General features: G+C 44.1%; 60 protein-coding genes and 3 riboswitches (2 of these 63 cut by a window edge). Of the genes, 12 read left to right on the forward strand and 48 right to left on the reverse strand.

The features are described from left to right. From AC0VX7_RS20580 to AC0VX7_RS20600, 5 genes are all read right to left on the reverse strand, one after another. Positions 1 to 95 carry the start of a 3D domain-containing protein gene (locus AC0VX7_RS20580; protein WP_475425687.1) on the reverse strand. The gene continues 616 nt to the left of window position 1, outside the view, so the window shows 95 of its 711 coding nt (coding positions 1-95); it begins with the start codon at positions 93 to 95; its stop codon lies off the left edge, out of view. A gap of 184 nt (positions 96 to 279) precedes the next feature. Next, positions 280 to 600 (reverse strand): YuiB family protein, encoded by a 321-nt coding sequence (locus AC0VX7_RS20585; RefSeq protein ID WP_475425688.1) that lies wholly within the window; start codon positions 598 to 600, stop codon positions 280 to 282. 131 nt (positions 601 to 731) lie between these two features. Continuing rightward, positions 732 to 857: a YuiA family protein gene (locus AC0VX7_RS20590; protein WP_475425689.1), complete on the reverse strand. Its 126-nt coding sequence runs from the start codon at positions 855 to 857 to the stop codon at positions 732 to 734. A 156-nt stretch (positions 858 to 1013) separates the two neighbouring features. Next, on the reverse strand, positions 1014 to 1496 hold the full coding sequence (locus AC0VX7_RS20595) for an NUDIX domain-containing protein (RefSeq protein WP_475425690.1): 483 nt from the start codon (positions 1494 to 1496) through the stop codon (positions 1014 to 1016). Positions 1497 to 1696: 200 nt separating this feature from the next. Continuing rightward, positions 1697 to 2914, reverse strand: a complete 1218-nt coding sequence (locus AC0VX7_RS20600; RefSeq protein WP_215030725.1) for an NAD(P)/FAD-dependent oxidoreductase — start codon at positions 2912 to 2914, stop codon at positions 1697 to 1699. A 374-nt stretch (positions 2915 to 3288) separates the two neighbouring features. Here AC0VX7_RS20600 and AC0VX7_RS20605 point away from each other — a divergent pair, with 374 nt between their 5' ends. After that, positions 3289 to 4284 (forward strand): NAD(P)/FAD-dependent oxidoreductase, encoded by a 996-nt coding sequence (locus AC0VX7_RS20605; protein ID WP_475425691.1) that lies wholly within the window; start codon positions 3289 to 3291, stop codon positions 4282 to 4284. Positions 4285 to 4356: 72 nt separating this feature from the next. Here AC0VX7_RS20605 and AC0VX7_RS20610 read toward each other — a convergent pair whose 3' ends face one another. After that, entirely contained in the window at positions 4357 to 4719 is a 363-nt protein-coding gene (locus AC0VX7_RS20610) for a HesB/IscA family protein (RefSeq protein ID WP_475425692.1), read from the reverse strand. A gap of 162 nt (positions 4720 to 4881) precedes the next feature. Here AC0VX7_RS20610 and AC0VX7_RS20615 point away from each other — a divergent pair, with 162 nt between their 5' ends. Then, positions 4882 to 5574, forward strand: coding sequence for a DUF2225 domain-containing protein (locus AC0VX7_RS20615; protein WP_041966142.1), 693 nt, complete (start codon positions 4882 to 4884; stop codon positions 5572 to 5574). A 78-nt stretch (positions 5575 to 5652) separates the two neighbouring features. Here AC0VX7_RS20615 and AC0VX7_RS20620 read toward each other — a convergent pair whose 3' ends face one another. Further along, the gene (locus AC0VX7_RS20620; RefSeq protein ID WP_041966141.1) at positions 5653 to 5892 is read right to left on the reverse strand and encodes a YuzB family protein; all 240 of its coding nucleotides are present in this window, start codon (positions 5890 to 5892) and stop codon (positions 5653 to 5655) included. Between the two features lie 245 nt (positions 5893 to 6137). Between AC0VX7_RS20620 and AC0VX7_RS20625 the strand changes: the two genes are divergently transcribed. Further along, entirely contained in the window at positions 6138 to 7205 is a 1068-nt protein-coding gene (locus AC0VX7_RS20625) for an NAD(P)/FAD-dependent oxidoreductase (protein WP_475425693.1), read from the forward strand. 339 nt (positions 7206 to 7544) lie between these two features. On the opposite strand, the gene AC0VX7_RS20630 is transcribed toward AC0VX7_RS20625, so the two are convergent. Continuing rightward, on the reverse strand, positions 7545 to 7871 hold the full coding sequence (locus AC0VX7_RS20630) for a YuzD family protein (RefSeq protein ID WP_475425694.1): 327 nt from the start codon (positions 7869 to 7871) through the stop codon (positions 7545 to 7547). 152 nt (positions 7872 to 8023) lie between these two features. Here AC0VX7_RS20630 and AC0VX7_RS20635 point away from each other — a divergent pair, with 152 nt between their 5' ends. Continuing rightward, positions 8024 to 8260: a NifU family protein gene (locus AC0VX7_RS20635; protein ID WP_041966137.1), complete on the forward strand. Its 237-nt coding sequence runs from the start codon at positions 8024 to 8026 to the stop codon at positions 8258 to 8260. Between the two features lie 75 nt (positions 8261 to 8335). Here AC0VX7_RS20635 and thrB read toward each other — a convergent pair whose 3' ends face one another. The 5 genes from thrB to yutH all read right to left on the reverse strand — a co-directional run bounded on the left by thrB (position 8336) and on the right by yutH (position 13926). Continuing rightward, a complete protein-coding gene (gene thrB, locus AC0VX7_RS20640) occupies positions 8336 to 9271 on the reverse strand; it encodes a homoserine kinase (RefSeq protein WP_475425695.1) in 936 nt (311 codons plus the stop codon). Further along, positions 9268 to 10329, reverse strand: a complete 1062-nt coding sequence (thrC, locus tag AC0VX7_RS20645) for a threonine synthase (protein ID WP_475425696.1) — start codon at positions 10327 to 10329, stop codon at positions 9268 to 9270. Before thrC ends, thrB begins: the two co-directional genes overlap by 4 nt. After that, on the reverse strand, positions 10326 to 11624 hold the full coding sequence (locus AC0VX7_RS20650) for a homoserine dehydrogenase (RefSeq protein WP_475425697.1): 1299 nt from the start codon (positions 11622 to 11624) through the stop codon (positions 10326 to 10328). Before AC0VX7_RS20650 ends, thrC begins: the two co-directional genes overlap by 4 nt. A 229-nt stretch (positions 11625 to 11853) precedes the next feature. Then, positions 11854 to 12831, reverse strand: a complete 978-nt coding sequence (locus tag AC0VX7_RS20655) for a 2-hydroxyacid dehydrogenase (protein WP_475425698.1) — start codon at positions 12829 to 12831, stop codon at positions 11854 to 11856. 87 nt (positions 12832 to 12918) lie between these two features. Continuing rightward, complete coding sequence (gene yutH / locus AC0VX7_RS20660; RefSeq protein ID WP_475425699.1) at positions 12919 to 13926, reverse strand: spore coat putative kinase YutH; 1008 nt, start codon at positions 13924 to 13926, stop codon at positions 12919 to 12921. Positions 13927 to 14141: 215 nt separating this feature from the next. Between yutH and AC0VX7_RS20665 the strand changes: the two genes are divergently transcribed. After that, a complete protein-coding gene (locus tag AC0VX7_RS20665) occupies positions 14142 to 14651 on the forward strand; it encodes a phosphatidylglycerophosphatase A family protein (protein ID WP_475425700.1) in 510 nt (169 codons plus the stop codon). 196 nt (positions 14652 to 14847) lie between these two features. Here AC0VX7_RS20665 and AC0VX7_RS20670 read toward each other — a convergent pair whose 3' ends face one another. The 3 genes from AC0VX7_RS20670 to AC0VX7_RS20680 form a co-directional block, all read right to left on the reverse strand. Next, complete coding sequence (locus tag AC0VX7_RS20670) at positions 14848 to 15612, reverse strand: TIGR01457 family HAD-type hydrolase (RefSeq protein ID WP_475425701.1); 765 nt, start codon at positions 15610 to 15612, stop codon at positions 14848 to 14850. Between the two features lie 201 nt (positions 15613 to 15813). Continuing rightward, positions 15814 to 16251, reverse strand: a complete 438-nt coding sequence (locus AC0VX7_RS20675) for a DUF86 domain-containing protein (protein WP_475425702.1) — start codon at positions 16249 to 16251, stop codon at positions 15814 to 15816. 21 nt (positions 16252 to 16272) lie between these two features. Next, positions 16273 to 17508 (reverse strand): EAL domain-containing protein, encoded by a 1236-nt coding sequence (locus AC0VX7_RS20680; protein ID WP_475425703.1) that lies wholly within the window; start codon positions 17506 to 17508, stop codon positions 16273 to 16275. A 681-nt stretch (positions 17509 to 18189) separates the two neighbouring features. Here AC0VX7_RS20680 and glpX point away from each other — a divergent pair. From glpX to AC0VX7_RS20695, 3 genes are all read left to right on the forward strand, one after another. Next, on the forward strand, positions 18190 to 19158 hold the full coding sequence (glpX, locus tag AC0VX7_RS20685) for a class II fructose-bisphosphatase (protein WP_475425704.1): 969 nt from the start codon (positions 18190 to 18192) through the stop codon (positions 19156 to 19158). Positions 19159 to 19185: 27 nt separating this feature from the next. Beyond that, on the forward strand, positions 19186 to 19452 hold the full coding sequence (locus AC0VX7_RS20690; protein WP_475425705.1) for a DUF3055 domain-containing protein: 267 nt from the start codon (positions 19186 to 19188) through the stop codon (positions 19450 to 19452). A 75-nt stretch (positions 19453 to 19527) separates the two neighbouring features. Continuing rightward, a complete protein-coding gene (locus AC0VX7_RS20695) occupies positions 19528 to 19815 on the forward strand; it encodes a cytosolic protein (protein ID WP_215030449.1) in 288 nt (95 codons plus the stop codon). 46 nt (positions 19816 to 19861) lie between these two features. Here AC0VX7_RS20695 and AC0VX7_RS20700 read toward each other — a convergent pair whose 3' ends face one another. Then, positions 19862 to 20152 carry a YutD family protein gene (locus AC0VX7_RS20700; RefSeq protein WP_475425706.1) on the reverse strand — a complete coding sequence of 97 codons (291 nt, stop codon included), beginning with the start codon at positions 20150 to 20152 and terminating at the stop codon, positions 19862 to 19864. A gap of 158 nt (positions 20153 to 20310) precedes the next feature. On the opposite strand from AC0VX7_RS20700, the gene AC0VX7_RS20705 reads away from it, so the two are divergent. Next, complete coding sequence (locus tag AC0VX7_RS20705; protein WP_215030447.1) at positions 20311 to 21009, forward strand: YhcN/YlaJ family sporulation lipoprotein; 699 nt, start codon at positions 20311 to 20313, stop codon at positions 21007 to 21009. A 126-nt stretch (positions 21010 to 21135) separates the two neighbouring features. On the opposite strand, the gene lipA is transcribed toward AC0VX7_RS20705, so the two are convergent. Next, a complete protein-coding gene (gene lipA, locus AC0VX7_RS20710; RefSeq protein ID WP_475425707.1) occupies positions 21136 to 22050 on the reverse strand; it encodes a lipoyl synthase in 915 nt (304 codons plus the stop codon). Between the two features lie 434 nt (positions 22051 to 22484). On the opposite strand from lipA, the gene AC0VX7_RS20715 reads away from it, so the two are divergent. After that, positions 22485 to 23426 (forward strand): M23 family metallopeptidase, encoded by a 942-nt coding sequence (locus AC0VX7_RS20715; protein ID WP_475428214.1) that lies wholly within the window; start codon positions 22485 to 22487, stop codon positions 23424 to 23426. Positions 23427 to 23674: 248 nt separating this feature from the next. Here the strand turns inward: AC0VX7_RS20715 and AC0VX7_RS20720 are convergent, their stop codons facing one another. The 29 genes from AC0VX7_RS20720 to AC0VX7_RS20860 form a co-directional block, all read right to left on the reverse strand. Continuing rightward, complete coding sequence (locus AC0VX7_RS20720; protein WP_023626578.1) at positions 23675 to 23776, reverse strand: methionine/alanine import family NSS transporter small subunit; 102 nt, start codon at positions 23774 to 23776, stop codon at positions 23675 to 23677. Further along, positions 23776 to 25287 carry a sodium-dependent transporter gene (locus AC0VX7_RS20725; RefSeq protein ID WP_215030432.1) on the reverse strand — a complete coding sequence of 504 codons (1512 nt, stop codon included), beginning with the start codon at positions 25285 to 25287 and terminating at the stop codon, positions 23776 to 23778. The genes AC0VX7_RS20720 and AC0VX7_RS20725 overlap by 1 nt, the downstream gene beginning before the upstream one ends. A gap of 249 nt (positions 25288 to 25536) precedes the next feature. Then, positions 25537 to 27123: a Na+/H+ antiporter NhaC family protein gene (locus tag AC0VX7_RS20730; protein WP_475425708.1), complete on the reverse strand. Its 1587-nt coding sequence runs from the start codon at positions 27121 to 27123 to the stop codon at positions 25537 to 25539. A gap of 141 nt (positions 27124 to 27264) precedes the next feature. Then, positions 27265 to 27448, reverse strand: a riboswitch (Lysine riboswitch). 66 nt (positions 27449 to 27514) lie between these two features. Further along, positions 27515 to 28285 (reverse strand): sporulation protein YunB, encoded by a 771-nt coding sequence (gene yunB / locus AC0VX7_RS20735; RefSeq protein WP_475425709.1) that lies wholly within the window; start codon positions 28283 to 28285, stop codon positions 27515 to 27517. Between the two features lie 105 nt (positions 28286 to 28390). Then, positions 28391 to 29500 carry an HD-GYP domain-containing protein gene (locus tag AC0VX7_RS20740; RefSeq protein WP_475425710.1) on the reverse strand — a complete coding sequence of 370 codons (1110 nt, stop codon included), beginning with the start codon at positions 29498 to 29500 and terminating at the stop codon, positions 28391 to 28393. A gap of 661 nt (positions 29501 to 30161) precedes the next feature. Beyond that, the gene (locus tag AC0VX7_RS20745; protein WP_041966118.1) at positions 30162 to 30464 is read right to left on the reverse strand and encodes a YunC family protein; all 303 of its coding nucleotides are present in this window, start codon (positions 30462 to 30464) and stop codon (positions 30162 to 30164) included. A gap of 338 nt (positions 30465 to 30802) precedes the next feature. Then, complete coding sequence (locus tag AC0VX7_RS20750) at positions 30803 to 32173, reverse strand: bifunctional metallophosphatase/5'-nucleotidase (RefSeq protein WP_475425711.1); 1371 nt, start codon at positions 32171 to 32173, stop codon at positions 30803 to 30805. A 67-nt stretch (positions 32174 to 32240) separates the two neighbouring features. Continuing rightward, the gene (locus tag AC0VX7_RS20755; protein WP_475425712.1) at positions 32241 to 33089 is read right to left on the reverse strand and encodes a DUF72 domain-containing protein; all 849 of its coding nucleotides are present in this window, start codon (positions 33087 to 33089) and stop codon (positions 32241 to 32243) included. A gap of 511 nt (positions 33090 to 33600) precedes the next feature. Then, positions 33601 to 34998 (reverse strand): Fe-S cluster assembly protein SufB, encoded by a 1398-nt coding sequence (gene sufB / locus AC0VX7_RS20760; protein WP_214906584.1) that lies wholly within the window; start codon positions 34996 to 34998, stop codon positions 33601 to 33603. A gap of 115 nt (positions 34999 to 35113) precedes the next feature. Next, positions 35114 to 35560, reverse strand: coding sequence for a Fe-S cluster assembly sulfur transfer protein SufU (gene sufU / locus AC0VX7_RS20765; RefSeq protein ID WP_192470132.1), 447 nt, complete (start codon positions 35558 to 35560; stop codon positions 35114 to 35116). Continuing rightward, a complete protein-coding gene (locus AC0VX7_RS20770) occupies positions 35550 to 36779 on the reverse strand; it encodes a cysteine desulfurase (protein WP_475425713.1) in 1230 nt (409 codons plus the stop codon). Before AC0VX7_RS20770 ends, sufU begins: the two co-directional genes overlap by 11 nt. After that, the gene (gene sufD, locus AC0VX7_RS20775; protein ID WP_215030405.1) at positions 36779 to 38086 is read right to left on the reverse strand and encodes a Fe-S cluster assembly protein SufD; all 1308 of its coding nucleotides are present in this window, start codon (positions 38084 to 38086) and stop codon (positions 36779 to 36781) included. The genes AC0VX7_RS20770 and sufD overlap by 1 nt, the downstream gene beginning before the upstream one ends. Positions 38087 to 38104: 18 nt before the next feature. Next, complete coding sequence (gene sufC / locus AC0VX7_RS20780; protein WP_041966111.1) at positions 38105 to 38890, reverse strand: Fe-S cluster assembly ATPase SufC; 786 nt, start codon at positions 38888 to 38890, stop codon at positions 38105 to 38107. A gap of 1343 nt (positions 38891 to 40233) precedes the next feature. Continuing rightward, positions 40234 to 40386 carry a YuzK family famiily protein gene (locus tag AC0VX7_RS20785; RefSeq protein WP_214776232.1) on the reverse strand — a complete coding sequence of 51 codons (153 nt, stop codon included), beginning with the start codon at positions 40384 to 40386 and terminating at the stop codon, positions 40234 to 40236. A gap of 275 nt (positions 40387 to 40661) precedes the next feature. Beyond that, positions 40662 to 41033 carry a carboxymuconolactone decarboxylase family protein gene (locus AC0VX7_RS20790; RefSeq protein WP_041966110.1) on the reverse strand — a complete coding sequence of 124 codons (372 nt, stop codon included), beginning with the start codon at positions 41031 to 41033 and terminating at the stop codon, positions 40662 to 40664. Between the two features lie 103 nt (positions 41034 to 41136). Beyond that, positions 41137 to 41976 carry a MetQ/NlpA family ABC transporter substrate-binding protein gene (locus AC0VX7_RS20795; RefSeq protein WP_475425714.1) on the reverse strand — a complete coding sequence of 280 codons (840 nt, stop codon included), beginning with the start codon at positions 41974 to 41976 and terminating at the stop codon, positions 41137 to 41139. Between the two features lie 14 nt (positions 41977 to 41990). Further along, positions 41991 to 42659, reverse strand: a complete 669-nt coding sequence (locus AC0VX7_RS20800) for a methionine ABC transporter permease (RefSeq protein WP_475425715.1) — start codon at positions 42657 to 42659, stop codon at positions 41991 to 41993. Beyond that, positions 42652 to 43677 (reverse strand): methionine ABC transporter ATP-binding protein, encoded by a 1026-nt coding sequence (locus AC0VX7_RS20805; protein ID WP_475425716.1) that lies wholly within the window; start codon positions 43675 to 43677, stop codon positions 42652 to 42654. Before AC0VX7_RS20805 ends, AC0VX7_RS20800 begins: the two co-directional genes overlap by 8 nt. Before the next feature lie 280 nt (positions 43678 to 43957). Next, positions 43958 to 44072, reverse strand: a riboswitch (SAM riboswitch). A gap of 111 nt (positions 44073 to 44183) precedes the next feature. Next, positions 44184 to 45500: an O-acetylhomoserine aminocarboxypropyltransferase/cysteine synthase family protein gene (locus AC0VX7_RS20810; RefSeq protein WP_475425717.1), complete on the reverse strand. Its 1317-nt coding sequence runs from the start codon at positions 45498 to 45500 to the stop codon at positions 44184 to 44186. An 83-nt stretch (positions 45501 to 45583) separates the two neighbouring features. Next, positions 45584 to 45687: riboswitch (SAM riboswitch) on the reverse strand. Positions 45688 to 45772: 85 nt separating this feature from the next. Further along, complete coding sequence (locus AC0VX7_RS20815) at positions 45773 to 46111, reverse strand: SCP2 sterol-binding domain-containing protein (RefSeq protein WP_475425718.1); 339 nt, start codon at positions 46109 to 46111, stop codon at positions 45773 to 45775. A gap of 176 nt (positions 46112 to 46287) precedes the next feature. After that, entirely contained in the window at positions 46288 to 47553 is a 1266-nt protein-coding gene (locus AC0VX7_RS20820; protein ID WP_475425719.1) for an MFS transporter, read from the reverse strand. Positions 47554 to 47682: 129 nt separating this feature from the next. After that, complete coding sequence (locus tag AC0VX7_RS20825) at positions 47683 to 47994, reverse strand: thioredoxin family protein (protein WP_475425720.1); 312 nt, start codon at positions 47992 to 47994, stop codon at positions 47683 to 47685. A gap of 6 nt (positions 47995 to 48000) precedes the next feature. After that, positions 48001 to 48357 (reverse strand): toprim domain-containing protein, encoded by a 357-nt coding sequence (locus AC0VX7_RS20830; RefSeq protein ID WP_192470121.1) that lies wholly within the window; start codon positions 48355 to 48357, stop codon positions 48001 to 48003. Between the two features lie 198 nt (positions 48358 to 48555). Then, positions 48556 to 48795, reverse strand: coding sequence for a YusG family protein (locus tag AC0VX7_RS20835; RefSeq protein ID WP_475425721.1), 240 nt, complete (start codon positions 48793 to 48795; stop codon positions 48556 to 48558). A gap of 425 nt (positions 48796 to 49220) precedes the next feature. Beyond that, entirely contained in the window at positions 49221 to 49601 is a 381-nt protein-coding gene (gene gcvH, locus AC0VX7_RS20840; RefSeq protein ID WP_214776242.1) for a glycine cleavage system protein GcvH, read from the reverse strand. A gap of 53 nt (positions 49602 to 49654) precedes the next feature. Further along, positions 49655 to 50011: an arsenate reductase family protein gene (locus AC0VX7_RS20845; protein WP_215030375.1), complete on the reverse strand. Its 357-nt coding sequence runs from the start codon at positions 50009 to 50011 to the stop codon at positions 49655 to 49657. 229 nt (positions 50012 to 50240) lie between these two features. Then, entirely contained in the window at positions 50241 to 52025 is a 1785-nt protein-coding gene (locus AC0VX7_RS20850; RefSeq protein WP_475425722.1) for an acyl-CoA dehydrogenase family protein, read from the reverse strand. Between the two features lie 55 nt (positions 52026 to 52080). After that, positions 52081 to 53256 carry an acetyl-CoA C-acetyltransferase gene (locus AC0VX7_RS20855; protein ID WP_192470117.1) on the reverse strand — a complete coding sequence of 392 codons (1176 nt, stop codon included), beginning with the start codon at positions 53254 to 53256 and terminating at the stop codon, positions 52081 to 52083. 60 nt (positions 53257 to 53316) lie between these two features. Beyond that, entirely contained in the window at positions 53317 to 55701 is a 2385-nt protein-coding gene (locus tag AC0VX7_RS20860; RefSeq protein WP_475425723.1) for a 3-hydroxyacyl-CoA dehydrogenase/enoyl-CoA hydratase family protein, read from the reverse strand. 238 nt (positions 55702 to 55939) lie between these two features. Here AC0VX7_RS20860 and AC0VX7_RS20865 point away from each other — a divergent pair, with 238 nt between their 5' ends. Next, positions 55940 to 56071 (forward strand): YuzL family protein, encoded by a 132-nt coding sequence (locus AC0VX7_RS20865; RefSeq protein WP_023626545.1) that lies wholly within the window; start codon positions 55940 to 55942, stop codon positions 56069 to 56071. 192 nt (positions 56072 to 56263) lie between these two features. On the opposite strand, the gene AC0VX7_RS20870 is transcribed toward AC0VX7_RS20865, so the two are convergent. Then, positions 56264 to 57181, reverse strand: coding sequence for a proline dehydrogenase family protein (locus AC0VX7_RS20870; protein WP_475425724.1), 918 nt, complete (start codon positions 57179 to 57181; stop codon positions 56264 to 56266). 217 nt (positions 57182 to 57398) lie between these two features. Here AC0VX7_RS20870 and AC0VX7_RS20875 point away from each other — a divergent pair, with 217 nt between their 5' ends. Next, a protein-coding gene (locus AC0VX7_RS20875) for a hypothetical protein (protein ID WP_215030363.1) crosses the window boundary here: on the forward strand, positions 57399 to 57415 show its beginning. It continues 268 nt past the right edge of the window; the window shows 17 of its 285 coding nt (coding positions 1-17); the start codon lies at positions 57399 to 57401; its stop codon lies beyond the right edge, outside the window.

The raw sequence follows: 57415 nt of genomic DNA on the forward strand, positions 1-57415 counted from the left end.
TCAACTCCCGAAATAGAATGAAACGTAGAAGTTATAGCAGCAAAAAATAAAACTGCCATCGCTGAGCGTCTGGCCCACATTTTTAAAATATTCATATAATTTTTCACTCCTCCCAAAACTATTAATTTCCCAACGAAACAAGAAATATTCCAAAAGGAGCAAAAAAGTGCCTAAAGACCTATTTACACTTCCATTAAAAGTAAAATATTACTTATAGTATCCAACAACCAATCAATTTTATGCACAAAAAAAACCTCCAAATATTGAAGGTTTCTTGTATTAGAACATTTGATATCCTTTTTTTCGCAAAAGCCTGATGACTATACCCGCTAAAATTGCACCCGCCAGACCGCTGCTTAAAATCAGTATGTCTGCCATTGCCAATTGTGAAAGCCTTCGTCCAAGATCACTGAAGGCTTCCCCGCTATTCCTGAAATAGTCGATAAACGGATATTTATCAATAATGAAAATTGCGATTAATGGATAAACAACCGCCATGATCCATGACATCCTCAGCAGCATATTCAATAAAAAGCCAATCCCGAAAAATAGGACAAAAAACAATAACATCGAAATGATCAGTGTGACAACCGTCATCATGTCTATATCCCCCCATTAAACATCATTTCTAGTTTACTGTTTGTCCGTTTTCGAGTCAATGAAATGGTGTACTTTCATCTTTGGGCAAAAAGAAAAACCCCGCATTGTGCGAAGGTCAAAGATGCATTGCGTTAATTTTTTGATTTGCCTGATCCGCTGCAGCAAGTGCACGTTTCTGAACCGCCAAGCAACAGTTGGAAATAGCCTTTACCAGAGCAGTATGGACATTCCTTTGCATCATGTGTATGCATTTTCATTTGAGAACCTCTCCTTTATATTATTGAATTTTCTGATAATATATCAGACATTCATTGTTTTTGAAAAGGTTCAAATTTGGCCAAAAAACCACATTGAAAACGGATACATCATATATTTTCTTTAATTATCTGTCACTTACTCAAAATTTCAGAAAATTATAAAAATAATTTATATGTACTATAATGAACCTGCTTGCCTGGATCCAATCCCTCCGCTCCAGACACAACTTGACCAATTGGTTTACTTAAAAGGTAGTGCAGCAGCAGCGAGGTATCGGGGTCTGCTTTTAGTTCGTCAGATGTCATGAATTTTGCATCGTATAGCTCACTTTCCTCAACCGTCACCCTCTGTCCTGGTAATGGTGCCAATAGAAATACGAGCATATTATCGCTGATGGACTCCCTGATCACACCTGTTCGCAAACCCAGCAGCCCTGTGATTGTACAGACCACACCTGTTTCTTCTTTCACTTCCCGGAGGACTGCCTGATCGGCCGTTTCCCCTTCATCTACGAAGCCTGCTGGCAGCGACCAGCTTCCTTTCAGACCTCCATAGCGCTTTTTAACGACCAGCCAGCGCCCATCTTCCGAAATAACAACACCAGCGACACCAAGCCAGACATTTTCTCGTTTCCCCATTGATTTCCCCATCCAATAGCTAGTTTGTACTATTATTGTACCCTATTGGATTCTGATTCGTCTTTGCATCTGTCCGCCTGGTTGTAAAGAAAAGCGAAGGCGCCTTATTCTGCCCGACAAGCACCGGAGCTAGATAATTCTCGAAGTGCATTCCGAAATAAAAAACAGACCCCAAGTAGAAGTCTGTTTCGATATATCTATTATAGAACGTTGAATTTACCTTTTTTAAGAACCAATGAAGGACCGCCGATCATGTAAAGCGCACGGTTGTCGATCATCTTTTTCATGAAGGAAGCTTTCGTGCCGACCATTTTCTTGCCAAAAGCAACACCGATTGCGTCATCCTCACCAAGTGAACATACTGTACCCTTGATATCTGGTGTGAATGTCTCCATCTCGGATTTACCACGGACTAGAGCGGCAATATTCCTAGCACATACTTCTCCCTGCTGCATGGCGATTTGTGCAGTCGGAGGATATGGGCGATTGATTTCTTCGTTGATAATCAATGAGCAGTCGCCGACAATGAATACATCTTCTGAACCCGGAAGGCGAAGGTCTGGCTGGACTTTTACACGGCCGCGCATTGCTTCGATTCCTGATTTTTCAATAACAGAGTTTCCGCGGACACCTGCTGCCCAAACAACTGTGCCAGCTTTGATTTCTTCGACTTCTTCTTCGCCTTTAGCAACGATGATGCCTTCTGGAGTCGCTTCTTTGATTGCCGTACCGATACGGAATTCCACACCTTTTTTCTCAAGTGTAGCTACCGCATAATTGACAAGCTCAGGGTCGAAGCCAGGAAGAACCATTGGTGCCGCTTCGACACAAACGATTTTTACTTTATGGTAATCTACATCATATTCACGGCAAAGTTCAGGAACGCGATTTGTCAGTTCACCAAGGAACTCGATTCCTGTGAAGCCCGCACCGCCAACAACGATTGTCAGGCGCTCATCTTTCTTTTCAGCTTCAGTATTGTAAGTTGCGAATTGATATTCGATATGCTCACGGATTTGTCTGGCTGAATTGACGTTGACGATAGAGAAAGCATACTCTTTCAAACCTTTAATACCAAAAGTTTCAGGTTCAGCACCAAGGGCAATGACAAGGTAATCATAGACAATGTCACCGTTCTCGAGGATTACACGCTTCTCATCCATTTTGATTTCTTCGACAGAACCCTGGACGAATTCAACCTTATGGCGATCGATTACATCACGCACATCATAACGGACTTTGTCATGGTGCAAAGTACCTGCTGATGCTTCATGCAGCCATGTAGTTTCATAGTGGTAATCATTTTTGTTGATAAGGACAATGTCAGCCTCGTTTACTCCAACAGCTTTTTGTAAACGGGTAGCTGTCATTAATCCCCCGTATCCTGCTCCTAAAATTACGATCTTTGGCTTTCTCAAAGTGATCACTTCCACCTTTTTAAAATATTTTTGGTCGAATGGCTCATCTCTATCTGCCGCCATCTTTTTCCGGATAAGTTTGTGATATTATTCACTAGAATGTTCAAAAAAATGTCCTAAAAATGTCACAAAATCTTAACATTATTGCCTACCATTCATCTTATTCTTTTTGCGTCGCATTTTCAAGCGATTAAGTTAACTTGGAAATATTCAGAAAATAGGCTGATTTCACTATTTTTCAGTATGATAAAAGCATTTTTCTATGAAGTATATTGTTCCACAAGGAATGTTCTATTATGATAGGAGTTTATTTTTACGATTTATGGTATTATAAAAATTGGAGCAATTTTACTACATAGTGAGGGGGATATGGAGTGAAAGAAGATCAAAAAGTTTATGACATCACGATTATCGGCGGGGGGCCTGCTGGTCTGTTCACTGCTTTCTACGGCGGAATGAGACAAGCATCTGTTAAGATTATTGAAAGTTTGCCACAGTTGGGCGGTCAATTATCAGCACTTTATCCTGAAAAGTACATATACGATGTTGCCGGCTTTCCAAAAGTCCGTGCCCAGGAGCTGATCAACAACCTGAAAGAGCAAATGGCGAAATTCGAGCCTGCTACTGCTCTTGAGCAATCTGTTGAAAAGCTTGAAAAGCTGGAAGATGGAACAATTAAGCTGACTACTGATAAAGAAGTTCACTATACAAAAGCAGTCATTATCACAGCAGGAAACGGTGCATTCCAGCCGCGCAGGCTTGAACTTGAAAGCGCTGCCCAATACGAAGGGAAGAACCTTCACTATTTCATAGATGACCTGAATCAGTTCGCCGGCCAAAAGGTCGCGGTATTAGGCGGAGGCGATTCCGCTGTTGACTGGGCATTGATGCTTGAGCCAATCGCTGAACAAGTAACAATCGTCCACCGACGCGATAAGTTCCGCGCGCATGAGCACAGTGTTGAAAACCTGCAAAACTCAAAGGTTGATATCAAGACTCCTTATGTGCCAACTGAACTTGTTGGTGATGGAGAAAAGATCAGCCAGATCGTTCTTAAGGACGCGAATGGCGAAGATTCTGTAGCCGTCGACGTTGACGCGGTCATCTGCAACTTCGGTTTCGTTTCATCTCTTGGACCAATCAAGGAATGGGGCCTTGAAATCGAAAAGAACTCAATCGTCGTCAACTCAAAAATGGAAACGAATATCCCTGGCGTTTATGCTGCAGGCGATATCTGCACATACGAAGGCAAAGTAAAGCTGATCGCGACAGGATTCGGTGAAGCTCCAACAGCTGTCAACAACGCAAAATCCTACATGGATCCAAAAGCGAAGACACAGCCGCTTCACAGTTCATCGATGTTCAAGTAAAAACGAAAAGCGCAAGCGCTTCTCTTAATGTAAAAAAAGCAAGGTCCGCGGACCTTGCTTTTTGTTTTTAGTTTAACATTCTTCTGGTGTTCCTTCGCGTGTCGCTGTCTTGAAACTAGAACCGCAGCCGCATGATGCGATCGCGTTCGGGTTTTCGATTGTGAATCCGCCGCCCATTAAAGACTGCTTATAGCTGATTGTTGTGCCATTCAGCACTGGAGCGCTGTCCCTATCAACAAGGATTTTTATGCCGTGCTGCTCCAGCTGAGTGTCGCCTTCTTCCACCTCATGGGCAAAACCCATGCCGTAAGACAGGCCGCTGCAGCCGCCGCCTTTTACAGATACGCGAAGGTAAGCGTCTTCCGTTTCGTTTTGTTTCATCATATCTTTAACCTGCAATGCAGCTTCTTCTGTTAGAATCACAATGTTATCCATTATAAAACCTCCTTGATCCCTTTCTTATAGTATATACAGCATTTTTCCAATCCTCAACCAATCAAGCCGAAAAAGAATTATATTCATATTTTCCCACCGAACATCCATTTAACTTGGTATAATATACCCATACTATAATTGGGAAACAGGCAGGTGACGAAAATGACTCAAATAGAACCGCTCTATGATAAAAAATATCACTGTGAAATGTGCGAGCAATCTTTTACCACCAAAAAAGTGCGTTCCCGCTTTGTGAAAGTCCTCCGTTTTGATACTGATTTCGCCCCTATTTATGCCGATGGTTTCGAAAACCCTAATTTTTATTATGTGAATGTCTGCCCGAATTGCGGCTACTCGTTTACCGATGATTTCAGCAACTATTTTCCGCCGGGCGGTAAACAGCTCATCCAGGATAAAATATGCAGTCAATGGGCTCATCATAACTATGGAGATAAGCGAACAATCCAGGAAGCTATGAACACTTTCAAACTCGCAGCTTATAGCTCGACTCTAAAAAAAGAGAAACATATCGTTTCAGCCGGGCTGTACATAAGACTTGCCTGGCTGTACCGATCAATAGATAACCACGAACAGGAAATGCGTTTTTTAAAACTCGCCCTTAAAGAATATACTGAGTCGTACAGCACCGGAGACTATAAAGGAACTCAAGTCTCAGAGCTGCGGCTGATGTATCTGATTGGTGATCTCTCAAGAAGGATTGGCCAAACGCAGGACGCGGTCCGCTTTTTCTCAAAAGTAATCGAAAAGCAGAGGCAGTCAGTTGAACCACAAATCATCCAGCTGGCAAAAGATCGCTGGCAGGAGATGCGTGAAGAACAAACTGTCGGAAAGTGAGAAGGGCTCATCTGGGTCCTTCTTTTTCATGCAGTTAAAAGGGCTGGCAACGGAATTCCCTGCCAGCCCTTTTGTATATTAAAACATCGGATTCTCGTCCAAATATTGATAGATATTTTCTACTAGTTCTTCGGGTGTATCTCCCACTACTGGATCACCGTTTACAAGGGCAAACATGGACTGTGCGCATTTCCCGCAGTAACCAAGGCAGCCGTATTCAATCACATCAAGATCAGGGTCACGCTCCAGCTCTGCCCTTGCTTTTTGGGCACCGCTCGCTAGATTGCTGATACAAAATTCAATGATTGGCTTAATCATTTGTTTCACCTCTCTACTAATTTTTAATCGTAACCTTTTTCTAGAAAATCGTCAATTTCCCGGGTTTACGGCATCCATAAAATTGTTGTTATTTTGTCACAATTTCGTTATACTTTTTATGGTGATTTATTGAGCATAAAAATATTGCAAAATAATTTCGAAAAATGTATCCGTTTACGAGTTTAAAGAGCGAGCTGGAAAAACATCATTAACTGTCTCTGAAGAGTTAAAAAGGGGAAATTCACATGAAGAATCTCGTTATCCTTGGCGGCGGCTATGGCGGCATGCGCGTCCTTAATAAATTGCTGCCGAATGACCTGCCGGAAGATGTATCAATTACGCTGATTGACCGTGTTCCATACCACTGTTTAAAAACAGAATACTATGCCCTGGCTGCAGGTACGATTTCTGACCAGCATATCCGGGTAGCATTTCCTGAGCATCCCCGCCTTCAGGTAAAATATGCGGAAGTTACAGCCATCAATCTTGAGGATCAGAAGGTTGAGCTCCAGGGTGATGAGTTTGTTCAATATGATGACCTTATTATCGGTCTCGGCTGTGAAGATAAATATCACAATGTCCCAGGAGCTGACAAGTTCACATACAGCATCCAATCCATTGAAAAGTCCCGCGCGACTTACCAGGCACTTAATAATTTGCCAGCAGGTTCAACCGTGGCAATCGTTGGTGCAGGGTTAAGCGGTGTTGAGCTTGCGAGTGAATTGGCTGAAAGCCGCAAAGATTTGAAAATAAAGCTTTTTGACCGTGGCAACCATATCCTCTCAGCCTTCTCTGAACGCCTGAGCACCTATGTGGAGAATTGGTTCGATAATCACAATGTTGAAATCATCAACAACGCGAATATCACGGAAGTCCAGAAAAATGTTCTCTATAACCACGATGAGCCGATTGTATATGACGCAATCGTATGGACAGCCGGCATCCAGGCGAATCGACTTGTCCGCGAGATGGACGTTGAGAAAGACAGCATGGGCCGCGCAGTGGTAACTCCACAACATAATCTGCCAGGCTATGAAAAGGTTTATATAGTCGGAGATTGTGCTAGTCTTCCGCACGCACCAAGTGCACAGCTTGCAGAAGGCCAGGCAGAACAAATCGTCCAGGTTTTGCAAAAACGCTGGAAAGGCGAAGAACCGCCTGAATCATTCCCACCGATCAAGCTTAAAGGTGTCATCGGCTCACTCGGCAAAAAGCACGGCTTCGGACTAGTCGCCGAACGCCCGATTACCGGCCGCGTCGCACGCCTGCTAAAGTCAGGGATTTTGTGGATGTACAAGTATCATAATGGATGATGATTTGAAAACCGGGCGATGGTCTGCCCGGTTTTTTATTTGTTTATTTTAGAACTTCGAAAATTTGGAATCGTGGTTATTTCTCGAGTCTCACACTGGTAAAAATCAATTGAAATTTTCCAGTTCGCCAATAAAATTGTGAAAACCGCCAATAAAAATTGATTATCGCCAATATATTTTTGAAATCGCCAATAAAATGAAAAAATCGCCAATAAAGTTGTGAACTCCGCTAATAAAGCAATTCTTCGCCATTCATTACTAACCTAATACGTAGAACTCTCCACTAATTCATCAATTAATCGCCAACAAAATAGAAAAAGCACTCCAAATTGGAATGCTTTAAGCTGGAACGTACCCATATTTCTCTAATTCCGCGTAAATTGTTTTCAATTTCGGATTTCCTTCGCCGACGATCTTGCCTTCGAGCAGGACGACAGGGTAAAACATGTCTTCTTCGATTACTTTTTCAGCGAATTCCTGTTTATCTTCCTCTGATGGAGGGTTATGGATATCAACATAAACAATTTTGAATGGCTGGTCTGCATATTTGCGGCTGATCGCGGCTTCGAGCCATTCATACGTTTCTTTTGAGGATGGCAGGTTCACACAGCTTGGGCATAATACTTCTGCTCCGTAAACGACGATTTCTACCTCTTTACGTTCCATTATCAATTACCCCCTGTTATTTTCTTTTATTTTACTATACGATGAAAAAGATGCATAAGGAAAAAACTGTGTTCACTGGTTTTTCGGTTTTATTGGATAGATTTTTCCGGCCGATAAGATTATAATAAGTATTATGAAAGGAGTCGATTTGCATGACTGAACAGCAAATGTTTGAGCAAGTACAGGAAGTATTAGATAAATTGCGCCCATTCCTTCTTCGCGATGGCGGAGACTGCGAACTAGTTGATATTGAGGATGGCATTGTTAAACTTCGCCTGCTAGGTGCATGCGGTAGCTGCCCGAGCTCCACAATTACGCTTAAGGCTGGAATCGAACGCGCACTTTTAGAAGAAGTACCTGGTGTAGTTGAGGTTGAACAGGTATTCTAATTAACCAATAATAAAGCGGTTTTGCCAATTTAGGCAAAACCGCTTTTTTTTAAAGCTCTGTAGTTTAAAAAATCATCACCTTACTGATGACCTGCATCCTGCCTTATCAATCTGCAAACTGATAACCTCCAACCCCACTAAATGCTGCCTCAATTTTTCCGCTACCGCTTCCCCTTTACCGGGTTCAGCAAGGCACATAATTGATGGTCCAGCTCCGCTCAATGCAACTCCGAATGCCCCTGATTGAATGGCCTTTTCCTCCACGTTTTCAAAAAATGGCACAAGTGCTTTCCTATAAGGCTGATGGAACAAATCAGCGCTCATCATCTTACCTGCGAGGGGCCAATTCTGTGTCATCAGGGCGGCAAGCAGCTGATTAGCTACTGCACTTGCCTGGACACTTCGCTGAAAATCCATCACATCCGGGAGGACATCACGTGAAGCTTCTGTCAGCAACTCCTGATTAGGTACTACTAGAATCGGGTCAAACTGAATCTGTTCAAGAACGGTTAAATCGACCTCATCGCCGATTTGGCTGCCAACTACGACGCCTCCAAACAGGCTCGCACCGGCATTATCAGGATGGCCTTCGAACAGGGTGGCGGCTGCCAGTTTTTCAGTACGTGTCAATTGTAAGCCACAGAATTCATTGGCCAGTTCCACTCCTGCGACAATCGCTGCTGCACTGGAACCAAGTCCCCTCGCAAGCGGGATCTCGCTTTTTACATAGACATGGAGCGGAGGCATTTGCTGCTTGTACATTTCAGCTGTTTTCATCGCAATCTGGCAAATGAAATTTTTTTCATCACAAGGAAAACCTGTTAATGAATGAGATAAAGGCGTAACCTTCCATTTATCGCTTTGTTCAGCCTGGACTTCCATGTAGAGGGTCAGGGCGACGCCTAGTGAGTCAAAACCTGGGCCAAGGTTCGCTGAGCTGGCCGGAACTTTTATCGATAAAACTTTCCCTCCGACTATCCCTGCAGCTAATGATTCCTGGACCCCCTTCATCGCCGGACAACTCCCCTGATATAGTCGCTGACGACCCTCTCGTCATTTGGAAGCAGCACTGGTGAAATCGAGCTGATGTCAATCGCGGTTGAAGGATCTTTCAATCCATTTCCGGTCAGTACGGCAACTATTCTGGATCCAGAAGGAATTTCTCCTCGCTGTAAAAGTTTATGAATCCCCGCAAGCGATGCGCAAGATCCTGGTTCAGCGAAAATTCCTTCCGTGCTCGCCAGTTTGCTGTAGACTTGTAAAATTTCGTCATCTGAGACGAAATCGATTTTTCCTTCAGATTCATCACGGGCTGAAACGGCAAGATCCCAGCTCGCCGGATTGCCAATGCGGATCGCCGTTGCGATTGTTTCCGGCTGCTCAATCGGCTGCCCCTTGACAATCGCGGCCGCTCCTTCTGCCTCAAAACCGAACATCCGCGGCAAACCAGTGCGCTTACTGGAATCGTATTCTTTGAATCCTTTCCAATATGCGCTGATATTGCCGGCATTCCCCACCGGGATAGCCAGAATGTCAGGTGCTCCGCCCAGCTGGTCACAAATTTCAAACGCGGCGGTTTTTTGTCCTTCAAGTCGATAAGGATTGACCGAATTCACGAGGGTCACCGGTTCTGTTTCACTGATTGCCCTGACCATTTTTAATGCTTCATCAAAGTTTCCTTCAATCGAAACGATACTTGCACCATACATCACGGCCTGTGCAAGTTTGCCCATTGCGATTTTCCCTTCAGGGATGACGACGATGCATCTTAATCCTGCCCTTGCTGCATAAGCAGCCGCGGAGGCGGAAGTATTGCCTGTTGAGGCGCAGATGACAGTGTCACTTCCTGCCTCCTTAGCTTTGGCAACCGCCATGACCATCCCTCTGTCTTTAAAAGAACCGGTAGGATTTACTCCCTCTACTTTTACATATAAATCGATTCCCCACTCCGCTGACAGCTGGTCAAGCCTGATCAGCGGAGTATTGCCCTCATGGAGGGTGAGCAATGGCGTCTCGGCATTGACTGGCAAGTATTCACGGTATTCACTTAACAGCCCCCGCCATCTCATGCTCCGGCACTTCCTTCGACCCTGTATGAGCTTTTGACATCCTTCACAAACTTTAGGTCACGCAGCTCCATTAAAATATCCTGGTAATCCTTCAAGGAGGCTTGATGCGTAACGACCACAATCTCAGCAAGCTCCTTTTCCTTCAAAGGCATCTGGAGGATTTTCTCAAAGCTGACGTTATGGCTTGCGAAAAGAGAGGTGATTTTCGAAAATACTCCGACTTCGTCATGGACGTGAAGACGCAGGAAATGCTTTGAATTTACTTCTCCATCATTCTTAAGCTGTTTCTCATACTGCGGAGTCACAAAAGAACTGCCGTTTACCCCAAGGCGCATGTTCTTGACGACACCTACAAGGTCTGAGACCACTGCTGTTGCGGTTGGCAAGCTTCCGGCACCAGGACCGTAAAACATTGTCTCCCCGACAGCTTCACCATACACATACACCGCATTGTACTCATTATTGACAGACGCAAGCGGATGAGTTGATGGCAGCAATGCCGGCTCAACGCACACCTCGACTTTATCGCCTTCACGGACGGCGATGCCGAGCAGTTTCATCGTATAGCCCAGCTGTTTCGCATACTGCAGGTCTTCTTCGGTTACAGAAGTTATTCCTTTCACTTTGACATCATCTAGATCAATCTTCATCGAAAACCCTAAAGTGGCCATGATCGCCATTTTCCGAGCCGCATCCAGTCCTTCTACATCAGATGCCGGGTTTGCCTCCGCGTACCCGAGCTGCTGCGCTTCCTTTAACACGCTATCATATGCCAGTCCCTCCTGGCTCATCTTCGTTAAAATGTAGTTTGTTGTGCCATTCACAATCCCCATCATCTTTGTGATTCTGTCAGACGCAAGACCATCCACCAGACTGCGCAGGATCGGGATTCCTCCGGCGACACTCGCTTCAAAAAAGAGGTCGCAGCCGTTTTCATTGGCAACTGTTAAAAGCTCAGAACCGTGGACGGCCATCAAATCCTTGTTCGCGGTCACAATATTCTTTTTGCTCCTTAATGCCTGAAGCAAGTGTTCTCGAGTATCTTCAATCCCGCCCATAACCTCGATTACCACTTCAATCTCCGGGTCTTCCATAATATCAGCTGGATTCACCGTCAGGAGAGATGGGTCCACTTTTACCGACCTTTCTTTTTCAACATCCTGAACGAGGATTTTTTTCACTTTAATCGGGCACCCAACCTGGTGCATCAATTTATCCTGGTGGTTTTCAATAATCCTGACCACACCTGACCCTACTGTTCCCAAACCTAGAAGTCCAACCGAGATTGCCTGCATTTTCTTTTCCCCTCTCTTCGTGTCTATTTCAAATGTACATTTGTTTTTGTATAGTAGACATTATAAATACCAGAAACAGCTTTTACAAGGAAATATTTAGGGAGCCTTTCCTGTGTAAACGCTTAATCATATGTGGCTCTAAGTGTAAAAAAATTAAAAATTTTGATTATAATAAATGTTTTTCCATATAAAAAAAAACCTTCCCGTTCATAAGGGAAGGATTTGTAGATTATTGAAGCACTTCTTTATTAACGATTGTCTTTGGACTGTCACCTGTCAGGACAGCTTTAACATTTGCACCGCACAGCTTGATCATGGTTGTCCTGGTTTCGGTGCTTGCACTGCCAATGTGAGGGATCGCAGTTACGTTTGGCAGTTCCAGCAGCGGATGGTCAGCGGAAATTGGCTCTTTTTCAAAGACATCGAGTCCCGCTGCCGCAATCTCACCATTTTTAAGCGCATCATATAAAGCCTGCTCGTCCACAACCGGGCCGCGGCCTGCATTGATGAAAATCGCGTTTTTTTTCATTTTCGCAAAGACATCGGCTGTAAAAAGATTTCTCGTTTCTGCCGTTAGCGGTGCTAGTGACACCACAAAATCAGATTTTACCACAAGATCCTCGAAAGAGCTGTAGACCGCGCCCAGTTCTTTTTCAGCATCATGTTTTCGGGAGCGGTTATGGTAAAGGATCTCCATGCCGAATCCTTTGGCCCTGCGTGCGACCGCTTCACCGATTTTACCCATGCCGACAATTCCAATTGTTTTTCCATAAACATCATGCCCAGCAAGCAGGTACGGACTCCAGCCTCCCCACTTGCCAGCCTTTATATATTCCGCCGCTTCGACGATTCGTCTTGCGGATGCCATCAGCAAAGAAAAGGTAAGGTCTGCTGTTGTCTCTGTCAGGACATCCGGTGTGTTCGTAACGATAATGCCACGCTTTGTTGCTGCTTCAAGGTCAATATTGTCAAACCCGACTGCCAGATTTGCAACGACTTTGAGACTTTCACCTGCTGACAACACTTCCTCGTCGACTTTGTCAGAAAGCATTGTGATTAAAGCGCTGGCTTTTTGGGCTTCTCTTAAAATAACTTCCCTAGGTGCAGGGATATCTTCATGGTCCCACATTTTCACTTCAAAAAGCTCGGTGAGATCCACAATTGTTTCTTCAGGTAACTTCCTGGTGATATAAACATACGGTTTCATAGTCTAACTCCTTTTGAAAGCGTTTAATATAGTAGAATAATTTCATTCTACCACATCAGCACACTTCCATTGGCAAAAAAGCTTCGACTATCGCAATAACCAATCAACTGCCGGCAGTTTTGCTGCTTTTACCGGTGCTTCGCTAAGATGGTAAAAATGGCTCAGGAACCGCTCATGATCACTGCTTTGATTCAAATACTTCCGCAAGCGGTCTTCAAGCTGGCGCTTCGTCTGTTCTGATTGAGTTATATAGTAATTTTCGACTGTCTCATAGTAGTGGAGCGGGAACAGCAGTCTCGCGTAAAGCAGCCTCCACGAAAATGGCGACAGCACGGTCATTGATTGGTACTCTGCCAGGAAGTTCTTGATTTCCGGCTGGCTCGTCTGGATGTTGGCGAAATAACGTTCTCTGACCCATTCAGCGAGATCCCGGCTACTGTGATCAAATACCCATTCGAAAGGATTTTTGACAAAATACGTTCCTCTCCAGACCGTATTTGTAAAGCGCTCATGGCAAACAGTGCCATGGTCAATCTTTGTCGGTTTATCATCAATCTCAGTATCAGCGAGGTATTGAATGGCATTTTCAGAAAGCCCCATGTAATACGGAAAAGATTCCATGAACATCTTCTCAAAATCATTTTCCGGCTCAGTATAAAGCTTGCCGCTCCATACCTTTTCCATCTGGTCAAGCCGCTTTTCCCAGAGTTGTTTCCACTGTCCAACTCTGTTCATGCTTTCAACTTTAAAAGGGATTTGCCGGCCCCTTGCGTGGAATTTGGCCAGCTTCCTGCCTGTTCTTATTTTTTCAGGCATAGGGGCTGCGCGGTTCATCAACACACAGTATTTTCTTCCCTCCCATTCGCAAATTTGTTTTCCTTCCTTATCAGCTAGCAGCCTCGAGACATTCCGATCCCCAGAAGTTTGCATATGGTCAGCAATCCTCGCCAGCTCGCTTATCTCTTGCTCTTTTACACCATTAGCGTCCATAATCAAATAAAGCCCTTCATTATGCTTATATCCATGATATCTTCCAAGAGATACTTCTGAATCTGCCGAAATCCCATATACTTCTTTTAACATCTTTTGAAACATATTAGCACCTCATTTCCAAGCCACTCTTCTACAAATATATGTATTGGATTGTAAAACTTGAATGAACATTACAATGAATAAGCGGCTTCATTAGGGAAATGATTTAAAGGAATGAATTCTTTCACTAAAACGGATTAAGCGGAATATTTTAGGTTAAATAGGATAAAGAGTATGAATGTGATTATGCTGCAATCAAAAACAGAAAGGTGATGCAGATGTTAGAAAAGAAACGCGCCATCCATATGACAGAGGAAACTGCCCGGAAGTGGCTCCATGAACGCGGAGTTGAAATAGAAGATATCGCCGACCTCGTCTATTTCCTGCAGGAAAAGTACCATCCAAACCTGCAGATGGAGGATTGTATCGAAAACGTTGAACGAGTTCTATCCAAGCGTGAGGTTCAGAATGCGATACTGACTGGAATCCAGCTGGATATCCTCGCTGAACAAAAGAAGCTTGGCGAACCACTTCAATCCATTATCGACACAGACGAAAGTTTATACGGCGTCGATGAAATCCTCGCATTTTCAATCGTAAATATATATGGCTCGATCGGTTTCACCAATTATGGATACATCGATAAAGCGAAACCAGGCATCCTGGAGAGGCTTAATGATAAAGAAGCATCAGGCAAGTGCCACACTTTCCTTGATGACATCGTTGGAGCAGTCGCTGCTGCAGCATCAAGCCGACTTGCCCACAGAGCGGCAAATGTAGAAGACTAAGAGAAAAGCGACTCGAGCTACTCAAAGCTAACGCTTCTCGCAAGAAACTCAAGGAGCGAATACGGGGATGAAAACTGGCTATGCGCTGGAGCTGGACTTAGGAAAGCGCAAGCCCCTTGGTCAGCCCCGACAAGCGCTGGATAAAAAAAGGGACTTGATGCCTTCAACGGCTCAAGTCCCTTTTTAGCTTGTCTTATTAAACTTCCCAATCGTCCAGCGAGTCCACTGTATAGGTTGGCATTTCTTGATACCCTTTCAGCAGTTCCCTGGTAGTTACACCAGTGTGGACGAGAAGTGTGTCCATCCCTGCTCTCATGCCCGCAAGGATATCGGTATCGTAGTAATCCCCGACCATAAGGGTTTCCTCTTTTTCTGTCCCAAGTACCTTTAAAGCCTGTTCCATAATCACAGATTCCGGCTTCCCGATAAAAATCGGATCTGTTTGTGTAGATACAGCAATCACGGAAGTCAACGAACCGTTGCCCGGCAGCAGGCCCCGTTCAGTTGGGATGGCGATATCCCCATTTGTCGAAATGAAGGTCGCTCCATTCCTGACCGCAAGGCAGCCGACAGCCAGCTTTTCATATGTAATGCCGCGATCGATTCCTGAAACAACGAAATCAGCGTCTTCCCCGGCAAATTTCAGTCCTTTTTCCTGGATCGCTGTCTGGATTCCCTCTTCGCCAATCACATATACAGTCGCATCCTGTTTTTGCTCATAAATATAGTTGGCTGTTGCCTGGCTCGTTGTAAAAACCTGCTCCTCAGTAGTTGGAATATCAAAGCCACGGAGCTTTTCTGCCACCTGTGCCGGTGTGCGTGATGAATTATTCGTAACGAATAAATATGGGATTTCAGCTTCAATCAGCCTTTTTATAAAATCAGAAGCCGCTTCGATCCGTTCTGATCCCCGGTACATCGTCCCATCCAAATCAATTAAATACCCTTTATACTTTTTCATAATGATCACTCCTAACTATATCGTTCCCATGTCGTTCAAAAACGAATACTCCCATTTTATATAAGCCGGGCAATGAGTGCAAAGGACAAAGCTCACAATTTGAACGCCCAAGGGCCTCATCCAGCCCCGAAAGCTTATTTTATCATTTTCTTGACAAGAACAGAAAAGAGACCGCAGTTTAACGGTCTCCACTGTCATGGTTTACTTTTTAAAAGCGGATACTGGCCCTAATTCATTCGTTAAGTACTCTCTCACTTTTACTGAAAAAAGCTTGAGATGAGGAAGCTCGGCCTTAAAGGTTTCGATCAGGCCGGCATGGTCCACAGCAGTATACTGCTGGACAAGCATCTTTCTGAAGAGGACGATTTTTTTCAACCCTGCGCTCATATCCTGGGTAACCACTTTTTCATCATCCAGAATATCAATGATGTCTTCATAGCTTCCCGGGTCACGCATGATGAAACCATCGATCATCGCGTTGCCCACATCAAGTACGGCTTCTACCATTGTATGCGCCGCACGCTCGAGTGCTGATTTTTCCATTGGCGATTCCCATGGCCCATTGCTTTCAAAAAAGTCGATTTGTCTCTCTAAAAACTGCAATGTTTCTTCGATTTGTTCTCTGTCGACAAAGTACATTCATTATCACCTCATAAGATGCTAGACGGTTTTCAGTAATCCAGGACGGGCATAAAAATAACCTTGTGCCAGTTCAACCTTGTTCCGTGAGAGAACCGATGCTTCATGCTCATTTTCGATTCCTTCCGCAATGACGGTGGACCCCGCTTCCCGCGCAACAAGCAGCAGCCCTTTCAGCATGGACTCCTTCACTGAGTTCTTATCAATATTTTCGATGACGGAACGGTCGATCTTAATGACATCCGGCATGATTTCACTGATGGTATTCAAGCTGGCATAACCTGCCCCAGTATCATCAACCGCTATTTTGATTCCCATTCCTCTTAACACCTTTATATTATAGATAAAATTCTCGATTCCCTCAATCGAGTCCCTCTCGGTAATTTCTAAAGTGATCTGATTTGGCTGGATAGTGTCATATGATTGCATCATGTTTTTCAGGTCCCGGACGAATCGGGAATTTCCGAGGGTAATCGGCGTGAAATTGATAAAGATATCATCTCGGCAACCAGTCGAAGTGATTTGATCAAGCGTTTTTCTCAAAACGATCATTTCCAGGTCATAGAGCGTATTCGTCTGCCGCGCAACTGAGAAAAGCTGCAATGGACTCTCAAGCGCAGTGCCCTCAGGTCCCCTCGTCAGCATCTCCCACGCCCGGATTTCCTTAGTCGCGACGTCTATGATCGGCTGTGCTAAAAGCTTGATATTCTGTTGCGCTATAATTCTTTTCATTTCATAAACCATTTCATTGAATTCAGTTTGGATTCGTTTCTCAGCCATCGCAAACGCTTGCTGATGTGCCTTTAAGACCGCTCCGTGAACGGAATCCACCGATTTATCGATAAAAATAAACCCAGTATCAAAGATAGGCTGGAGAGTAGGATACTCTTGAAAAATCCTGCTCTCCGCTTCCCTGAGAATTTTCTTCATTTTCACATCAATTTCAGAGATACAGTATCTGTTATGGTCAATCCTCATGAACAGGCTCAGGCTGTCGCTATAGTAATCATGCAGGACAATCATGTCCTCTTTGTCGATTTCTTTTTCAATAACGCTTTTGAAATGCCGTTTCAAAGCCTTCTGAAACTTCCAGCTCTCCTCACCAAGCTGCGAAGCAAGCTCCTGGTGATTCTTGATCGTGTATGCAATAACAGCAACTTCAAAGCCACTGTTAAAAGCTCTCTTTACCCCAGAAACGACAGGGTTCCGCAAAATGAACTGTGGAGGGTAATAACATATTGTAGAATGCGGCAACATTATTTTTCCCCAACCAAGCAGGTTGTCTAATATGCTAGTAACACGGCGGGCCATAGGTTTCAATCCTCTCAGAAGATGACTAGGAACTTTTTATTAATTGTACCATATTTAGCTAAAATAGACCTTTTTTCCTAGATAGTTATTTCGAAATATTTTTACTTCTTTTCTATAGTGGAAATGTGGATAAGGGTTGCTTTGATGTGGGGTGTATATGGATTTAGACAGCTTTTCCCTTTTCGCCTTCAAAGCTGTCACGATTCCGGGTTTTTCTTGACAGCTTTTCTTGCTTTCCCTTCAAACCTGTCACGATTCCAGGCTTTTCTTGACAGCTTTTCATGATTTCCCTTCAAACCTGTCACGATTCCGGGCTTTTCTTGACAGCTTTTCTCGCTTTCCCTTCAAACCTGTCACGATTCTGGGATTTTCTTGACAGCTTTTCCTGATATCCCATCAAACCTGTCAAAATTCCGCACTTTTCTTGACAGCTTTTCCCGTTTTCCATTCAAACCTGTCACAATTCCACTCTTTTCTTGACAGCTTTTCCTCATAACCTGCCGTAGTTGTCCGAACTTGAAATTGCTCTTCAAAATGATAAAAATCCCCTGAAAAATTCAGAAATTATTGTTTTTCTGGTAAGATTGATGTTGAGTGAGAATGCTGTCGAAAATGGAGGAGAAACATTTGGAACGCGAATTGGCACTTGAGATCGTCAGAGTTACGGAGGCTGCCGCGCTGGCATCTGCTCAGTGGATGGGCCGCGGCAAGAAAAATGAAGCGGATGATGCTGCCACAACTGCAATGCGCAAAATGTTCGATTCAGTCAATATGGATGGAATCGTCGTGATCGGTGAAGGGGAATTGGATGAGGCTCCGATGCTTTACATCGGAGAAAGGCTGGGCACAAGGATGGGCCCAAAAGTGGATATTGCGGTGGACCCGCTGGAGGGGACGAATATCGTCGCCAAGGGGCATAATAATGCAATGGCTGTTATTGCGGTCGCAGATAAAGGCACCCTCCTCCATGCACCTGATATGTACATGCAGAAAATCGCGGTTGGTAAAAACGCCGCTGGTAAAGTAAGTCTTGATGACCCAATTGAAAAGACGATTGAAATCGTCGCTGAGGCCAACAATAAACGAATCCAGGATCTAACTGTCATCATTCAGGAGCGTGACCGCCACAATGATCTGATTGAGCGTGTAAGGCAAAAAGGAGCCAGAGTCAAGCTGTTTGGTGATGGCGACGTAGGTGCTTCGATTGCGACTGCTCTGCCCCATACAGGTGTCGATCTATTCGTGGGAACAGGCGGCGCACCGGAGCGAGTCATTTCTGCTGCTGCCATCAAGGCACTAGGCGGAGATATGCAAGCAAGGCTTGTACAGCAAACCCTGGAGGAAGAAGAGCGTTGCATTGCAATGGGCTTGAAGGATCCGAGACAATTGCTGATGCTACATGACCTTGTTTCCGGAGACGATGCGATTTTTGCCGCGACTGGTGTTTCGAGCGGCGAACTGCTCGACGGTGTACGTTTCCTCGGTGGAGATCTTGTTGAAACACACTCCATTGTCATGCGTTCCAAAACCAAAACGGTCCGTTACATCACAGCACACCATCATCTTGAACACAAGCCACACCTAGTGATGGTTTAGAAGTTATACATACTAAGGGGGATCACGATGACCGAACAATTTTTTTTATACGATGAAACTGAAGAAACAAAAACGCGTTATGTAAGCTTTGTTGGTGAAAATCAACGCTTTGACCTTGCCATCATGCAGACTGGGCGGTACTACGGCAAGAGCATCGTGATGGATATCCAGGGAAGCCGCTTCGCCATCCTCGGCCAGGATGACCTCGCTGAAGAAGGTTATCTCGAATTTGCCTACAATCTATCTGAAGAAGACGCAGAAGAACTTCGCTCATTCCTGCGACCGATCCTTTAAATCTGGAATGAACTGTTTGTTTGATTTGTCTTACCAAAGAAATACTAAGGGGACAACAAGCAAAGAGGTGAGTTCATGAGTAAGGAAGACAGCGAAAAGTACTCTGATTTTTCGAATGTTGAAAAGCAACGCAATTATATTACGGCCGAAGACTTTCCAGAGGGCGCATATGGGTCCCCGTTCCGGAAGGACGAGCCCGTAGAAGGCAAAAGCACTCCTTGGCGCGAGGGACAGCGGACCTACAGCAACTTCAACTACGAGTTCAAGTCCCTTCATCAAGGAACACCTCGTAAGGAAGCGGGTGCCCACCCAACCCATGATGACCCGAATGAAAGCGAACAGCCGCCGTATAGTGATCTTTAAGAAACAAGAAATGCTCCAATCATAATGATTGGAGCATTTCTTGTTTCTATTTATCCTGGCTTTGTTTCGCAACCTTCTTAGCGACAAAATAAGCGCAGCCAAAATTGCAATACTCATATAAGTACTCGCTGACGGTACTGATTTTCGTATCGAAAGTTGACTTCTGGTTTTGATCATCGAAAAAGCCTCTTAACCGGAGTTGTCCATATCCCCAGTCGCCAACAATATAGTCATATTTCGTTAAGATTTCACTGTATCTGGCGCGAAAGGCTTCTTCATTAAAGCCATCCCTGCTTTCGTCCACTATTTCATAACATAGATTATTGATGCAAATCATCGGTAGGTCCACCTCTTTTTCCGTAACGATCTGTATTGTTCTCTGTCCAATGGCAAGGATTGAACCTTGCACTTTTCTTAATTATAACTTATTCCCCATCAATTACTAAGCAAAAAAAATAATTTCAGAGCCATTCTAATGATTAGGGGGTGTTTTAATTGAAAAAAGCAATAATGGCTCTTGGCATTTGCGGAACAGTGGCTATGACGGGATGTGCAGGCGGAGACGATAACGCCTCACCAGCCGGCCGAGATGGCGGAGCTGGAATATACCAGCAAAGCGGGAATACATTGAATGCCAATGACCAACGTCCAGAATTATATAATGAGGATGGCCGAAAAGGGTTCAATGATAGAAGCGAGGACTTTGGTTATGTGCGCCATCAAAAAACAGGTGTAATGGGCGCCGATGATATGGAGAATGCGTACCAGGCAATCGACCGCGAGCAAATTGCAGAAATGATCAGCAGGTTTAGTTTAATGGCACAGAATGTAGATGATGTGTCGACACTTGTAACCGACGAGGAAGTCTTGATCGTATACGAGACAGACTCGGAAAACCGCGACCAGACTGCGGACCAGGTGAAACGAATGGCGATGTCAGTGGTTCCGCGCTGGTTCCATGTTTACGTTTCCGACGACACCAGCCTGCGCAATGAGGTCGAGAACTTTGCCTCACTCGATACAGATAGCCGCGATGTAGACGAATTGGTCGATGGCGTCGTCAAACAAATGCTTAAGTCTCCTCAAGGCCGTGACATGACCTCTGGTGAAAATGCCAATGGTGAAGCAGAAGGCGAATTGAATGAAGAAACGGATAAAGATGATATCTCTAGACAGATGCAACAAGGAAAATAATGAAAAGAGTTCAGCATTTGATATATGCTGAACTCTTTTTTTAGGTTTCAAAAAACTTATCTTTTTGTAAAAAATATTAGTGTATAGCTCCAGCGCCTAACCCCTCAAGTCGCTTGCGCTTTTCAATTACGCCTGCTTAGCTTCCTGCTCTGCAAGCTGCTGCCTATGTTTTGCAGCTGAATTAACCTGCTCATCCGCATGATACGATGAACGAACAAGTGGGCCTGCTTCGCAATGGCTAAAGCCTTTTTCAATCGCGATTTCCCTTAGCTCGGCAAATTCGTCAGGATGATAGTATTTTTGAACCTCAAGATGCTTTTTGGAAGGCTGCAGGTATTGACCAAGGGTAAGAATGTCCACATTGTTGGCACGCAAATCATCCATCGCTTGTATTAACTCTTCCTTCGTTTCACCCAGGCCTACCATGATGCTGGATTTCGTCGGGATATCTGGCTGCATTTCTTTAGCGCGGCGCAAGAACTCAAGTGAACGCTCATAAGTTGCACGTGCACGGATTCTTGGCGTCAAGCTTCTAACCGTTTCGATGTTGTGGTTCAGGATATCTGGACGTGCATCCATAAGTGTTTTCAGGTTTTCCTCAACTCCGCCCATATCTGAAGGCAATACTTCAATTGAAGTAAATGGGTTTTTCTTGCGGATGGCTCTTACCGTCTCGGCAAAAACAGCTGCTCCCCCATCCTTCAGGTCATCGCGGGCAACGGCAGTTACTACGACATGCTTAAGGTTCATAAGTGTAACTGAATCCGCCACTCTTTCTGGCTCCTGCCAGTCAAGCTCAGTTGGAAGGCCAGTTTTTACAGCACAAAAACGGCATGCACGCGTACATACATCCCCAAGGATCATGAAGGTCGCGGTCCTTCTAACTGCCCAGCACTCGTGGATGTTCGGGCATTTTGCTTCTTCACATACAGTATGTAGGTTTTTCTCGCGCATCATCTTTTTTAAGCCTGTATAGTTTTCATTCGTATTTAACTTTATTTTCAGCCAATCAGGCTTTCTCTGTACCTCTTTTTTGCTCATTATTTTCACTCCATTCCTGCTGCATTACATCAAGAACACCATGTAAAAATCAAGGCCAGTATACAGCTTCTGATGTCACTTTAACACAATGAAAAACTATCGACAAGTACGATAAACTTGCGATTACCATTATTTGATATTTATGAAAAATCCCCATCATCGCAAACTATAACAAGAAAAGCGGAGGCGCCGTGGTCAACCCCGACCAGCGCTGGAGGGCTGACCGGTGAAGTCGTTCTTTGACTTCACTGGGCGGACCGAAGCGTCTCGAGGGGTTAGGCGCTGGAGCTAGACATAGAAAAGCACAAGCGCTAGCTTTTTCCAAAAAGAAGCGCTGACGCTGGAAATTAAACGAGCTAGATCATGAAGGGAGGATTACGGTGAAATTCCTTAAAGCAGTTATCGTTCTTTTTTTACTATCCCCTTGCCTGTTCATGGATAAAGCAACCGCAGCTGAGCAGGGGCAAGAAGATGTTTATAAAAAAAGGATGGAACTCTATACCAAAGTAGAAGCTGTTACCCAGATCCCCTGGTATTATATTGCCGCGGTGGACCAATATGAGCGGAATGTCCGCCAGGCAAGAAAAGATTTGCCCAAGGCAGAAGGAGTTGCCGGGGTTTATTTCAAACCGGAAGAATGGGCCGGGCTCTTGAACCCTAATCTTGAAGATAATAATCCCGTTTCCATTCAATTTTTCAATGGAATTGGTTTCGACGGGAACGGTGATGGCAAAGCAAGTTTAAAGGATGATGAAGATGTACTCCAGGCTTTTGCACAATACTTGCTTTCATATGGAACCGATCATGAGAACTTGAAAATTGGGCTGTGGAACTATTATAAGCGCGATAAAACTGTTGGGATCATCATTGGCAAAGCGATGATTTACAAGCACTATGGGCGTTTAGACCTTGATACTCATGTCTTTCCTATGCCACTAAGGAGCAACCATAGTTACAACAATACATGGGGCGACGCCCGGGGCTGGGGCGGCAGAAGGATTCATGAAGGAACAGATATTTTTGCTGGCTATGGTGTCCCTGTACGCGCGACAGGATATGGAATCGTTGAAATGAAGGGCTGGAACAAGTATGGCGGATGGCGTGTCGGAATTCGAGATATCAATAATACTTACCATTATTTCGCCCATTTGAGCGGCTTCGCGAAAGACCTTAAGGTTGGGCAGATTGTCGAGCCAGGAACTGTGATCGGCGGTGTCGGCAGCTCGGGGTATGGGCCTCCAGGAACAAGCGGTAAATTCCCTCCCCATCTGCATTATGGCATGTACAAGGATAATGGGTATACCGAATGGTCATTTGATCCATATCCACATCTGAAAATGTGGGCCAGGCAAGAAAGAGCAAGGCTGAAGAAATAAATAAGAAAAGCGCAAGCGCCTTGTTCAGCCCCGACAAGCGCTGCCCGCCCTTAACGCCACGTCCTGTGGCTGGCGGGTCTAGCACATCGTGTGCCTCGGAGGGCCGACCAGTGAAGTCGCTATTTGACTTCATTGGGCGGACCGAAGCGACTCGAGGGGCTAGGCGCTGAAGCTAGACAATTCTCGAAGTGGAAATTTATACTTTCTGGCATACAAAAAGGCCAACCATTCCGGTTGGCCTTCACATTTTATGAACGGGCTTTCCTTACTGCGTGTATGACACTCGCTGCAAGTCCTCCCCAGATAATTACCATACCTACAACCATCATTACTAATGCACTAAGATCCATTATTTTGAAACCCCCTTGTCTTGTGGAATTTCGTATAGCGCTTTATCCCATTTCTTCGCTTTAGCGAAAACAAATCCAGCAACGATCGCACCGATTGCCACTAGCCATCCAGAGTAAACGTTAAACATCACTGGGTAGCCGCCGTAGCTTGTTTTAATATCTGTCATGATATTCATAACCATCATGATACCCAAAACGATTGGAGTGATATATTTCAAAGAAATGACCCACCAGCTTCCAAGGCGAATATCTGAGATGGCATCAGCATGGCTGCGGAGGTTGTTCAGTTCCTTCGCTACCCAAACGATAAAGACAACTTCTACTAGCCCTGCAAGAGCAACACCATAGTTATTGATGAAAGCATCCGCTGAGTCAAGGAAGTTCAAACCACCCTGAGTTGCAAACAGGACAGAAATCAAAGCTGATAGACCGCCGCCGATTGCAACAGCTTTTGTACGGGAAACATTGAATTTATCCTGCACACCTGCAACATAAGTCTCAACGATTGAAATTAGTGAAGACAGTCCCGCCAGTGTCAAACTGACAAAGAACAATACTCCGAATGCTGCGCTGAAGGCAGGCAATTCATTAATGATCTGCGGGAATACCGCAAATGCAAGGATGACACCTTTGCTTACTACTTCGTCAATTGGAGCACCTTGCTGCATTGCCATGAAGCCCAATGCTGCAAATACCCCGATACCAGCCAGCAACTCAAAGGAAGAGTTAGCAAATGCTGTAATGAATGCATTGTTTGTAATATCAGATTTCTTAGGAAGATAACTTGAGTAAGTGATCATGATGGCAAAAGCAATGGATAAACTGAAGAAAATCTGTCCATAAGCCGCCACCCATACTTTACCATTCAGGATTTGGCTCCAGTCTGGCTTGAAGAATGCATTGACACCATCAATCGCTCCATCAAGAGTCAATGCGCGAACAACGATTACAAAGAATAAAATAACAAGTGCCGGAATAAAAATCTTGTTCGCAACTTCAATACCTTTCTTGACTCCCTTGAACAAAATACCAAGAGTGATGACCCAAACAATGACCAATGGAAGGAATACACCTGGTACGATACTTCCAACTTGACCAGCGTCAACTACCTTTAAATAATCACCTACAAGGAATGATAGCGGGTCATCTCCCCACTGCTTGCTTAGTGAAAAATAAGCGTAAGACATTGCCCATGCAATGATTACTGCATAATAAGTCGAAATGACAAAGGATACGGCAAGCTGCCACCAGCCAATCCACTCAGCACCTTTACGCATTTTAAAGTAACTTAATGGTGCAGACCCGCGGTACTTATGACCGATCGTGAATTCCAAAATCAAAATTGGAATACCTGCTGTCAAGAGTGCGAATAGGTATGGGAAGAAGAATGCTCCTCCGCCATTCTCATATGCTACTCCCGGGAAGCGCCAAATATTTCCCAACCCGACTGCCGATCCTACTGCGGCAAGAATGAATCCTGCCCTCGTTCCCCACTGTGGACGATTTTCCATTTTTAATCCCCCTCGCCTTCTAATCACCTGGAAAATGTTGATAATTAGAAAGTTTTATATTTTCAGATTATTTAGTCTAGGAATAGTATAGCTAGTTTTTAATTGCTTGTCAAAATATTATTTTGGTCATAATAAAATTTTTCCTAAAAAATTTTCCCAACTATACCAATACTCCCTATTAATTAGGATTCTATTCCTACTTTTTTCAAAATATGAAAAAAGCTGTCTGAAAGTCAGACAGCCTTAACATTATTCTGCAAGATTTTCTTTTAACACTTCTTCCTGGGTTGTCTTGCTTCCAAAAATGAAAGCAAAGGCAACAAGCAAGATTGCCACAGCCGCAAGTGCTCCTAAAGTGCTGCCAGTGAAACCAATGATCAGGAATCCGACAGATGCTATCGCAGCGGAAATCAAAGCGTATGGCAGCTGGGTCATGACATGGTCTAAGTGGTGTGAGCCAGCTCCTGTTGATGAAAGGATCGTAGTATCGGATATTGGTGAGCAGTGGTCACCAAAAACCGCGCCCGCCAATACTGCTGCTAATGCTGGCAGCATAAGGTTGATATCAGCTGCAGCAGCGATGTCCCCGGCAATTGGAAGCAGGATGCCGAATGATCCCCATGAAGTTCCTGTTGAGAAAGCCATGATTCCAGCTACGAGGAATAGCAGGAACGGCAGGAATGAGATATTAATATTAGAGCTTTCAACAATACCAGCAAGATACTTGCCAGTTTCAAGTCTTCCAATCAAATCAACAATGACCCATGCGAAGAACAGGATATAAATAGCCGGGAGCATTGACTTAATGCCCTCAACAATTCCTTTGCCAAAAACATTGGCATTGACGCCTTTTAACACTACTGCCTGCCTTACAAACAGAATCAGTGCAACAGCTAGTCCAAGCAATCCGCCAGTAACAAGAGACTTCGTTACATCTGTGTTTTCGAAAATCGCTAAGATGGTAACATTGCCTTCCACAGCGCTTGCTCCAGTCCAAAGCATCATGCCTACAGTTCCAGCGACAAGGGCTACAATCGGCCATACAAGGTCTCCAACTGTCCCTTTTGTGCTTGTAGGAAGGTCATCCTTCAGTTCGCCCGGTACAGGCTTGTCCTGTGGAACGACGATTCCTTCCGTGATCGCACGTTCTTCATGCTTTTTCATAGGTCCAATTTCGATATTTCTTAGAGCTACGATAAAGACCATCGCTAACGCTGCAAGTGCGTAAAAGTTCATTGGCGCCATTTGCATGAACGCTGAAAATGCCGTATATTCGCTAACTCCATGAGCAGCGAGGATGGTACCAATCAACGCAATAATGTAAGCACCCCAGCTCGAAATTGGGGAAATGACACAGACAGGTGCAGAAGTAGAGTCGATCAAGTAAGCAAGCTTTGCACGAGAAACCTTTTGTCGGTCTGTGATCGGGCGTGTAATTTGACCGACTGCCAAAGCATTGAAATAATCATCAATGAAAATAATAACGCCTAAAAATGCGCCGACAAGCTGTGCTCCGACTCTTGTTTTCACACGCTTCATCGCCCATTCGCCAAACGCACGGCTTCCGCCTGAAATGGAAATGAACGCTGTGATTGTACCCAATAATAATAGAAATAGGATGATGTACAGGCTATACGTGTTCAGTTCGCCATCTGCGACAACAATCCCCTTGATCGCGTCCCACATAATTGCAAATGTTTCTGCGATATTAAATTCAGCGAGCAAAAAAGCCGCTGCGATGATGCCTGTCCCCAAAGACAATAGCACTCGCCTTGTGATCACTACCATTAAGATTGCCACTAATGGCGGCAGCAATGAAAAAATTGTGTTCTCCATTCTTTCTTTCTCCTCCTTGTTTTTGACAGGGGGAAACTTTTACATGAAAAGAGTTGTAGCTACTTTTTAAAAATAAATAAAAAAGGGCAACGATAGAGAACATTCTATCGCTGCCCTTAATAAGCAACTAGTGTCTCCATCACGATCTGTAGCTCCCCATTATGGATATACCTCCATAATGACAGTGATACTCTTGTTCAAAGTATCCCCAGCAATAAAAAATGTGACTCACTGATTATTGCTTCGGCAAAATTCCCTTTTAGCTGTGATCAACGTTGTCATCCTCACACAGCTTACTCTTGAATCCTGCGCCTCTACCCCATCGGAATGATGTGGTTTATTATTCAATTGATTTTATAATATAACAATATCGCTAACTTGACAACTGTTTTTATTGCCCAGGCGTACCTGGAACCTGAATAGCAGGTGGTACGACACCCCCGCCGCCATTATAAAATTGCGGTACTTTTCCAGGGTAGTAGAAGCTGCCAATCGGAATATTTTCCTGCACAGTGGCTATTTTAGTCGCAAACGGTATAATAATTTGGACGTTGACCTTGACTCTTACTGAAACATTGATTAACGTATTGTTGATTCCGTGCTCCTCGGTATCCCAGACCACATCTGAGGTCACATCCCCGATTGCATTGAATTTCACAGGAACTCTCGGGCCCATATTACCAAGAAGTGCATTATTGGTGGCCTGGCCCAATGGAACGTAATATATGATTCCTGCTTCCCTGTCCTCTTCATCGGTGACAAGCTCGACATCTGTCAGCATCTCGAGTGAAGTGAGATGCCCTCTTTCTGCTTCCTTCAGGTTCATTTGCACAATGTTAGTCGTTTCAGCTTTTACCCTGTTGATGATTTCGGTATTGAATTTCACTACAGTAGTCGTTCCGCCATCCACCGGAACAAATTCAATTACTTTATCAATATCCATCCCATTGGCAATCTTCTTATTGATCGCCTTATTGATTACAAGCGTGGCAATTTTTCTTGTCTGGGATTCCGCGTATTTCATCAATGTGGGCTCGAGCCCTTTATCTATGACCCACAATCCTGCTGCTGTTGAAAAGGAAAAAAAGACGAATGTCAGCAGGAATACATACCTGAAAGGCAAGGGCCCTTTTCGAGGCAGCCGCCGGCCGAATTTTGCCAAAACAAATCCCCCCTCTAAAGCTATATGTATGCTTCAAAGGGGGGAACTAGCCTAAAAAGTATTTAAAGTTTATGCCTGCAATTCTAAATTACCAATCTGGAAAAATTAATAATTAGCGGCGTACTCATATTTGATCACCGTATCACAGCTGACAATCATCAGGGATAGGTTCGATTGCAAATCAAGCTGGTATGGCTCTACTTTACGGCCGTTTTCTTCGAGAATACGGACAACAGGGCGCTCACTCAAGCCAGGATTCTGCTCAGCCACTACTCCCTTTCGCCCATCGCTTAACATAACGGTAAGGCCGACCGGATATATCGCCACTGCTCTTCGGAAGGCGTCGACTATCTTCGGATCAAACAGGCTGCCTGAACCCGAATAGAGGATTTCAAGGCCTTCATGCGGAAGCATCGCTGGCCGATATACACGATTAGAAGTAACGGCATCAAACACATCAGCCACACCAAGTATCTTTCCGAATAAGTGGATTTCGTCACCCTTCAATCCACGTGGATATCCTGCACCATTCAAGCGTTCGTGATGCTGATAGGCACAATGAGCCACTATCAGCGGAACGGTCGGGATATTCCTGAGCATCTGAAAGCCATCCTCAGCGTGGGCTTTAATGACTTGGAACTCTTCCACAGTCAGCTTGCCTGGTTTTGATAGGATTTCTTCTGGAACCTTCATTTTTCCAACATCGTGTAAAATCGCACCGAGCCCCAGCTGCTCAAGCTCTTTTGGAGTCAGCTTCATTTCGATGCCAATAGCCAAGGCATATAAAGTAACATTCAATGAATGAGAAAAAATATAGTGGTCATGCAGAAACACATCGGACAGCAAATTCAACAGCTCTTTGCTCCTCTGAAGCTCATCAAGCAAAGCACTGATCAGCTTCTTGAATTTCCTCGCTGATTTTTCCAGTACAAAGGTTTGTGAAACCTTCGAATCCAGCTGAATTTGCTTGAATGTATCCCCAATCGTCATAATCGCATTGACGCGCAATTCATCTGATATGGAGTTTCTCACAATGATATCGTCTGTATCAGGGTCTTTTATATAAATATAGTCAATACCAAACTCTTCTAGTCGGCTAAGGATTTTGCCTTCGAGCCGTGCGCCTACGTTTAAAAGAACCTGGCCCTTGTCATTATAGATGGCTTTTCCGAGTAAAGCCCCTTCCTCTACCGAAGTGGTGGCTACGAGTCTCATGTCAATTCCCACTTTATCTGTTAGTTGGTGGTGGCTAATTTCCGCGATAACTTCCGAAAAAAAGCCAGGAAAACAAGAAAATTTTACATAAAACGACAATATTTTCTTATATTCTATCACAATAATTATAAGAGTGGTGATGCCTTTTGCATTTTTAAGTTGGGAAAAAAGCAGTTCAACTAATATATCGGATAGCTCCATTGATTCTTAACAATTGCCACAATATGTTCACATGCAAACTAGAAAGCGCAAGCGCCTTGGTCAGCCCCGACAAGCGCTGCCCGCCTAAAAACGCCACGTCCTCCCAAAAGCTACCGCTTTCGGTCGTGCGATGAATCGCTTCGAAGCTTTCCTTATCCTGTGGCTGGCGGGTCTAGCACATCGTGTGCCTTGGAGGGCCGACTAGTGAAGTTGTTCTTTAACTTCATTAGGCGGACCGAAAGCGAAAAGTATAGCCGACTGCCCAGAAACGCAGAAACTGGAGACTCCGACAAAGAAGCGCTTTTTGCTTCTGCCGGCGGAGTTGAAGTTTCGGAGTTTCTAGGAGGCGAAACTAGACAAGCGACTCGAGGGGCTAGGTGCTGGAGCTGGACACTAATCTAAGTGTAAAAAGTTAATAGTTTTTTATACAAGCAAAAAGACAGCCAAACAGGCTGTCTTTTTAATTCATGAGCAGCAATGCTTCTTTGCCGATCATCCCTTTTGTTGCACCAAGGTTTTCCGCTTCATAGGTGACGGACTCCAGCGGGGCATCGAGCAATTCCTCGATTGTTTTTACGCCAACCGCCCTGCCGGCAATAACCTTCCTGCCCTTAAGTTTTTCATTGAGAAGTGCGACATCCAGAGCTCCGCACATAATGTATCCTTTATCTCCTGTAACGACAAGCAGGTTTGTCTTCGGCAGTTTTACAGAAATGCATAAGAACGTCCTGCCTTCTATTTCAATAGGTGACATGTCGATCATGATCACAACTCCCTCCTTCAATCCCAATAACACTCTATGAAGGAGAGGCAAAAAGCGTGATATTTTGATCTGATATTGGTGAAAGTTGGTTGAAAAATTTCAACTCACTAAACTCGACAACAGCCCACTAAAGCAGGCGAGATTATTTTAATAAGCTCTTTTCTCAAACTTTGTTGCTATTTGACTAATAAATAGATTTAACTACCTATTTTTCTTCGTAAAGTTGACTCTTCTGTGAGAAAAGAGAATGCAAACTTAATATCGACCGGCAAAATTCCCTTATATTACGTTAAAATCGGCTTTAGGATTTTAACAACACTCTTTACGAAAATTGCCTTTTAATAAGACGCAAGCTTCCACTCAAGTAAATTGCGAAGGAACTCAGGTAGCCAGTATCGTTTTCCCTCAGCGCGCTGGATTTCTGGGAAAAAGCGGCCGAACGTAAACATATCAGGAATCGCCAGTGTATAGTGCTCCTTGGCCTCGATCAGCTTGCCATTAATAAGGACCTGGGTGACGTTCCCTTTTTGCTGAAACTCGATTCCATCATACTCCATGACCCCCATGACAGTGCCGCGAAAGCCAAGACCTTTTATCTGCAGATGGGGCCATTTTTCATCCCTGGTCTGAAGGAGCACTTCTTTTAGCTCTGCTCCTGACATCCTGATCGTACAAGGATTGATTGGATGGGGACAAATTTCGAGCAGGTCGAGCTTTGTTACATTTCCCTGCTTCAGGCCATTAAGAATCATCCCGGCATTCATGAACGCACAATCGGCATTGCACCATTCCCGTAACGCCTGAGTGAGCATCTTGGATAGCTCAGAATGCTGCAATGGGTCTGCCTTTAAATCCTCTGGAAGTAACGCAACACTTTCTGCCATCAGCCTTTTGCCTTCCAAGAAGTACCCTTCTGTAATTTCCTGTTCGTTTTCAGCCTGATCTTCCTCATTCATATCATAAAGCACAGCTTTTTTTTGTAAAATTTGCTTTGTATCCACATCCAGCTTCAGGGTTACGTGGCCGGTATAGTATCCAAATTTGCCTGCTCCCGCCAGCAAACTGGAGCCAACCTCCTTGCCCTCGTGTAATATATGGTGGGTATGGCCGCCTAAAATGACATCAATCTCAGGGAACATCCCGGCAATCATTTCATCATCATGGATTCCTAGATGCGATAGCAGGATAATAACGTCCGTTTCTCCTTTTAATTGATCGACGCATTTCTTCAATTCATCAATCGGGTCGTTCAGCTTCCAGCCCAACTGTTCATAAAACCGCGCAAAATTAACTGTGACGCCAATGACACCGATTCTAGTCCCGCTTTTGCTTATGTATACATGATAGGGCTTAGCCCACTCCGGCCTGCTCCCATCCCGATTATATAAATTTGCTATCATCATTTCGAAATCCTTTTCAAGATACATCGAATCCAAATCTTCGAAAGGAAGGGTGATGCCTTCGTTATTCCCTATCGTCGCTGCATCGTAGCCAGCTTCATTCAAAAGACGGCAATTAGCCTTTCCCCTAGTTGCATCTGATAATGGATGCCAGCGGTCCATATGATCGCCAATATCGAAAACAAGAACCTCGTCGCCCGCTTCCTCGTGCGAGCGCCGGCGCTCAGTCAGTAGCTTATGGATGCTTGGCCAGTGCTCCAAATGGCTATGCAAATCATTCGTATGGTAAATATGAATAACCTCTTCCATTTAACCATCCATCCTCTTTTAAAAAATGAAGTGCCCCCCTGTAAATTGCCAGGAGGGTTCTAGAGTTTTAAAACAAATCCAACTGCCTCGGGTTTAACCCTTCATATTCGATATCCAATAGCTCAACCATCTGTTCAGCATTATCCGCAGCATCCCCGCCGGAATTGTTGTTAAACAATGCGAAAACCTGTGATGTGCTTTCGTTTAATTTCTTCAGGTTTTCTGCCCACTCTGTTAATTCTGTCTGATTATAGCGATATAAATAGCGGACTTCGCGCCAGTCCTCACCTTTTCCTTTCTTGTTCCAGCCATGAACATTGCGGCCGTGGAAACGGACAAGCACCTTATCTTTCGATGTAGATTGAAGAACCGTTGGAATTGAACCTTCACCTGCCTGCGGTTCATCGCAGATGCTGTGAATCCATTTTTCCTCTCTCATAAAATCCAGAGTCTTCTCGCGCATTTCATCTGTGAACCATGACTGGTTGCGGAATTCGAGCGCACAGTCGATATCGCCCATCTGATCGCGGCACCAGCGCAAATAATCGACATTCTCCTTGCGCAGGTCAAACCACGGCGGAAACTGAAAAAGCGTCATTGCGTGCTTATTCGCCTCGAGATAAGGCTTTAGCGATTCTTTGTATGCAGTGAACATCTCATTTTTATCAGTAAAAGGAATTTCACCGCGCTGGTGCCCGGTCATTCCCTGGTACGCTTTAACAATAAATTGAAAATTTTCAGGTGTGTCATCCACCCATTTCGCGGCATTCCTCACAGGCTGCACAGCGTAAAAAGAGGCATCGACCTCGACTGCAGGAAAGTGGCTTGAGTACTCCTTCAGTTTATCACGCGGCGAAACCTTGCCCTCATATAAACTGTCATGGTCTCCCCAGCCCGTTAAGCCAACAATAATCATCTGTGCACCTCCATTTTACCTTCATGATAGCATAATTAACTTCAGAATAAGAACTAAGACATCGTTTAACCTTAATTCCCCCTTCTATAAGGGGGAAAACACATATTAATTAGCTTTGGCAATTGCTAATCACTACGTTTTTGAGATGAATCACTACGTTTTTGCCAGGAATCACTACACTTTTGATGGTTATCACTACGAAATTAGACCGAATCACTACGAAATTCTAGATAATCACTACTTTTTACAAAAATTAGGCGTCGGAGTTACCCAAACTTCATGAAGTTTACGATGTACTGACATAATTGCACGGTCAATTCAAATAATTGCAGAGTAAAACAAATATTTGCGCGGTAAAACAAATTTATTGCTCCTTCCATCAGATAATTGCACGGAGAAGCATGAGAATTGCACCGTCTTCCATTTGAGTGGAAATTACATTTCATTAATATGCTTTCAAACGGTAAAAAATCCACCTGCCGAGGCAGGTGGATTCCCGTAACTATCATTATTAACCGATAGAACCTTCCATTTCGAACTTGATCAGGCGGTTCATTTCGACTGCGTATTCCATTGGCAATTCTTTTGTGAATGGCTCGATGAAGCCCATTACGATCATTTCTGTTGCTTCTTCTTCGGAGACTCCGCGGCTCATCAGGTAGAACAATTGCTCTTCTGATACTTTGGAAACCTTCGCTTCGTGCTCAAGAGAAATGTTGTCGTTCAGGATTTCATTGTATGGAATTGTGTCTGAAGTAGACTTGTTATCCATGATCAACGTATCGCACTCAATGTTTGAGCGGGCGCCGTCAGCTTTGCGTCCGAAGTGGACGATACCGCGGTATGTTACTTTTCCGCCTTGCTTTGAGATTGATTTAGATACGATTGTTGATGATGTGTTTGGAGCAAGGTGGATCATTTTCGCACCTGCATCCTGGTGCTGGCCTTTACCTGCAATCGCGATTGATAATGTCATACCACGTGCGCCTTCACCCTTAAGGATGACTGCTGGGTATTTCATTGTCAGTTTGGAACCGATGTTGCCATCGATCCATTCCATTGTCGCGTTCGCTTCACAGACCGCACGCTTTGTAACAAGGTTAAAGACGTTGTTTGCCCAGTTCTGGATTGTTGTGTAACGGCAATATGCGTCTTTCTTGATGATGATTTCAACGACCGCACTGTGAAGAGAGTTCGTTGTGTAAACAGGAGCTGTACATCCTTCAACATAGTGTACGTGCGCGCCTTCATCAACGATGATTAGAGTACGCTCGAACTGGCCCATATTCTCAGAGTTGATGCGGAAGTACGCCTGAAGTGGGGTATCCACTTTGATTCCCTTTGGAACATAGATGAAAGATCCGCCAGACCAGACCGCAGAGTTCAATGCTGAAAACTTGTTGTCTGTTGGAGGAATGACTTTTCCGAAATGCTCACGGAAAATGTCTTCGTTTTCTTTCAGAGCAGAATCTGTGTCTTTGAAGACGATCCCCAGATCTTCAAGCTCTTCCTTCATGTTGTGGTATACAACCTCTGATTCATACTGAGCAGAAACACCTGCAAGGTATTTTTGCTCAGCTTCAGGAATCCCCAGCTTATCGAATGTCGCCTTGATTTCCTCAGGAACTTCATCCCAAGATTTTTCGGAGCGCTCAGATGGTTTTACATAGTAAGTGATTTCATCAAAATTTAATGAAGCCATGTCTCCGCCCCATTGAGGCATTGGCATATTGTAGAAGTGCTCCAAAGATTTTAAACGGAAGTCGAGCATCCACTGAGGCTCTTCCTTCATTTTTGAAATTTCTTCAACGATTTCACGCGTCAGACCGCGCTTAGACCGGAAGATGGAAACGTCTTTATCGGAAAATCCGTATTTATAATCACCGATCTCTGGCATTTTTTTAGCCATCGTCGAATTCCTCCATTCTTAAAGCAGGGAAACCGGGGTTTCCCGCTTTGTAGTTGTTCGCTGCAGGCCAATCCCCCGCAGCGCTTTCACGAAAAAATCATCAAGCGATGATTTTCTATTGGCTGTCTTCCTCTTCTTTCAGGCCTTTCTCCATTGCCTTCCATGCAAGAGTAGCGCATTTGATCCTTGCGGGGAATTTCGCCACACCTTGCAGTGCTTCAATATCCCCGAGGTCGAGATCATCCTCTTCATAGTCTTTTCCCTGCATGATGTCAGAAAAAACCGTTGAAAGCTTTAAAGCTTCCTCGATGGGTCTTCCTTTGACCGCCTGCGTCATCATTGAAGCAGAGGACATGGAAATCGAGCAGCCTTCCCCTTCAAATTTCGCGTCCGCTACCTTGCCGTCTTCGACTTTCATCGTCAACTGGATGCGGTCGCCGCATGTCGGGTTGTTCATATTGACTGTCAGGCTGCCTTCTTCCAAAACACCTTTATTGCGAGGGTTCTTATAGTGATCCATAATAACTTGCCGATAAAGGTTATCTAAATTATTAAAAGACATCGCTGAAATACTCCTTTGTTTTGACAAGTCCAGCTACGAGCTTGTCAATATCTTCTTCTGTGTTGTACAGGTAGAAGCTTGCACGTGCTGTCGCGGACGCCTTCAGCCATTTCATCAGCGGCTGTGCACAATGGTGACCTGCGCGGACGGCGATTCCTTCAGCATCAAGTACTGTCGCTACATCATGTGGATGTACGTCATCAATATTGAATGTTACAAGTCCAGCACGCTTGCCGGCTTCCTTCGGTCCATAGATCGTCATGCCATCGATTTCAGACATTTTATCCATCGCATAAGCCGCAAGTGCGTGTTCGTGCTTCTCGATATTATCGAGACCAATATCATTCAGGAAGTCGATTGCGGCACCAAGACCAATCGCACCAGCGATGATCGGTGTTCCACCCTCGAATTTCCACGGCAGCTCTTTCCATGTTGACTCGTAAAGACCTACGAAATCAATCATTTCGCCACCGAACTCAACCGGTTCCATTTTTTCAAGAAGGGCCTTCTTGCCATATAATACGCCGATACCTGTCGGCCCGCACATCTTATGTCCGGAAAAAGCGAAAAAATCGCAGTTTAGATCCTGAACATCTATCTTCATATGCGGAGCGCTTTGGGCGCCATCGACAACCATAATCGCACCATTCTGGTGGGCAATATCGGCAATCTCCTTGATCGGGTTCATGACGCCGAGTACGTTGGAAACCTGCATGATGGAGACGATTTTCGTATTCTCTGTAACCACTTCTCTTACAGTATCAAGTGAGATCGTACCATCTTCCTGCAGGTCGATATATTTCAATGTTGCACCCGTTTGTTTTGCCACCTGCTGCCACGGGATGATGTTGCTGTGATGCTCCATGTAGGAGATGACAATTTCATCGCCCTCTTTGAGATGATCACGGCCGTAACTTGCAGCTACCGTGTTGATTGCAGTAGTGGTACCACGGGTGAAAATGATTTCTTCGATTGATTTTGCGTTAATGAACTTTCGGACTTTTTCCCTTGATCCTTCGTAACCATCAGTTGCTCTTGTTCCAAGAGTATGGACACCGCGGTGTACGTTGGAGTTGTATTCGCGATAATATTTGTCCAGTGCTTCGATTACCTGCACCGGCTTTTGTGATGTCGCCGCGCTGTCTAGATAGACAAGCGGGCTGCCATTGACTTCCTGATTTAAAATCGGAAATAGTTCACGAATTTCGCGGGCGTTCATTATTTAACTTTCCTTTCGATTACCTCAACCAACTGCTTTTTAACTCCCTCGATCGGAAGCTCATTTACAACTGGAGCAAGGAATCCGTGGATGACAAGGCGCTCTGCCTCGTGCTTCGGAATACCGCGGCTCATCAAGTAGTAAAGCTGCAATGGATCAACGCGTCCAACAGAAGCCGCGTGGCCAGCTGTTACATCATCTTCATCGATTAGAAGAATTGGGTTAGCGTCCCCACGAGCTTTTTCGCTTAGCATAAGAACGCGAGATTCTTGTTCAGCATTTGACTTGGAAGCACCATGCTCGATTTTTCCTATTCCGTTAAAAATAGAAGTCGCGCTATCCTTCACAACACCGTGCTTCAGGATGTAGCCTTCTGAATTTTTACCGAAATGGATAATGCTAGTCGTGAAGTTCTGAGTCTGTTCTCCGCGACCTACAACAACCGTTTTCGTGTCGCCATATGAACCGTCACCAACAAGGTTCGTAGTGTTTTCTGAAATTGTGTTGCCGTCGTTCATCATGCCAAGAGCCCACTCGATACGAGCATCTCTTCCAGCGTGACCTCGACGGTTCACATAAGTTGTAAGACCTTCAGCCAAAGTATCAACTGCACCGTACTGGATTTTTGCATTTTGGCCAGCGATTGCTTCAGTTACGATATTTACCAATCCGTTCACCTTGCCAGTAGTAGAAATATAGTTCTCAACATAAGTTACAGAACTATTATCTTCTGCTACTACAATCACGTGGTTGAAAAGGTTCGCTTCCGCATCATCATGCAGGAAGATCGCCTGGATTGGGTTTTTGACTTGAACATTTTTAGGAACATAAAGGAATGCTCCACCGTTCATGAATGCTGCGTGTAGTGCAGTCAAGCGATGCTCATCTGTCTTTACGGCAGTCATGAAATATTTCTTCAGCAAATCACTGTATTCACGAGCGGCTGTGAAAATATCCGTGAAAATGACGCCTTGCTCTTGCATTTCCTTTGAAAGCTGAAGATATGCAGGCTTGTTGTTGCGTTGAACATACAGGCTGCTATCCTTTGCTTCCAGGTCGACAAGTGCTTTTACATCTTCAGGAAGCTCGTCGATCGATGAAAAAGCATCGCTTTTAACGAGCAGTTTCTCGAATTGTGTAAAATTCCATTTATTAATCTTCGTCTTATCCGGTCTTGGCATTGAGAGATCTTCTGCTTTTGCAAGAGATTGTACACGAAGCTCTGTCAGCCATTCCGGTTCATTCATTTCTTTTGAGAAGGAAGTAATGTACTCCTGGTCAAAAGCCCATTTCGTTTCCGTAGTCATTATAAATCCCCCCAACGCTTAAGCTTCTTGCCCAACTGTTTCGTCTTCGATGCCCAGTTCTTTCTTAATCCAGTCGTATCCTTCTGCTTCTAAGCGCTGTGCAAGTTCCGGTCCGCCGGACTTCACAATGCGGCCCTGCATCATAACGTGAACATAGTCAGGAGTGATGTAGTCAAGAAGGCGCTGGTAGTGAGTGATAATCAAGCAGCCGAAATCTTCGCCGCGCATTTGATTGATTCCTTTAGAAACAACCTTCAATGCGTCGATATCAAGTCCTGAATCGATTTCGTCAAGGATTGCGATTTTTGGTTCAAGCATCATCAATTGTAGGATCTCGTTACGCTTCTTCTCACCGCCGGAGAAACCTTCGTTCAAGTAACGCTGTGCCATATCAAGGTCCATTTCAAGGAATTCCATTTGCTTATCCATCTTGCGGATGAACTTCATAAGAGAAATTTCGTTTCCTTCGCCAAGACGGCTGTTCAATGCAGAACGCAAGAAGTCAGCATTCGTTACACCGCTGATTTCGCTTGGATATTGCATAGCAAGGAACAAACCAGCGCGTGCTCTTTCATCAACTTCCATTTCAAGAACATCTTCGCCATCAAGCGTAATTGTTCCATTTGTTACTTCATACTTAGGGTGTCCCATGATAGAAGAAGACAAAGTGGATTTACCAGTACCATTCGGTCCCATGATCGCGTGGATTTCTCCACCCTTAACTTCAATGTCCACACCTTTTAATATCTGCTTGCCTTCAATCTCAACTTGAAGGTCCTTAATTGATAATACAGATCCTGCCATAATATTACCTCCGTCAATATAGAAAAGATTTTAAGCCGACTATTGCCGTCTTTAACTCTATTCTCATTTTATTCTCATTACAATCTTATAACAAATAGAAAGTGTTAGCAACACTTTAAGAATGGAAAGAAATACAACGAAACCTGTAGAGTATTGTCAAACCCTATTTGATTTTTGGCTCATGCAGAGTGGGAAGGAAACGACCGAGCAAATTCATTTGCTCGCAGCGTTTCATTTCCACTCTGCAGCTTTTCAGCGTCAGCGGAAAAGCCAGTGAAGCGTAAGCTTCACGACAGTGAGCCAAAAATCAGCACAAACTAGATTTGCATTTTAATCTACTGACGGGCTTCCTAGTCTTCTTTCCAGAATCCCGCTCCCGCCTTTCAGCTTGCTGAAAGGCGACATCACAAGCTTATCATAAATGCCCTGATCGGCATAAGAAAAACAGCGTTTTCAGAAGGATTAAAACCATTGTTACTGACAACCCATTGTGTTTCACCTTTATATTTGAAAGGTCCATGAAGGCAGCGGTTATCAGAGTGGATGACATCCACTCAAACTTTGTACATCATTTTATTTTTTACCTTTGGATATAAAATAATGTACTTAGAAGAAGATGAGTATTAAACTGATCTATTCTTAATGTCACCAGGTTCGGACAGCTTTTCCACTTCTCACACTAAACCTGTCCGAAGTTGGTTTGCCTTCTGACAGCTTGTCCTCTTTTGAACATCAAACCAGTCTGAACACCGACTTGATTCTGACAATTTTTCTTCCTAACACCTCGAATCTGTCACAATAACAGCTGAATCTTGACAGCTTTTCCTCCTAACGCTTCGAACCTGTCATAATAACGGGCTTTTCTTGACAGCTTTTCGCCCTAACATCTCGAACATGTCACAATAACAGCTGAATATTGACAGCTTTTCCTCCTAACACATCGAACCTGTCACAATAACGGCTTTTTCTTGACAGCTTTTCTCCCTAACACCTCGAACCTGTCACAATAACGGCTTTTTCTTGACAGCTTTTCTCCCTAACACCTCGAACCTGTCACAATAACGGCTTTTTCTTGACAGCTTTTCTCCCTAACACCTCGAACCTGTCACAATAACGGCTTTTTCTTGACAGCTTTTCCCCCTAACACTTCGAACCTGTCATAATAACGGCTTTTTCTTGACAGCTTTTCGCCCTAACACCTCGAACCTGTCATAATAACAGCTCAAAATGGACAACTAAGAAAAACTAAACTCAAATTACGTTCTGTCATCAACATAATAAAGAAACCAGTGCAACAATCACACTGGTTCCAAAAACATTTCTTCTATTATATATTCTCTCGCTTACGAGTGGACTTTTCTGTCCAGGTCAGCGACCATCCGTTGGCTTTTGATATAGTCTCTTTCGCGTTTTCTTTCGACTTCCATTCTTGCGTCATGGTTCATGCTGTATACCTCGTAACTAATTCCATGGGCTCCATGCATCGCTTTTTCCATTTCACTTGTGTAGTTCAGTTTTAGCTGACTAATAGTGAATCATCCCTTCGGTTTTTCGCTTTAATAAGCGATTTTTTGATAGTGCAATCTTAACACCTTTTATTTACCACTATCAAAGCGGTTAAAACCGTTAATTTTTGGATGTGATGGAGTAAGGCGGCCTAACGCGACTTCACCTCTGCCATTCTTAGAATACTGGCAAAATCCTCCCGATTGATGGTTATCCTGTTATTTAACAGCTAATTCACCTGTATTAATCAACATTAAAACAGCTTCTACTGCTTCAAAGTGTTCAGTTCGGCCATTGCTTCCTGGACGAGTGTCACTGCCTGGCTCATTGCCGCACCGCCACCAAAAGCTGCTGTAACTCCAACAGCTTCCAGAATTTGCTCTTCCGATGCTCCCTGGTCAAGGCAGCCTTTTAAATGATATATAATGCAATATTCATCCTGTGAATACAATGAAATCCCCAAAGCAATCAGCTGCTTTTCTTTTTGCGTCAAAGTTCCTTCCTGAAAACATACTTCAGTAAACGCATTATAATGTCTGGCAAGCTCTGGCATTCTTTGCGTAAATACACCCAGGCCTTGCTTATATTCATGCAGTGCTGCTTCTGTTGAATTCCGAGGTTCATAATGATGCTCCATTGCTTCCACTCCATTCTGCTTTTTTCTCGGTTAGTATGTTAATTTTCACAGTCGGTTATGCGGCAAAAAGAAAAAGCAGGCTGCACGCCTGCTTTCATCTCATTTATTCTTTTACAGGTACAACTGCACCTTCATATTTTTCAAGGATAAAGTCCTGGATCTCTTTGGAGTGAAGCACTTCAACTAGAGCTTTGATTGCCGGTTTTTCAGCATCGCCTTCACGAACAGCAATTACGTTCACGTATGGAGAATCACTTTCCTCGATCGCGATAGAATCCTCTAATGGATTAAGTCCAGCATCAATTGCATAGTTAGAGTTGATTAAAACTGCATCGCCTTCGCCATTGTTGAAGATTTGTGGAAGCAACGCTGCTTCATATTCTGTATCAAACTTCAATTCTTTAGGGTTTTCTGCGATATCTTCAATTGTGGCCTTTACTTTTTCTACGCCTTCTTTAAGAGTAATCAAGCCTTCTTTTTCAAGCATTGTCAAGATACGGCCATGGTCTGCTACCGAGCTGCTCATGATAATGTGCGCACCTTTTGGCAGGTCATCAAGAGTAGTATGGTCTTGTGAATAGACACCAATTGGCTCGATGTGGATTCCTCCAGCATTCTCAAACTTATAGCCATGTTCAGCCATTTGTGACTCAAGGTAAGGAATATGCTGGAAGTAGTTAGCATCAAGCTCTCCTGATTCAAGTGCCTGGTTTGGAACAACATAATCGTTGAAAGTCTTGACTTCCATTTCATAGCCTTTTTCTTCAAGTAGCGCTTTTGCTTCTTCCAAAATTTCTGCATGTGGTACGTTAGAAGCACCAACGACAATTTTCTTGCTTTCTTCCTTGCCGCCTTCTCCCGATGTGTTATCCTCAGAAGTTCCGCAAGCTGCAAGTCCTGCTGTTAATACTAATGCTAATAGAGCTAATAACCATTTTTTCAATTCAAATCTCTCCTTTATCTCTTATCTAATTTTCTAGTGAAGAAATCACCAACAAACTGGATTACAAACACGATAATCAAAATAATGATGGTCGCCATCAAGGTGACATCATTCCGGCTTCTCTGGAAGCCTTCCATGTATGCCAGGTTTCCGAGACCGCCTGCCCCGATGACACCGGCCATCGCCGTGTAACTGACTAACGCGATTGCCGTCACCGTTATACCGGATACCAACGCTGGCATCGATTCCGGGAGCAGCACTTTCCAGATGATCGTCGTCGTCTTCGCACCCATAGACTTTGCTGCTTCAATGACTCCTTTATCAATCTCACGTAAGCCAATCTCAACCATCCTAGCGTAAAATGGAGCCGATCCAATAATCAGTGCAGGCAATGCCGCATTTTCCCCGATCATCGAGCCAACGATGATCTTTGTAAAAGGAATCAGAAGGACGATTAAGATTATGAATGGGATGGACCTAAAAATATTAACGACTGCACTTAATACTAAATTGACCGGCCTGTTTTCCCAAATATTGCCCTTGGATGTTAAAAAGAGCAGCAGTCCAAGAATCGCTCCAAAAATGAAGGTAGCCACAACAGAGATGGCACTCATGTATAGTGTCTCAACTGTCGCTTCCCACATTCGGTCCCAGTTGACATTCGGAAACAAATTTTCAGCCATGCGAAATCACCTCCACGCCGACCTCATGCTGGCCAATATACTCTATTGCCCGGGTCACTTCGCCCTCTTCACCATCAAGATGGATGAACAAGGTTCCATATGAACCATCTTGTGTCTGCGAAATTTTACCCTGAACAATATTGACCGTTATTGAAAACTCACGAATCAAGTTGGTGATCAGCGGCTTTTCGGTTCCTTCACCTACGAATGTCAGCTGGACAACGCGACCATGTGGATATCGCTCAAGCAAGTGATCAACTGTTTCCTTTGTTTCCTCAGGTTCTGTCACCTGCTGGACGAATCTTTTCGTAATAGGCTGCTGCGGGTTCTTGAACACTTCCAGTACTGGTCCTGTTTCAACAATCTTTCCGCCTTCCATGACAGCGACTCGGTGACAGATTTTCCTGATAACATGCATTTCGTGAGTGATCAGGACGATCGTAAGACCAAGCCTCTTATTGATATCAACAAGCAGATCAAGAATCTGGTCAGTTGTCTGCGGATCAAGCGCTGAAGTTGCTTCATCCCCAAGAAGTACTTTAGGGTTATTAGCCAGTGCCCTGGCGATTCCGACCCTCTGCTTTTGACCGCCACTCAATTGGGAGGGATAGGCATCTCCTCTGCCCTCAAGGCCTACAAGTTCGATTAATTCTTTTACCCGTTTCTCTCTTTCAGCTTTAGCTACACCGGCAATTTCAAGCGGGAAAGCGATATTTTCTGCTACTGTTCTTGACCAGAGCAGGTTGAAGTGCTGGAAAATCATGCTGATTTCCTGGCGAGCCTTCCGCAGTTCCGCTCCCTTAATCCTTGAAACTTCCCTTCCTGCTACCACGACTGAACCTGAAGTTGGGATCTCCAGACCGTTCAGCATCCGGATCAAAGTACTTTTGCCGGCGCCACTGTAGCCGATGACCCCATAGATTTCGCCTTCCTTGACTTCAAGGTTGACATCATCTACCGCTATAACATCTCCCTTGTTGGAAGGGTAAATCTTTCTGGCATTTTTTATCGTAATCAATTGACTCCCCCTCTTTACACCTACACTTATTAAAACCGTTAAATTCCCCTGAAAATTAAGAAGGTTATCAATCTAGTTTCCCATTCCCTAACCGAAAAAATTCAAACTCCAGTTAAAATGGGTATTAGACTCTATCTTAAACGGGGATGATTCTGCTCTAGTTATAAATTCTTTTCGAACAAGTTTTTGGACTATAACTTTTTAAGCATTTTTTCGAAAAGGGCAAAATAAAAGCCTTCCTGCAAGTGAGCAGAAAGGCATAGTCATAGTAGATTCCTTTCTCTCATCTGCCAAAGCGATCCGCTTTGTGTGAATTGGCACCATTTCAGCAAGCATTGCTTACTGACGGTTGCCGGGTTTCATAGGGCACTTCCCTCCACCTCTCTTGATAAGAGCACGCTATTAAATTATCTAACCGGTTTTAAGTTACGAGTGTGATTGTAGCACGGAGTAAAAAAGAGTGTCAATAAAATTATTTTCAAATACTTTATGGAAGTTTGTGGATATTAAGCTCTAGCTGGTATTCCTGGCACTCCAGTCGCCTTTTCAATTGCCTGCTCCAAATCCTCGATGATATCCTCGACATTTTCAATCCCGACGGAAAGGCGGATTAAATCTTCAGGAACTCCTGCTGCTTTAAGACCGTCTGAATCCAGCTGCTGGTGTGTTGTACTTGCAGGATGGATGATCAGGCTCTTCGCGTCACCGACATTCGCGACATGGGACCATAGTTCTAATGAGTTAATCAGCTTTGCACCGGCTTCCCTGCCACCTTCAATCCCAAAAATAACAACTGCCCCTGCTCCCTTTGGAAGATATCGATCTGCGAGTTCTTTATCAGGATGAGATTCATGGCCAGGATAGCTGACCCAGGTAACGGCAGGATGCGAATCAAGATAATCTACGATTTTGCGTGTATTGGCAACATGCTCCTTCATGCGGACATGTAATGTCTCTATTCCAAGATTGAATTGGAATGCACTCTGAGGACTGATCGCCGGTCCAAGGTCACGCAACAGCTGGACTCTTGCCTTTACGATAAATGCGGCAGCTCCGATTGCCTCACTATAGACAAGATCATGGTAACTAGAGTCCGGCTCATTGAAGCCCGGGAACTTAGGCGACTTCCAATCGAACTTTCCTCCATCCACAATGATTCCGCCCATGACTGTACCATTTCCTAATAGCCACTTGGTAGCTGAGTGGACAACGATATCGGCGCCATGTTCAATTGGCCGGCAAAGATAAGGGGTTGCAAATGTATTATCGATGATTAGCGGAAGACCTGCTTCATGGGCAACTTCCGCTACAGCTTCAATGTCCAATACTCTGAGACTTGGATTACCGATTGTTTCTGCGTAGACTGCTTTTGTTTTCGGAGTGATCGCCTTTCTAAAATTCTCAGGATCAGCTGGATCAACTAGATGAACTTTTATTCCATACTTCGGCAGTGTTACAGCAAATAAATTGTAAGTACCTCCATATAGATTAGATGCAGCAACAATTTCATCACCCGCATGCGCAATGTTCAGGATCGCCATCGTGATGGCAGACATCCCACTGGATAACGCAAGAGCACCTATACCGCCCTCAAGAAGAGCCACTTTTTCTTCCAGGGCAGTAACTGTCGGATTATGTATCCGTGAGTAAATATAGCCCGCTTCCTTAAGCGCAAATAAATCCGCTGCATGTTCTGTGTTTTCAAATTGGAACGCATTGCTCGAATAAATAGGAACTGCCCTCGCGCCTGTTACCGGATCTGGTGACTGACCACCATGTACCCCCAGCGTTTCAATTCTGTAGTTTTTTTGCTCATTAGCCATCTCCATCTCTCCAATCAAAATATTTTCCTTGAAAAACTGAAACAAAAAACCCTCTTCCTAAGAAGAGGGTCATTTATCATCTCTCCTTATCTTTTCAGAGCAAAAAACTCTGCTGGAATTAGCACCGTGTTTCACAACCGGTTGCCGGGCTTCATAGGGCCAGTCCCTCCGCCTCTCTGGATAAGAATATTCAATTCGTTTTTACTGCGTTAAAGTGATAATATCACGTCGCAATATATCGGTCAATATATTTCGATTATTCAGATAAAATTTTATACAGGAAGTGGTCTCGCAAGATAAAATAATGATTCCAGAACCAATTGGGAGCGAAAAGAACAATCAGTTGTGAAATAATTCATTTTTACTCCCTGACGCAGTTTCAGATCTCCATTAAATAATTGATCCAAAAGCGCATCCTTTCCAGAAATCGTTGCAGTGTATCGGGTATGCATGCAGGTTTCCTGGCAAGCCACCTTGCCATCCTTGAAAGACAAGTAGAATGTACCACTCTCTGCTTCAATTTTTAAGCATAATTCCAGTTTATTTACTAGTTGCAGAACATGCTTCTTATTCTGGATTTCATTCGCAAACCTGTCGATTCGTTCCCGCATTCCAATCAACTCCCTTATAATACATATTCCTTGTAATCAGGGAAAAACCTGTTGGAATCCTTCGACAAATTAATAATTGAATTTACAATATGAATAACGTAAAAAAAGACAATACCGTTTGAAATTTCGGCATCGTCTTTCATTTCCCGAGAAATATATCCAAAGAAATACAGTAATTAAGCAGGTTTTGTCTCCATCATGCCGGATTTTGGCTTATCCATACTTTTGAAAACTACGAAGAAATACGTGGATCCTACTAAGTAAAGACCTGCAGTAATGGTAAATACAGTTGCATATCCCCAATAGGGACCGTATTTCAAGACGATCCCAGTCGATACCGGTCCCATAACGGCCCATCCGAGATTAAACACCATTTGATTCACAGAGTTTGCCAAACCCTTCATGGAATCATCAACCTTCGACATCATTAACGACATCTGGATTGGATTGCCGGCATTCATTAGTGCCTGACGAAATAAAAATCCTAGTGCAGCGAGCCAAAAATTCTGTGTGTACGCTGTCAACAGCAAAAACGGAAGCGACAGAAGCTGTAACACGACCACTGCCTTCACTTCCCCAAGTCTGCGAACCACCATAGGACCGATGATCATCGCAACAGCTGTGGCTCCCTGTCCTAGTGAAATGACCAAGCCAATCAATGAATTGGAAGCCATGAACCGATCCGCAAAATATAGGTTCAAATATGGAATGACCAATCCGGCTCCAAAGCCTATCATCAATTGCGCAACGGCAAACAGCAGTATGATTTTGAAACTGGCTTTGTGGGGAATTCCCTTTGTTTTTTCTTTTGTATCGCTAGCCGATATGCGTGGTGGCCGGTTTTCATTCAACTTCATAATCGGTATCAGAGCAGCCATAAACAAGAGCGATCCAATGATCAATGTATATCTGATACTTTCAAGTCCCGGGATCATCATTCCGAATAGGTCTGTGAGAATCCCGCCTAAAAGACTTCCTATTACATTGGCACCCGTCATCACCGCAAAATGGATACTGAATAAATGCACACGCTGTTCAGGCTTCGAATTCTCCGCTAGCCACGGAATAATCGACACCTGGATAAATGCTGAAGCGAGGCCTGTTCCAAACGCAAAAAGAATTAATAATGACTGACTCTCAACGATGCTCCGGGTAAATAAGATCAATCCTGTTCCGACCGCTCCATACAGCATCAGCTTTTTCCTGCCTGCTTTATCACTCAGTATGCCTGCCGGAATAAGAATGAGAGCAGTTGCCAGCGAGGTCATGGCAATAACCTTTCCGTTTACAAGCTCATTATAGCCTAATTCCCTGATGTAAAAGTTATAGATGACCATGAAAATCCCAAGGCCAACCTGGGTAAAAATATTCGCAACGAAGGTAAGTCGTATGTTTCGATTATAGGTTTCAATTTGTGCCGCCCATTCCTGGTATAGAGCCATTATATTTCGCTCCTCGATTATTTCGATACACTAAGTATAATAATGTTTTTGGAACGATATGTAAATCCTTTTGTTCTAAGATTGAATCGGCAATTTAAGCAAAAAAAACAAACGGCTTAGCCGTTCGTTTTATATTTTTAAGTCTTTAATTTTTTCATAAAGGTAAGGAACGGACTGAAAAGCATAGACTTTCTCCTGCTCTTCTCCTTTCTTTAATAAAATCAGACATGGAACACTTTCAATTTCAAAACGCTCCGCCATTTCAGGCAGGTAATTTAAGTCGGCTTTCCCTGAAGACACATCAGGTAACAGCTGCTCTATAACCGTCAGCATCTTACTTGCCACCTGGCATGTTCCGCACATTGGCGTGTAAAAGTATAGGTAACCTGTTCGTTTTTCCTCCAGGAAGGTTTCGATCTCTCCCTTAGTCCATTCTTCCATCTACAGTCATCCTTTTTCTAAGTACTCTGCATGAACGTCGATATTTGCTCCAATTAAAACTGTAGCAAGGTGATTTTCCGGTGCTGTCGCCACTTCCCTGTACATTCTGTCAATGTACAAATGGTTCGCCTCAGGGAATTCCCTCTTAAATTGCTTTCTCAATTTTTCCCCTGACGCATCCGCATCCACGAGGATATATACATCTTTATCAAAAAGGGAATCAATCAGTTCATCAAGCTTTGAAACACCAATAGTCCCATTCGTACAAATAATTTCGACCGGTTCATTTAGCACGGCTTGAACTTTCTTTTTGTCTGACGAACCCTCTACTATGATCACCTTGTGATTTTCGTCCATCGTCATAACCACCTATGCACCAGAAAATAATTACTTTACAACATTATAAACATTATTAATTCATTTGTGCTGGTAACTTTCCTAATTATATTGTTACTGTTTTCGATGGAGATTGCAAAAATTTAGGCTAGCATGCTTAAAAGAAAACTTTCATCTGTCGATATAAAAAAACAGCGGTCATCGCTGGCCGCTGTTTGGATTTGCTTAACACCAGCCGCCTTCATCACAATCAGTATACCGAGGTTCTGATTGATCCGGCACTGATACATGCTGGTAAATCTTATTCTGTTCTGCCTCAAAGTGATGCTCCAATTTCATCTGCAGTCCTTCTGGAAGCTCTATGGATCCAATGTGTTCGTTTTCCAGGTAAAGCTGCACCTGTCCGTTTTCAAGCTTTCCTGTCACTCTGTCCGTTATATCGAGTTTTTGTTTGTTCAGTGTCATGATTTTCACCCTTCTTCGATCGTTGATTACTTTTAGCTTGTCCGATTTCAGGGAATGAATTGATGGTAAAATGAAGGAGTTTATGCCGGGGAAGAACAAAAAGCGCAAGCGCCTTGGTCAGACCCGACAAGCGCTGCCCGCCTAAAACGCCACATTGTGTGGCTGGCGGGTCTGGCACGTCCTGTGCCTCGGAGGGCCTGACAGTGAAGTCGTTCTTTGACTTCATTGGGCGGACCGAAGCGACTCGAGCTGCTCAAAGCTGACGCTTCTCGCAAGATACTCGAAGAAGCCCGCTCAGGGATGAAAACTGGCTAGGCGCTGGAGCTGGATTAAGTAAACTTTATGGAGTTACCCTAACTCAATAACTTTTTAAATTCCTTAACCAATTAGAAAACGCCTTGAAAGCATCAAGGCGTCAGTTAGCTTTATTCTTTGATCATGTCTTCGTATTGTTCAGATGTCATAAGCTTCTCAACTTCGCTGTTGTCAGATAGCTCGACAGTGATCATCCATGCTTTTTCGTATGGAGATTCGTTAACAAATTCAGGGCTGTCATTTAACTCTTCGTTGATTTCCACTACTTTGCCGCTTACTGGTGCATAAAGCTCTGATACCGTTTTTACGGATTCTACACTTCCGAATGGCTGGTCAACAGTGATTTCGTCGCCTACTTCTGGCAGTTCGACGAATACGATGTCGCCAAGTTCAGATTGAGCGAAATCCGTGATTCCGATGCGAACCTTTTCTCCTTCAACTTTTACCCATTCGTGTTCTTCAGAATAACGCAACTCTTTCGGTGCATTCATTGACTATCCCTCCAATTGTATATCTCTATCGATTAATATCGATGGGACCAAAATTACAGCCAGGCTTTTTCGAATTCTTCCTCTTTGAAGCCTACAGTTACTTTTTCTCCGTCTGTTATCAGCGGGCGTTTGATGAGCATGCCGTCAGATGCAAGCAGTTCTAGCAGCTCGCTTTTAGATGCAGTCTTGATTTTGTCTTTCATCCCCAGTTCCCGGTACTTCTGGCCGCTCGTATTGAAAAATTTCTTAATATCAAGGCCACTTTTGTCCAGCATTTCTTCAAGCTGGGATTGGGAAGGCGGATTTTCGACAATATGTACTTCATTATAGTTTACTTCATGCTGGTCCAGCCATTTTTTGGCGTTCCTGCATGTACCGCATTTAGGGTACCAATAAAACGTCTTTGCCATATTTTTCACCACCCTTTGCTAGTATCCCATTAATGAAACCCTCTAATCGGATAGTAACATAATAGGACAGAAAAATACTAACATTCCGTGTTTAATTCCCCGATATTTTCGGCATCCATTACTTTATTCAACATAATTCGCAAAATTCCTGCATGAATTAATAAGGTGTTCAAAAAAGTGAAACACTTCTCCCTAAAAAAACAGGAGAAGTGTTCAAAATTCTTATTAATTAAACGATGAAACGCTCTGCTTCGATCAGCTTTTCAGCTGCTTCACGTTTCTTCGCAATCACGTTGATTGGAGTGTGTCTTGTGAACTTACGCAATGCTGAAGTCAGCATGCGAAGCGCATCTCCCTCTTCTGTTGCAACAAGAGTTTCTTTTGCATCACGCTCGATTTCATTAAATGCTTCCTGGCAGAAGATTTGTGTGTAAAGAAGCTTTTGCTTGCTCTTTTCCACTCCATCTTTAGCGATTGCTTTCTCGGTACGAAGAACAGCAGATTCCATTGAATAAGCATTTGAGATGATGTCCGCGATATTAACGAGGATTTCCTGCTCTTTTTCCAATGCTTTGCCGAACTTCTGAGCTGCCAAGCCAGCTGCAAGCAAGCCGATTTTCTTCGCGTTTTTCACAAGGTATTTTTCCTGTGCCAACGGCTCATCGCCTGGCTCTTCAGGCATAAGCATCATTAGCTCTTCCTGAAGCTGCTGTGCCTTTTGCAATAATGGAAGCTCGCCCTTCATTGCCTTGCGCAGGAATGTTCCCGGTACCAACAGGCGGTTGATTTCGTTTGTTCCTTCGAAAATACGATTGATTCTTGAATCACGGTATGCTCTTTCAATTTCATACTCTTGCATGAAGCCGTATCCACCGTGGATCTGAACACCTTCATCAACAACATAGTCGAGAGTTTCAGTTGCGAATACTTTGTTCATGGAGCACTCGATCGCGTACTCGGCAATCGAGTCAGCTACTGCTTTACCGTTATTGATTTCTTCATCAGACAACTGGTTCATTCTTTCTTCGAACAAGCCTACTGTACGGTATACAGAGCTTTCTGTTGCATAGATTTTTGAAGCCATTGTCGCCAGCTTTTCTTTTGTAAGATTGAACTGGGAAATCGGCGTTTTAAACTGCTGGCGCTGGTTAGCATACTTTACAGTCAGACCGAATGCCTGCTTGGCACCGCCAGTTGCGCCTACACCTAACTTATAACGTCCGATGTTCAGGATATTGAAGGCGATCAGATGGCCTTTTCCTGCTTCACCAAGAAGGTTTTCCACTGGAACTTGAGCATCCTCAAGAATTAATGTACGCGTAGAAGAGCTCTTGATTCCCATTTTCTTTTCTTCTGCGCCTACGGATACCCCAGGGTATTCTCTTTCAACGATGAAAGCTGTGAATTGTTCGCCATCGATCTTTGCATAAACAACGAATACATCGGCAAAGCCAGCGTTTGTGATCCATTGCTTTTCGCCGTTAAGCACGTAGTGAGTGCCTTCAGCATTCAGCTTAGCTGTTGTCTTTGCACCAAGTGCGTCTGAACCTGAACCTGGCTCAGTAAGTGCGTAGGCTGCAAGCTTTTCGCCAGTTGCCAATGGAGGAAGGTATTTTTGCTTTTGCTCTTCATTACCGAAAAGCACGATTGGCAATGAACCGATTCCTACGTGTGCACCGTGGGAGATCGAGAAGCCGCCTGCAACTGCCATTTTCTCAGCGATCAAAGCTGAGCTGATTTTATCAAGGCTTAAACCACCATATTCTTCAGGAACGTCTGCTCCAAGAAGGCCAAGCTCTCCAGCTTCCTTCAATAGTTTCACAGTGCGGTCAAACTCGTGCTGCTCGATATATTCAACCTGAGGCAATACTTCGTTCGTGACGAAATCCTCAGTTGTTTTTGCAATCATCTTGTGCTCATCTGTGTAATCCTCTGGAGTGAAAACATGGTCGTATGTTACATCCTCGATTAAGAAGCTTCCGCCTTTAACAAGCTTTTCTGTTTGGTTACCCATTTATTGTTCCTCCTATCTATTTTGGGGAGGGGCTGAGGCCCCTCCATATATTGTTTTATAGTAGTTCAAATACTCCAGCTGCACCCATGCCGCCGCCGATACACATTGTAACGACACCGAACTGCTCATTTCTGCGTTTCATTTCGTGGATCACTGTCAAAGTCAGCTTAGCGCCAGTTGTTCCAAGTGGGTGGCCCAATGCAATCGCTCCGCCGTTGACGTTGACCTTATCTTCATCAAGGCCCAGCTCACGGATGACCTGGATTGATTGCGAAGCGAATGCTTCGTTCAGTTCGAATACACCGATATCGGAAACTTGCAGTCCAGCAAGCTTCAATGCTTTAGGAATCGCTACAACGGGACCGATACCCATGATTTCAGGCGGTACTCCGCCAAGTGCGAATGACCTGAATTTAGCCAGTGGCTTCAATCCAAGAGATTCAGCCTTTTCGCGGTCCATTACCATTACAGCCGCTGCTCCGTCACTAGTCTGTGAGGAGTTCCCTGCAGTTACTGTGCCTTTAATATTGAAGGCCGGGCGTAGTTTCGCAAGTGTTTCCATGTTCGTGTCAGGACGTACACCCTCATCCTGTTTGAATTGGATTGTCTTTTCAACAAGCTTATTGTCTTTTCCTACTGTGCGGAGGGTTACATCGACAGGAACGATTTCATCCTCGAATTTGCCTTCCTGGATTGCCTTTGCCGCACGCTGATGGCTTCTTACTGCAAAAGCATCCTGATCTTCACGGGAAATGCCGTACTTCTTGGCTACTTCCTCAGCTGTATGGCCCATACCCATATAATACTGCGGAGCACTTTCAGCCAATTTTGAATTCGGGCGAACGACATGACCCATCATTGGCACCAGGCTCATTGATTCCGCACCTCCGGCGATGATTGTGTCTGCATGCCCAAGCATGATTCTTTCCGATGCATTCGCAATCGCCTGCAGTCCTGAAGAACAATAACGGTTGATTGTGATCGCCGGCACTTCATGTGACAGACCGGCAAGTGCACCAATATTTCGAGCCATATTCAAGCCCTGCTCTGCTTCTGGCATTGCACAGCCGATGATTAAATCATCAATATTCCCTTCATAATTGCCTGCTCGCTTTAGAGTTTCTCTTACTACAAGAGCTCCAAGATCGTCAGGTCGGACATTAGCAAGAGTTCCTTTTTTTGCTTTTCCGACCGGTGTCCTGGCTCCGGCTACGATTACCGCTTCTCTCATCTCATTCCCTCTCTTTCCTCGGATGTTAGTTTTATATTTCACTTTAAAGCTATCAATCTATTAGTTGCGCAACGGCTTGCCTTTTACGAGCATATGCTGCATGCGCTGCTGTGATTTCGGTTCTGCCACAAGGCTTAGGAATGCTTCTCTTTCAAGGTCGAGCAGGTATTGCTCATCTACTTCGGTTCCGTATGGCACTTTTCCGCCGGCGATGACATACGCAAGCTTCTTCGCGATTTTTAAGTCATGCTCAGAAATGTAACCTGATAGCTGCATCGTTTGAGCGCCAAGCAGCAGGGTTGCATATCCCGGTTCGCCTGTTACAGGAACTTTCTTTCTCACTGGCGCCTTATAACCGCTTTCATATAAATTCAATGCAGCCTGTTTCGCATCATATAACAAGTGATCGCTGTTCACACTGATGCCATCTGCTTCATTCAAGAAATTATTTTCACGAGCTTCTTCCCCTGAAGTGGAGACTTTCGCCATCGCGATGGTTTCAAAGACTTTATTCGCAACCTTTTGAAGGTCAAAGTCAACGCCTTTCGGCAGCCCTTCAAGATGCTTGATGTAAAGCTCCTTGTTTCCGCCGCCGCCAGGAATCAGGCCTACACCGGCTTCAACAAGTCCCATATATGTTTCCATAGATGCCTGGATATGGGCCGCCGGCAAGCACATTTCGGCGCCTCCACCCAGCGTCATTCCAAATGGAGCAGCTACAATTGGCTTGGAGCTATATTTGATTTTCATAGTCGTCTGCTGGAATTGGCGAACGACCATATCAAGATCCCAAATGTTATCGTCTTGCGCTTCCATCAGGATCATTGCCAGGTTCGCACCAACTGAGAAGTTTTTCCCCTGGTTGCCGATTACAAGACCCTTAAAGTTCTTTTCAACTTCATCAATCGCGAAGTTGATCATCTGAAGGATATCTGGTCCGATTGAGTTGCTGTGTGAGTGGAACTCCAGCAATGCGATGCCATCTCCAAGGTCGATCAGGCTTGCTCCGCCATTCTTTTTAATGACACCCTTTTGCTTTTTCAGAAGCTTCAGGTTGATTGCTTTTGGATTTTCTTCTACAGCTACGTATTCACCATTGTGGTAATAGCTCAATCTGCCATCTTCTTCTTTGTAGAAAGAAGTGAAGCCTTTTTCGACCATTTCTTTTACCCATGCAGGAACAGTCTTGCCTTCGGACTCCATTTTGCTGATTGCTTTTTCGACACCCAGTGCATCCCATGCTTCGAAAGGTCCCATTTCCCAGCCGAATCCCCACTTCATCGCACGGTCCACGGCGACGATATCGTCGGCAATTGTGCCTAGAAGGTCCGCGGAGTAAACCAGCACAGGGCTGAAAATATTCCATAAAAGCTCTCCTGCACGGTCCTTACTATAAACAAGCGCTTTCATTTTATTGGCAAGGCCTTTTTCCTGCTTAGCCATTTCAGTAGACGCTGTCTTTAATTTTTTTCGTGGTCCGTATTCCAATGTCTGTGGATCAAGTTCAAGGATTTCCTTGCCCTGTTTCAGGAAGAATCCCTGTCCTGACTTGCTGCCAAGCCAGCCGTTCTCAAGCATCTTCTTCATGAACTCAGGTACTTCAAAGACTTCCTTTTCTTCCCCTTCAACCTGGTCATACACGTTCTTTGCAACATGCGCGAACGTATCGAGACCAACTACATCCAGCGTGCGGAATGTTGCACTCTTAGGACGACCGATCATTGGGCCAGTTACGGAGTCAACTTCACCAACACTGTAGCCGCCTTTCACCATTTCTCTTACTGTTACCAGCAATCCGTAAGTACCAATTCGGTTGGCGATGAAGTTAGGTGTATCCTTCGCTTCAACGACACCTTTCCCTAGCTGGTCTTCACCGAAAGTCTTCACGAATGAAAGGACTTCAGGGTCCGTATCTTTAGTAGGGATCACTTCAAGCAGCTTCAGATAACGCGGCGGGTTGAAGAAATGCGTGCCCAGGAAATGCTTCCTGAAATCTTCGGAACGCCCTTCCGCCATTGCCTCGACAGAAATTCCTGACGTGTTGGAGCTAATGATGCTTCCCTGCTTGCGGTATTTATCTACATTAGTAAAAACTTTCTTTTTTATATCAAGGTTTTCAACTACTACTTCGATTACCCAGTCTACATCCTTGAGTTTTTCCATATCATCTTCGAAGTTGCCCGCTTCAATCAGAGCAAGATTCTTTTTGGAGGCCAAAGGTGCTGGCTTTTGCTTCAATAACTTTTGCAGTGCTCCTGCACTGATCCGGTTGCGCACCTGCTTATCTTCAAGTGTCAGGCCTTTCGCTTTTTCCTGTTCCGTTAATTCCCGAGGTACAATATCAAGCAGCAATGTCGGAATCCCGATGTTTGCCAGATGTGCGGCAATCCCTGATCCCATGACACCTGAACCAAGCACCGCTGCCTTTTGAATTTGTCGCATCAAATTTGTCTCCCCCTTTGACTCTTTTTGAATGAATACTCATTCATTTTTGCACCAAAAAAAATATGCATATAAATGAGTTCTGTTATTTACTACTATAAAATATTTAAAAAATTTCCGCAATAATAAGGTGCGGAAAAAAGAAAATTTTTTGAATCTTTAATCCTTATGCTTATTTCAGCAGACTTGGGCATCATAAAAAAGCGTTACTCTTATCTTTTTAAACACGGAGGTAATGATCATGGCAAGAATGAAAAAGGATCCGTCCAAGGCTGGTGTCAGCGCAGCAAGTGTCAAAGGAAATGCTGGCCCGTCAATGGGACAGGGCGGCGAAAGAAAGCAGAACAGCCAGAATAGCCAGTATAAAAAATAAAAGCGTAAGCGCCTCGGTCAGCCTCGACAAGCGTTGGAGGGCCGACCTTTGAAGTCGTTCTTTGACTTCATTGGGCGGACCGAAACGTCTCGAGAGGCTAGGCGCTGAAGCTAGATAATTCTCAAAATAGGGTTTTACAACCTCCTATTATGAAATAAATTAAACAGGCTGACATCTGTCAGCCTGTTTAATTTATTTCTTTAACATTCCTTTTAATACAAATGCCACGTTTGCCGGGCGTTCTGCAAGGCGGCGCATGAAATAGCCGTACCAGTCAGTTCCGAATGGGACATAAACCCTCATCGTGTATCCTTCTTCGGCAAGTTGGAGCTGCCTTTCTGGCATGATTCCAAACAGCATCTGGAACTCGAACTGGCTTTTCGGGATATTATTTGCCTTCGCGAATTCCTTCGTGAAGTTAATGATATTGTCATCGTGTGAGGCAACAGCTGTATAGTTGCCGTTTAGCAGATGCATCTTGATGATTTTCTTAAAGTTTTCATCGACATCCTTCTTCTCTGGGAAAGCCACTTCTGGCGACTCTTTGTATGCTCCTTTTACAAGACGGAGGTTAGGGGAATATCGATTCAATTCCTCGATATCCTTTTCAGTCCTGTATAAATAAGCCTGGATGACCGTACCGATGTTATCGTACTCGGACTTCAGTTGTTTGAATATATCGAGTGTTTTCTGGCAGCGTTCATAGTCCTCCATATCGATGGTCACAAAAACATTGTTTTCTTTGGCTGTGTCCAAGATCCTACGCATATTATTCATAACTACGTTTTCAGAAATATCAAAGCCAAGCGAAGTCATCTTGACGCTCAACTGGGCATCCAATTTTTCGCGACCAATCGCTTTTATCATTGCAATTGAACTTTCGGCTCTCTCATTGGCTTCTTTTTCATTGTCTACGAATTCGCCAAGGAAATCGACGGTTGCCGCAAGGTTCTTGCTGTTTAGTTCTTTAATCGCTTCCACTGACTGCTCGACCGTTTCGCCGGAAACAAAGCGTTTTGCCCCTAAACGAAGACCATATTTTTTGGCCATTTTGGTAAAAAACTTATTTTTGGATAAAAAAAGAAAAAAGTTCCTCATTAATTGTTCCATAGCTTTTCCTCCCCTTAATGAAAACGATTACATTGTCCTTTAAAAAAATTACTTCATAATATATCTATTTTGCAAAATCATTTTATCACTTTTTCAGAAGTTTGAATATTACTTTTGCAGGAAAATGTTTTTTTTGACGAATCTTGTCTTGCATACTTTATTTTGCCTCGGGAACGATAATATCCGATGGAATTATCAAAAATCAGGAGGGTCAATTATGCAGCAGCAAAACAT

Source organism: Mesobacillus sp. QJM3NY_10, assembly GCF_056173465.1.

Coding starts and splice junctions, on each gene's coding strand:
- AC0VX7_RS20670 (WP_475425701.1), bottom strand. CDS start 15,612: ATGAAAAAGTATAAAGGGTATTTAATTGATTTGGATGGGACGATGTAC.
- AC0VX7_RS20655 (WP_475425698.1), bottom strand. CDS start 12,831: ATGAAACCGTATGTTTATATCACCAGGAAGTTACCTGAAGAAACAATT.
- AC0VX7_RS20745 (WP_041966118.1), bottom strand. CDS start 30,464: ATGATCGACATGTCACCTATTGAAATAGAAGGCAGGACGTTCTTATGC.
- AC0VX7_RS20680 (WP_475425703.1), bottom strand. CDS start 17,508: ATGTTGCCGCATTCTACAATATGTTATTACCCTCCACAGTTCATTTTG.
- AC0VX7_RS20695 (WP_215030449.1), top strand. CDS start 19,528: ATGAGTAAGGAAGACAGCGAAAAGTACTCTGATTTTTCGAATGTTGAA.
- sufC (WP_041966111.1), bottom strand. CDS start 38,890: ATGGCAGGATCTGTATTATCAATTAAGGACCTTCAAGTTGAGATTGAA.
- AC0VX7_RS20785 (WP_214776232.1), bottom strand. CDS start 40,386: ATGGAAAAAGCGATGCATGGAGCCCATGGAATTAGTTACGAGGTATAC.
- AC0VX7_RS20620 (WP_041966141.1), bottom strand. CDS start 5,892: ATGATTAAGCCAATCATTGAATTTTGTATCAGCAATCTAGCGAGCGGT.
- AC0VX7_RS20585 (WP_475425688.1), bottom strand. CDS start 600: ATGATGACGGTTGTCACACTGATCATTTCGATGTTATTGTTTTTTGTC.
- AC0VX7_RS20610 (WP_475425692.1), bottom strand. CDS start 4,719: ATGGATAACATTGTGATTCTAACAGAAGAAGCTGCATTGCAGGTTAAA.
- AC0VX7_RS20870 (WP_475425724.1), bottom strand. CDS start 57,181: ATGGAACAATTAATGAGGAACTTTTTTCTTTTTTTATCCAAAAATAAG.
- sufD (WP_215030405.1), bottom strand. CDS start 38,086: ATGACTACGGAAACGAAATGGGCTTTTGACCAGGAGTACATTACTTCC.
- AC0VX7_RS20770 (WP_475425713.1), bottom strand. CDS start 36,779: ATGAACGCCCGCGAAATTCGTGAACTATTTCCGATTTTAAATCAGGAA.
- AC0VX7_RS20615 (WP_041966142.1), top strand. CDS start 4,882: ATGACTCAAATAGAACCGCTCTATGATAAAAAATATCACTGTGAAATG.
- AC0VX7_RS20590 (WP_475425689.1), bottom strand. CDS start 857: ATGAAAATGCATACACATGATGCAAAGGAATGTCCATACTGCTCTGGT.
- AC0VX7_RS20635 (WP_041966137.1), top strand. CDS start 8,024: ATGACTGAACAGCAAATGTTTGAGCAAGTACAGGAAGTATTAGATAAA.
- AC0VX7_RS20855 (WP_192470117.1), bottom strand. CDS start 53,256: ATGAGAGAAGCGGTAATCGTAGCCGGAGCCAGGACACCGGTCGGAAAA.
- AC0VX7_RS20730 (WP_475425708.1), bottom strand. CDS start 27,123: ATGGAGAACACAATTTTTTCATTGCTGCCGCCATTAGTGGCAATCTTA.
- AC0VX7_RS20750 (WP_475425711.1), bottom strand. CDS start 32,173: ATGGAAGAGGTTATTCATATTTACCATACGAATGATTTGCATAGCCAT.
- AC0VX7_RS20850 (WP_475425722.1), bottom strand. CDS start 52,025: ATGGGTAACCAAACAGAAAAGCTTGTTAAAGGCGGAAGCTTCTTAATC.
- AC0VX7_RS20720 (WP_023626578.1), bottom strand. CDS start 23,776: ATGGATCTTAGTGCATTAGTAATGATGGTTGTAGGTATGGTAATTATC.
- AC0VX7_RS20830 (WP_192470121.1), bottom strand. CDS start 48,357: ATGACGATGGACGAAAATCACAAGGTGATCATAGTAGAGGGTTCGTCA.
- AC0VX7_RS20630 (WP_475425694.1), bottom strand. CDS start 7,871: ATGGAACGTAAAGAGGTAGAAATCGTCGTTTACGGAGCAGAAGTATTA.
- thrC (WP_475425696.1), bottom strand. CDS start 10,329: ATGAGATGGCGGGGGCTGTTAAGTGAATACCGTGAATACTTGCCAGTC.
- AC0VX7_RS20715 (WP_475428214.1), top strand. CDS start 22,485: ATGGATAAAGCAACCGCAGCTGAGCAGGGGCAAGAAGATGTTTATAAA.
- sufU (WP_192470132.1), bottom strand. CDS start 35,560: ATGTCTTTTAATAATTTAGATAACCTTTATCGGCAAGTTATTATGGAT.
- AC0VX7_RS20815 (WP_475425718.1), bottom strand. CDS start 46,111: ATGCGGGAACGAATCGACAGGTTTGCGAATGAAATCCAGAATAAGAAG.
- sufB (WP_214906584.1), bottom strand. CDS start 34,998: ATGGCTAAAAAAATGCCAGAGATCGGTGATTATAAATACGGATTTTCC.
- AC0VX7_RS20725 (WP_215030432.1), bottom strand. CDS start 25,287: ATGGAAAATCGTCCACAGTGGGGAACGAGGGCAGGATTCATTCTTGCC.
- AC0VX7_RS20665 (WP_475425700.1), top strand. CDS start 14,142: ATGTTAGAAAAGAAACGCGCCATCCATATGACAGAGGAAACTGCCCGG.
- thrB (WP_475425695.1), bottom strand. CDS start 9,271: ATGAAGGGGGTCCAGGAATCATTAGCTGCAGGGATAGTCGGAGGGAAA.
- yutH (WP_475425699.1), bottom strand. CDS start 13,926: ATGTTTCAAAAGATGTTAAAAGAAGTATATGGGATTTCGGCAGATTCA.
- AC0VX7_RS20825 (WP_475425720.1), bottom strand. CDS start 47,994: ATGGAAGAATGGACTAAGGGAGAGATCGAAACCTTCCTGGAGGAAAAA.
- AC0VX7_RS20800 (WP_475425715.1), bottom strand. CDS start 42,659: ATGGCTGAAAATTTGTTTCCGAATGTCAACTGGGACCGAATGTGGGAA.
- AC0VX7_RS20755 (WP_475425712.1), bottom strand. CDS start 33,089: ATGATTATTGTTGGCTTAACGGGCTGGGGAGACCATGACAGTTTATAT.
- AC0VX7_RS20740 (WP_475425710.1), bottom strand. CDS start 29,500: ATGAGACTCGTAGCCACCACTTCGGTAGAGGAAGGGGCTTTACTCGGA.
- lipA (WP_475425707.1), bottom strand. CDS start 22,050: ATGAGCAAAAAAGAGGTACAGAGAAAGCCTGATTGGCTGAAAATAAAG.
- AC0VX7_RS20845 (WP_215030375.1), bottom strand. CDS start 50,011: ATGGCAAAGACGTTTTATTGGTACCCTAAATGCGGTACATGCAGGAAC.
- AC0VX7_RS20865 (WP_023626545.1), top strand. CDS start 55,940: ATGGCAAGAATGAAAAAGGATCCGTCCAAGGCTGGTGTCAGCGCAGCA.
- AC0VX7_RS20625 (WP_475425693.1), top strand. CDS start 6,138: ATGAAGAATCTCGTTATCCTTGGCGGCGGCTATGGCGGCATGCGCGTC.
- AC0VX7_RS20650 (WP_475425697.1), bottom strand. CDS start 11,624: ATGCAGGCAATCTCGGTTGGACTTCTAGGTTTGGGAACAGTAGGGTCA.
- AC0VX7_RS20810 (WP_475425717.1), bottom strand. CDS start 45,500: ATGGCTAATGAGCAAAAAAACTACAGAATTGAAACGCTGGGGGTACAT.
- AC0VX7_RS20690 (WP_475425705.1), top strand. CDS start 19,186: ATGACCGAACAATTTTTTTTATACGATGAAACTGAAGAAACAAAAACG.
- AC0VX7_RS20790 (WP_041966110.1), bottom strand. CDS start 41,033: ATGGAGCATCATTATGAACCTCGGAATTCAACAGAAGCAGCACTGCAT.
- AC0VX7_RS20595 (WP_475425690.1), bottom strand. CDS start 1,496: ATGGGGAAACGAGAAAATGTCTGGCTTGGTGTCGCTGGTGTTGTTATT.
- AC0VX7_RS20835 (WP_475425721.1), bottom strand. CDS start 48,795: ATGACACTGAACAAACAAAAACTCGATATAACGGACAGAGTGACAGGA.
- AC0VX7_RS20700 (WP_475425706.1), bottom strand. CDS start 20,152: ATGATTTGCATCAATAATCTATGTTATGAAATAGTGGACGAAAGCAGG.
- AC0VX7_RS20820 (WP_475425719.1), bottom strand. CDS start 47,553: ATGGCTCTATACCAGGAATGGGCGGCACAAATTGAAACCTATAATCGA.
- AC0VX7_RS20675 (WP_475425702.1), bottom strand. CDS start 16,251: ATGTACTTTGTCGACAGAGAACAAATCGAAGAAACATTGCAGTTTTTA.
- gcvH (WP_214776242.1), bottom strand. CDS start 49,601: ATGAATGCACCGAAAGAGTTGCGTTATTCTGAAGAACACGAATGGGTA.